This is a genomic window from Streptomyces sp. NPDC093089 (assembly GCF_044754405.1).
Lineage (GTDB): Bacteria > Actinomycetota > Actinomycetes > Streptomycetales > Streptomycetaceae > Streptomyces.
Genome location: NZ_JBIVPA010000017.1, coordinates 112,817 through 161,405, shown reverse-complemented (window position 1 = coordinate 161,405; position 48,589 = coordinate 112,817). Strand labels below are relative to the sequence as shown.

The window sequence follows — 48,589 nt, the reverse complement described above, 5'->3', positions numbered from 1 at the left end:
GGCGTTGTAGGAGTTGGTCCACTTGTACGTGCCCGCCAGCGCCGTCCGGCCCGTGACGGACGGGACGGTCACCTGCTGGAGGACCGGCTGGTAGAAGCCGTTGTACGACGTGGTGGCGGACTCGTACGCCTGGCCGTTCACCCAGCGGATCGACTTGGCGGGCTGACCCTTGCCGCTGGTGGCCGTGTCGTAGGTCCACTCCGCGAGGAGGGTCGTGCCCTTCTTGAGGGCGGTCTTGCGGCCCAGGGCGTCGAAGTCGGTGTGCAGGGTGATCCCGCGGCCGACCTCGGTCACGTCGGTGACCCGGTTCGCGGCGTCGTAGGTGAGCTTGGAGGTGCCCTTGTCGGGGTCGTTGATCTCGGTCTCACGGCCGCGGACGTCGTACTTGTACGTCCACGCGGCGCCGGCGGCGTCGGTGACCCCGCTCAGCCGGCCCTGCTTGTCGTAGGTGTACCGGGTGGTCTCCGACGTGCTGCGGTCCGCCGCGGTGTACGAGACGAGGGCGGTGGGACGTCCGATGCCGTCGACGACCTTGGTGGTGGCGATGCCGCCCTGCGGGGGGATCACCGTGGTGCTGTCACCGCTGTGGAGCGTGGTCGTGCGCTTCGTCTCGTCGCCGAACCGCTTCGAGATCACGGCGGTGACCCGGCCCGCGCCGTCGTACTCGGTGTCCGTGGACGCCGGGTAGTTCAGGTCCTGGCCGGTGACGAGGGCGGGCTCGGCCGCGCCGGTCGCGAAGAAGCGGCCGGAGTCGCGCCAGACCTGGCCGCGGGTGTCGTAGAACTTCTCGGTCACGAGACGGCCGGCGCCGTCCGGTGACGGCTCCTGCGTCTGCCGCTCGCGCAGCAGGCCGTCCTGGAAGCCGTACGCGCTGCGGTAGGTCGAGTCGTGGGCGAGGACCTTCGTCGTGGTGACGATCGGCCCGTCCTTGCGGACCAGGTAGTCGAAGGCGTAGTTCGGCGAGTCGGGGTACGTGACCGCCGAGCGGGTCGGCTGCCACACCTTGGTGACGCGGCCCAGCGGGTCGTACGCGGTGGTCGTCACCCTGTTGTTGGGGTCGGTGACCTGGGTCGGCTGGCTGCGCAGCGGGTCGTAGACGGTGGTCGTCACGTGGCCGAGCGGGTTCGTCGCCACCATGCCGGTGGGCGCCTCGCCGGTGGCCGGTGTGAACGCCGTGGTGGTCACCTTGCCGAACGGGTCGGCGGTGGACAGGGACCGGCCGTAGACGTCGACGCAGGACTGGTCCTTGGCCGCCCCGCAGTCCTTCGGGATCGAGGACTGGACGTCGTAGCCGTCGCCCTTGCCGTTGATCTTCTCGGTGCGGGTGAGGAAGCCGGAGCCCGGGACGGTGCCGAGGGCGCCGTGGTCGTAGTAGTTGCGGACGTCGTCGATGACGTCGCCCGGACGGCTGACGGTGCTGCCGCAGAGGACGGAGACGCTCTCGACGCGGCTGACGGCGTCGAGAACGTGCTTGGTGGTGTTGCGGGCGTAGCTGGTCGTCGTGCACTGCTCGTCGCCGGGCACGTCGACGTCGCCGGTGTACGACTCGGTGGAGAGCATGCCGTACGCGTCGAAGTCGCGGGTCCGCTCGGTCTTGCGGGTTCCGCCCGTCACCGTGGTGCGGGTGACGTCCTTCTCGACGTTCGTCCTGTACGACACCAGCGCCGGCAGACCGGGCCGGGCACGGGTGGCGACCGCGGCGGAGCGCCACGGGGTGTACGAGGTCGAGGAGACGAGCTTCGTCGTGTCGTCGCCGTTGTACGTCAGGCTCTGCCGGACCATGCCCGCGAACTCGGGACGGTCGGTGACGGAGTCGTTGAAGGAGTCCTTGACCGCCGCGCCGTCGATGCCGCGGAAGTAGCGGGTCTCGGTCAGGGTGCGGGGGTCGTCGGCGGCTCCCTTGCGGGTCTGGACCCGCTCGTAGCCGCGCGCGACGGAGTGCACCCGGTCCTCGGCCTTGGTGAACTCGTCCTCGCTCTTGGCGTAGGCGGCCCCGCCGAGGTAGCCGTACGAGGTCACCGTGTCCGGGGACTCGACCAGGTTGTCGCCCTCGACGACCTGGGTGACGACGTACGAGTTGAACCAGTCGAGCTGGGCGGTGTCGCCTTCCCAGGCCCACTTGACGGGGTAGCAGCGGGTGGTGTTGGTCGCGTCCGGCTGCGGAAGGTTCGCCGGGGTGCAGTCCTGCGGGGAGTAGTAGACCCCGATGGTGCCGCCGGTCTCGGTGTTGATCTGCGACATGCGCAGCCGGACGTAGGGCGCGAGGCCGTCACCCGTCCTGTCGACGCGGTTGGCCAGCTGCTCGCCGGTGAAGGTGACGGCCGGCAGCCCGAGGGTGCCGCCCGCCTTGCCGGTGCGCTGGACGGACTTCAGCCACATCGGCGTGGAGATGCCGTCGCCGGAAGGCGGGAAGTTCTGGTCGAGCGTCCAGGTGTCGACCTCCTTGAGCGCGCCGCCGGTGCGCAGCTTGGTGGTGATGCCGGTCAGGCGCTTGCGGGACCAGAAGCTCGGCGAGTACTGGTCCTTGCACTCGGTCGCGCCGTCCTTGCAGTACAGGTCGAAGGGAACGTCCGGCCAGTTCTTGGCGTTCGTCTCGTCGAAGGTGCCGCAGCCGGTCAGGCAGCGCTCGTCGACGCTGAACTGCACCTGCCCCATGGGCTTGCCGGCGTAGACGGCGTCGTCGCGCAGACCGTAGTCGATGTGGTCGAGCCAGCCGCCCCGGATGTAGGGGGTGACGGTCCCCTTGCCCGTGGTCTCGGAGACGTTGAGGCCGTAGTTGTTCTTCTCGGTGTTCCAGTAGTACGCCATCGCGTTGCCGCGCGGGTCGACGACGTAGTCGAGCTGCCAGCGCCAGGCCTGCTTGCACCAGGCGTCGGCGAAGGTGGCGTTGTAGCAGGGCTCGCCCGAGTGGTTGCCGAAGACCGGGACCGTCCAGGTGGAGTTGGTCACCGGGCTGTCGTCGTCGGGCGTGATGGTGCCGCCGTCGGTCCAGCCGGGCAGCCGGTTCAGGCCGAAGAAGTACTGGGTCCCGTCGGTGCCGGTGACCTTCCAGTGCTCGCCCTTGCCGTCGACGCCGTCGGTGCCGGCGTCGCCGTTCTCGGCGCCGGTCAGCTTCTCGACGTCCTCACCGGAGTCGCCCTGCGGGTGCCAGCCCTTGCCCGCCTCGAAGACGAGCTCGGTGGTGCGGCCGTTCAGCGAGAGCGTCGCGTTGTCGTTGAACCAGCACAGGTCGCCCACCTTGGTGGTGTTCGTCCCGCCGGTCTTGTCGTCCTCGCACGACTTGTACTTGCGCTCGATGAAGCCGGGCTCCCAGTCCCAGCCGTCACCGATCCAGGACGCCTGGGAGTTGGTGGCTCCCGTTCGACCGTCGACGGCCTGGGAGTTGTAGCCCAGGCTGATCTCCGGAGCGGCACCGCCCGGGACGCCGGGGACCTCGATCGGGTAGGTCCACGTGAAGGCGCCGGTGGATCCCCCCGCGCTCCAGGAGCCGGAAGGCTGGAGGGACGTCGCCTTGAAGGTGCCCGTCGAACCCTCGTCGCCGGCCGTCGCGGCCAGGACCATGGGGGCCGCGCCGAGGGAGACGACGGCGGACAGCTTGCCCGTCTTCGGGTCGTTCTCCGTGTCCAGCGGCTTCCGCGTTCCGCACGCCGGCTTCTCGGGCGTGGTCAGGGCACAGGCCGGCAGCTCCACCAGACGGAGTCGCCCGGCCCAGTCGCCGCCGTAGGCGCCGCGGAAGGCGTTGTAGTCGACCTCGACCCGTGTCGGGTCGGCCGCCGTCCGGGCGTCACCGGTCCGGGCGAGGGACAGGACGATTCCGTCGACGCCCGCCTCGCGGGCGGCCTGACGGCTGCCGAGGTTCACCCGGACGTCTCCGGTCGCGGCACGCCCGGTCGCCGGGGCGGCGCCCGGGGCCTTGGCCGTCGCCCGGGAGGCGACGGATTCGACGCTGACGGGCAGGCTCCCTGCCCGGCCTCCGCGCGCCGGTGAGACCGAGCCGGTCCCCGCTTCGGGCCAGTCGGCCTTCGGCGTGAGCCGCTTGGCGGCCGCGTCGGGCCGCTTCTCTCCCCCCGCGCGCATCGGCGTCACGGGAACGGCCTTCGGCTGCCGCACCTCCGGCAGCGCCGGTCCCCCCTCCGCCGCAACGGCCGCCGTCGGCAGTACGCCGCCGAGGACCGCTGCGGCCAGTGCGACCGAAAGCCCTCTCCAACTCCTGCGCTTCAACACCCACCCCTTGGATATTCCATTGGCATTTTTCGGGCCAGGCTAGCAGCAGAAATGGCTCATTCTTATTTCATTCGACACCCCTGAAAAAGCCACCCAGTGCGTAAAATCCAGGCAAAGTCGATCTTCGCGGCCAGAACAGGGCGAACCTCCCAGCAGGTACAAAACTTGCTGCTCAGCAGGCCCATAGCACCTCACCGCCCGGCCGCGAACCAGATCACGCCCGATGGACCCACACAACGGACAGGGCCATCGAAATGGATTCGCCACAGGAAGCCACAGCAGGCCTGAATTATCGATCGCGAGAAAGCGGGAGCCCGGGGAAAAATTTCCCGGGAAACGCGAATAACTCTGTCAGGTCGCCCATTCACGACGACGTCACGAGGCTTCCTCCTCGAGGTGGGGCGTGCGCATAGGCTGGCGGCATGATCAGGGTGGTGCTGGCCGACGACGAGACGATGATCAGGGCCGGGGTGCGGGCGATCCTGGCGGCCGATCCCGGGATCGAGGTGGTCGCGGAGGCGGGGGACGGCCGGGAGGCGGTCGAACTCGCGCGGGAGCACCGGCCGGACGTGGTGCTGCTCGACATCCGGATGCCGCGGCTCGACGGGCTGGGGGCGGCGGAGGAGCTGCGCGCGGTGCTGCCCGGGGCGGCGGTGGTGATGCTGACGACGTTCTCGGAGGACGCGTACATCGCGCGGGCGCTGGGGAGCGGGGTGAGCGGGTTCCTGCTGAAGTCCGGGGATCCGCGCGAACTCATCGCCGGGGTGCGGGCGGTGGCCGGGGGCGGTGCCGCGCTCTCCCCCGGGGTCGCCCGGCGGGTCATCGACACCCTCGGCGGCGAGCGGTTCACCCGGGCCGCCGAGGCGCGGGCGCGCCTCGAACCGCTGACCGGCCGGGAGCGGGAGGTCGTCGCCCTCCTCGGCGCGGGGCTCTCCAACCAGGAGATCGCCGACCGGATGTACGTCGTCGAGGGCACGGTCAAGGCGCACGTGAGCGCCGTCCTGGGCAGGCTCGGGCTGCGCAACCGCGTCCAGCTCGCGGTCCTCGCCCACGAGGCGGGGGTGGTCGCGGGGGACGCCGGTGCGTGAGCGTCTGCTCGACCTGGGGCTCTGGCTGCTGCTCTGCGTCCCCGTCCTGCTGAAGTCCGACCCGAACGACGGCGGGAGCTGGGGCCTGGTCGCCGTCGGCGTGACCGTCCTGGCCGGCTGCGTCGCGGTCGGCCGCAGGTGGCCGCTGGTGCCGCTGGCGGTCACGGTCGCGGCGAGCCTGCCCGCCTCCCTCGAACTGTTCACCCCCTCGTACAGCCTGGCCCTGATCGCCTTCGGCTTCCTCGCCGGACGGCGGCAGGAGCGCACCGCGCCGGCGCTGTGGCTGTTCGGGGCGGTGGCGGCGGTGGGACTGCTCCTGACGCTGGTCACCCACACGTCGCTGGGCCAGTGGTTCACGCTGCTGCTCGCGCTGGCGCTCGCCGTGGTCGCGCCCTGGCTGATCGGCCGTTACGTACGCCAGTACGACCGGCTGGTGCGCAGCGGCTGGGAGCTGGCCGACCGGATGGAACGCGAACAGGCCGCCGTCGCCGACCGGGAGCGGCTGCGGGAACGCTCCCGGATCGCGGGCGACATGCACGACTCCCTCGGCCACGACCTCGCGCTGATCGCGATCCGCGCCGGCGCACTGGAGGTCGACCCGGAGCTCGGCCCCGCCCAGCAGCGGGCCGCCGGCGAGCTGCGCCGCGCGGCCGCGGACGCGACCGCCCGGCTGCGGGACATCATCGGAGTCCTCCGCGAGGACGGCGCCGCCGCCCCGACCGTCCCGGCGGGCGAGTCGGTCGAGGACCTCGTCGCCCGCGCCCGCTCCTCCGGCCTCGCGGTCGCCCTCACGACGGCACCGGTCCCCGCCCTCCCGGGCATGCCCGGCCTCGCGCTCCACCGCGTCGTCCAGGAGGGCCTCACCAACGCGGCCAAGCACGCGCCCGGCGCCGCCGTCACGGTCGCCGTCGCGGTCGCCGAGGACACCGGGACCGTCCGGGTCCGGGTGGCCAGCGGGCCGCCCGGCGCGACCGGTCCGGCGGGCCCCGCGGGCTCCGCCTCCGGCGGGACCGGGCTCGTCGGGCTCGACGAGCGGGTGCGGCTCGCCGGCGGGACGCTGGCGCACCGGGTGGGCGGGGACGGCGGGTTCACCCTGGAGGCCGTACTGCCGCGGAACCCGCCGACGGCGGCGCCCGCCGCGCCCACCTCGGCGCGGGAGCTCGACCGGGCCCGACGACAGGTGCGCAAGGGCCTGGCACAGGCGATCTGGATCCCGCTCGCGCTGCTCGTGGCGCTGGGGGCGCTGATGGCGGGAGTCGCGCTGTGGACCCAGCACCAGTCGTACCTGGAGCCGGAGGACTACGCGGGGATGCGGGTGGGGCAGTCGCTCGGGGAGTTCGCGGACGACCTGCCCGACCGGCCGCTCGACGGCCCTCCGGAGCGGGCGCCGGACGAGCCGCCGGGCATGGACGAATGCCGGTACTACCGGTCCACGATGCTCGCGGCGATCCCGGTGTACCGGCTGTGCTTCGTCGACGGGCACCTCGCCGGCAAGGCCGAGGTGCCGTAGGGGCGGCCGAAACGGTCGGGCCGCCGGCCGCCCCCGAACGCCCCCGGCTCGCGCTACCTCAGGAGCACGCCCGCGCCCTCGCCCTTCGACTCCTCCGGGAGGGCGACGAGGCCCGGTTCGGCGGGGTGGGCGAGGAGGGGGTGGGCGGGCAGGACGCGGACCGTGCAGCCGAAGGAGCCGGTGCGGTCGAGCTCCAGGGTGCCCGCGTAGGGCAGTCGGCCCTCCAGGTCGGGGCCGCCCGCGGGCTTGAGGGTGACGGTGCGGGTGGCGGCGAGGGTGTCGTCGGCGTCGACCCGGCCGGTGACGGCCTGCACCTCGACGTCGTCGGGGCCGAGCGCGCCGAGGGCCACCCGGACCCGGACGACGGGGGTGGCGCCGAGCTCCGCGTCCGCGAGGTCGTCGGCGAGGCCGTCGCCGACCTCGACGTGGTCCACGGTCACCCGCGGCCAGGCCTCCCGGACCCGGGCCTTCCAGGCGGCGAGGTCCCGTGCCCGGTCCGGGGTGAGGGCCCGGCGGGCATCGGCGGCGGGGACGTAGAGCCGCTCGACGTACTCGCGGACCATGCGGTCGGCGAGGACCTTCGGGCCGAGGTCGGCGAGGGTGCGCCGGACCATGGCCGTCCAGCCGGCCGGTACGCCGTCGGCGCCCCGGTCGTAGAAGCGGGGCGCGACCCGGCGCTCGATCAGCTCGTAGAGCGCGGCGGCCTCCAGGTCGTCGCGGCGGTCCTCGTCGGCGGCGGCCGCGCCGTCCGCGGTGGGGATCGCCCAGCCGAAGTCGGGCTCGAACCACTCGTCCCACCAGCCGTCGAGGACGGACAGGTTGAGGCAGCCGTTCAGGGCGGCCTTCATGCCGCTGGTGCCGCAGGCCTCCAGGGGGCGGAGGGGGTTGTTGAGCCAGACGTCGCAGCCCGGGTAGAGGCCGCGGGCCATCTCCATGCCGTAGTCGGGCAGGAAGACGATCCGGTGCCGGACCCGGGGATCGTCGGCGAACCGGACGAGTTCCTGGACGAGCCGCTTCCCGCCGTCGTCGGCGGGGTGCGCCTTGCCGGCGACGACGAGCTGCACGGGCCGCTCGGGGTGCAGGAGGAGCGCCCGGAGCCGGTCCTTGTCCCGCAGCATGAGGGTGAGCCGCTTGTACGAGGGGACCCGGCGGGCGAAGCCGATGGTGAGGACGTCGGGGTCGAGGACGGAGTCGGTCCAGCCGAGTTCGGCGGCGGCCGCGCCGCGCTGCCGCCAGGAGGCCCGCAGCCGCTCCCGCACGTCGGTCACGAGCCGTTCGCGCAGGGTGCGGCGCAGCTCCCAGAGGTCCCGGTCGGCGGGGTCGGGGCCGAGTTCGCCGACCTCGGGGGCGACCCAGGTGGGGGCGTGGACGCCGTTGGTGATCGAGCCGATCGGCACCTCGTCGGCGTCGAAGCCCGGCCAGAGCCCGGCGAACATGTCCCGGCTGACGGCCCCGTGGAGAGTGGAGACGCCGTTGGCGCGCTGGGCGAGCCGCAGGCCCATCGCGGCCATGTTGAAGACGCCGGGCTCGCCGCCGAGCGGCGTCTCGTCGCCGAGGGCGAGGACGCGTCCGGTGTCGACGCCGGGGAGCGCGCCGTCCTCGCCGAGGTGGCGGGCGATCAGGCTGCGGTCGAACCGGTCGATTCCGGCCGGGACGGGCGTGTGGGTGGTGAAGACGGTCCCGGCCCTGACCGTCTCCAGGGCGCTGTCGAAGTCCAGCCCCTCGCCCTGGAGTTCGCGGATGCGTTCGAGGCCGAGGAAGCCGGCGTGGCCCTCGTTGGTGTGGAAGACCTCGGGGTCGGGGGTGCCGGTGAGCCGGGTGTACGTGCGGACGGCGCGGACGCCGCCGATGCCGAGCAGCATCTCCTGGAGGAGCCGGTGCTCGCTGCCGCCGCCGTACAGCCGGTCGGTGACGCTCCGTTCGCCGGGGGCGTTCTCCTCGACGTCGGAGTCGAGCATCAGCAGCGGGACGCGGCCGACCCGCGCGATCCACAGGTGGGCGTGCAGGTTGCGGCCGCCGGGCAGCGCCAGGGTGATCCGGGCGGGTTCGCCGTCGGCCTCCCTCAGCAGCTGCACCGGCAGCTCGCCGGGGTCGAGGACCGGGTACTGCTCCTGCTGCCAGCCGTCGCGGTCGAGGGACTGGCGGAAGTAGCCGTGCCGGTAGAGCAGGCCGACGCCGATCAGCGGGACGCCGAGGTCGCTGGCCGCCTTGAGGTGGTCGCCGGCGAGGATGCCGAGGCCGCCGGAATACTGGGGCAGGGCGGCGGCGACGCCGAACTCGGGCGAGAAGTAGGCGACGGCGGCCGGCGCGTGACCGGACCGGCCCTGGTACCAGCGGGGTGCGTGCAGATAGCTGTCGAGGTCCTCGGCCGCGGCGCGCAGCCGGTCCAGGAACTCCCGGTCGGCGGCGAGTGCGGCGAGCCGGGGGGTTTCGAGGGCGCCGAGGATCCGGACGGGGTCGATGCCGGTCCGCGTCGCCGCGGCGCGGGGGTCGAGGGACGCGAAGAGCGCCCGGGTGGGCTCGTGCCAGGACCAGCGCAGGTTGTGCGCGAGGTCGGCGAGGGGTCGAAGGGTGTCGGGGAGGACGGGACGCACGGTGAATCGACGGATTGCCTTCACGTTGTCCACCTTCGCAGGCGAGTGCGGAGCGGAGCGGTCGCACCACGCTGTGCGACCGGCGTGCCGCCCCGACGTTAGGCGCACCGCGACCGGCGGCGCCACGGCGCACGGGGTCACACGGCGGGCACGGCCACCTCGTACGGGGAGCCCTGGTTGACGGTCGCCGGGTCGAAGCCGCCGGTGGCGGCGTACCGGCCGGCGACGGCGGCGAGTTCCTCGGCGGAGATGACGTCGCGGATGTCGGTGAAGCCGTGCGGGGCGCGCGCGTGGGCGAGGTCGATGACGACCTCGGGGCCGCGCTCGCGGTTGGCCCGCTGGAGCGCGGTGGTGACGGGCCGGCGTTCGCGCTCGTAGGCGGCGAGGCCCTCGGCCGGGTCGGCGTGGTGGGCCAGGGCGTGGGCGAGGGCCCGGGCGTCGACGATCGACTGGGTCGCCCCGTTGGACCCGATCGGGTACATGGCGTGGGCGGCGTCGCCGATGAGGGTGGTCCGGCCGCGGGTCCAGCGGTCGAGGGGGGCGCGGTCGACCATCGGGTACTCGTGCGCGGATTCGGCGGCCCGCAGGACGTCGGGGACGCTGACGCCGTCGAACTCCCAGCCCTCGTAGAAGGGGAGGAAGGTGTCCACCGGCACGGTCCGGTTCCAGTCGCCCCGCAGCCGCTCCGCCGCGGACGCGCAGGTGGCGTCCGCAGGGCGGGCCAGGGCCCAGTTCACGAGGACCTCCCGGCGTCGCCCCGTCGGCCGGCCCATCGGGTAGACCACGGCCTTCTGCCGGTCGTCGCCCGCGATCAGCATGAACGCGCCCACCGCCCGCGCCGGCATCCGGGACACCCCGCGCCACACCAGCATCCCGTTCCACGGCGGCCCGCCCTCGCCCGGGTGCAGCGCGGCGCGGACCGCCGACCGGATGCCGTCCGCGCCCACCAGCACGTCCGGTTCGAGCGAGGCCCGGCCCCGCACGGCGCCCTCCCGGTGCTCCAGGAGCAGCCGGGTCCGGCCGTGCGGCAGCGGCTCGACGCCGCGCACCCGGACGCCGGTCACCAGCGCGCCCGGCCCGAGCCTGGCCCGTACCGCGCCGGCGAGCACCTGCTGGAGGTGGCCGCGGTGCACCGAGAGCTGCGGCCAGCGGTGGCCCGCGCCGAGGCCGCGGGGCTCACGCGAAATAAGGCCGCCGGAGCGGTGGTAGTAGCGCAGTTCGCGGGTGCGCACGGCGCCCGCCTCCAGGGCGTCGAGCAGGCCGAGGGCATCCAGTTCGCGGACCGCGTTCGGCATCAGGTTGAGCCCGGCGCCCAGCGGTCGGATCGCGACCGCGGCCTCGACGACCGTCACCCGCTCGAACCCGGCGGCGTGCAGCGCGAGCGCGGCGGTGAGCCCGGCGACACCCCCGCCGGCGATCACGACGTGCGGGCTCTGCCCGTAGGGGTACGCGTACGGGTGCGCGGCGGGGGACGGGACGGGGGACGGCATCGGCTGCTCCTAGGCGGCGGTCGGACCGGCGGGGGCGGGGGCGACGGTGGGGCGGTGTCGCACGGTCGCGCGGCGCACCATGGTCTCGTTCTCCCTGGTCAGGTCCAGGATCGAGCGGAGCAGCGCGACGGGGGCGCCGCCGCTGCCCTCCTCGTACAGGCGCACGTCGTCGTCGTACGCCTTGCGGGCGATGCCGATGTGGCGGGCCCTGAAGGTCTTGAGGATCCGCAGCACTCGGCCGAGGGCCTCCGCGGAGGCGGCGAGCCGCGGCGGGAGCCGGTCGGCGCCCTCCCAGCTCACGGCCGCCGACAGCTTGCTGACGGCCGAGACCCCGCCCCGGTGGCGGGCGTGGAACGCGCGCCAGGCCGGCAGCGCGTACGGCACCGACTCGGCGAGGAAGGCGTCGTACGCCGGGTCCGGGCGGTCGCACTGCCACAGCGTCAGGTCGATCGGCCAGAGCGGCACCTGCGCGGCGGCCGGGCCCAGGTAGTCGCGGCCCCCGACCTCGACCTCCTCGAAGTAGGGGCGCAGCGTCAGCGCGAAGTACTCCGGCGACACCCCGGCGACCGTGAGGTCGATGGAGTCGACCATGGCCCGTACCCGGCGGGCGATCCGGTCGAGGACGGCGGCGAAGCCCGGGTCGTACGGTTCGAGCCCGGTGAGGCGGGCGCAGTCGTCGAGCGCGCCGGCCAGGGCGGGGAACACCATCCGCACGGCCTCCTGGAGCAGGGCCTCCGTCGGATGGCCGGTGTACGAGCGGCGGCGCGGGCCCACCGGGTTCCAGGTCGTGTAGTGGTGGACGGTGTCCCGGGGGACCATGTCCGTGCGGCGGCCGAGGAGTTCGAGCACGGGCAGCGCCTCGGGCACCGCGGTCAGCGGCTGCACCCCGTGCCGTTTCAGCGATCCGAGGAGGATGCCGAGGTCGCGCATCGCCGCCGCCGCGCCGCAGACGCTCCACAGGGCCGCCCGGTCGGGGTCCGGCAGCAGGGCGCGCAGCGCGACGGTCAGCGCGGCCGTGTCGGCCCGCTCGTTCATGGCGGGCACGGCGGCGAGCAGGGCGTCGGCGCCCAGCGGGTCGGCGGCGCGTATGTCCTCGGTGCGGTGGCGCGGATCGCCGAGCACGTCCCGGCTCCTCTCTTCTTCGGCTCACTCGCCGGTGGTGGACGACGGGACGGGCTTCGGGGACCGCTCCGGCCGGTGGAGCCGCAGGGAGAGCAGGGCGGCCAGGGCCGCGAACGCGGCGCCGGCGCCCTGGACGGCGCGGGCGGCGACGAGGACGCCCGCGTCGGGGGCGAGGGCGCCGAGGGCGGAGGCGGCGGCGAGCAGGGTGAGGCCGCCGAGGAGGACGCGGCGGTGGCCGAGGAGGTCGGCGACGCGTCCGCCGAGCAGGAGCAGCCCGCCGAAGGCGATCAGGTAGGCGTTGGCCACCCAGGACAGGCCGGTGGAGCCGGCTCCGAGGTCCGCGCCGACGGAGGGCAGCGCCACGTTGACGATCGCGGTGTCGGTGACGAGGAGGAGCTGGGTGGAGGCGAGCAGCGCGAGCGCCCCGCGCCGTGGCGCCGGTGGTGCGGCCGTCACCGGGTGGTTTCCAGGCCGTAGCCGTCGAGGCAGGCCTGGGCGAGGCTCTCGCACTCCCCCGCCGACCCGGCCCAGGTCTGCATGGTCAGGTGGACGTGGGGGGCGCCGTGGTAGAAGCGCTCGTACTGCTCGTGGCGGCCGGCGAACTCCGAACCGAGCGCGTCCCAGGCCAGTTTGAGGAGTTTCACGCGGTCCTCGGCGGGGTGGCCGGGCGCGGCGAAGTAGCGGCGGACCAGCGGCCCGAGTTCGGGGTGGAGGAGGTCGCGGCCGCTCGCGGGCAGCTGTACGAGGGCGCCGCCGGCGAGGAGTTTGATGTCCTGGATCGCCCGCGGGTACAGCTCGCCGGCCATGATCCGCTGCGCGAAGGAGATCTCCCGGCCGGGGCTGACGCCGCCGCGCCCGCCGTCGACCTCCTCGTACGAGGCCTCCGCGCCGAGGACGAACGCCTTGGCCTGGGCGACCATGCCGAGGAGCCGGCCGAGGGCCTGGGTGACGGGCGGCAGTTCCCCGGTGCCGTGGGAGCGGGCGACGAGGATCGCGAGGCCGGTGAGGAACGCGAGCTTGGTCCAGAAGCGGGTGGCGGACTGGTGGACGAGGTTCAGGTAGGCGGGGGTCCGCCACCAGACGGCCGCGGTGGTGGCCGGGTCGCGGTAGGTGAGGACCCGTTCCCAGGGCACGAGGACGTCCTCGCAGACCAGCATCGCGTCGTTCTCGTCGTACCGGGAGGAGAGCGGGTGGTCGAAGACGGACCGGGACCGCTGCTCGTAGGAGGTGCGGGAGATCAGCTTGACGCCGGGGGCGTCGAGCGGCACGGAGAAGGTGACGGCGTGGTCGGTGTCGTCGTCGGCGAGCGGTTCGATGGTGCCGACGAGGAGTTCGTCGGCGAAGACCGCCCCGGTGCCGATCGTCTTCGCGCCGCGGACGACGATCCCGCCGTCGCGTTCCCCGACGACCCGCAGGGTGCGGTCGTCGTCGCCGCGCCCCCGCGACGGGTTGGTGAGGGTGAACGCGGTGTGCAGGTCGCCCTCGGCGAGCCGCCGGTGGAGCGCGAGGGCGTTCTCGGCGCCGTCGAAGGAGGCGCCGGTGAACACGCCGGGCGCGGCCGCGAACCCGGCGACCCCCGCGGCCATGTAGTCCGGGGTGCGGCCGAGGAAGCCGTAACTGGCCTCGGCCGTCGTGCGGAAGGACCGGCGGCGGGCGACGAGGTCCTCGTAGGAGCGCGGCACGGCGCAGGCGCGGCGCGTCCCGCCCTGGACGAGGACGGGGCGGTGGACGGGGTCGTCCGCGAGGTCGTACAGGCCGGCGAAGGAGGCCGCGGTGGTCCGGAAGGCGGGGTGCGCGGTGACGTCCCCGACCCGCTCCCCGTCGAGCCAGACCGCCCGCCCGTCGCGCAGCCCCTCCAGATACTCCTGCCCGGACCTCGTCACCGGCGCCTCGCCTCTCCTCGGGTGTCACGGCACTGCCGGTCCCGAGACTGGCCCGGTGCTGCGGCCCGGACAATGAGCGTCCGTCCAGGGCTCCTTAAGAACCGTCCAGGGGCGTCCGAAGATGTCAGGTCGGGGGCGTCAGGCGGCGCTGGCCTCTCCCGCCCGGTACTCGCCGGGGGTCACGCCGAACCACTTGCGGAAGGCGAGGTGGAAGCCGACGGCGCTCTGGTAGCCGACGCGGGAGGGCACGGCCGACTGCGGGAGGGAGGTCTCGGCGAGCAGCCGGCCCGCCTCCTGCATGCGCCGGGCGGAGAGGTGGCGGGCGGGGGACTCGCCGACCAGGTCGCGGAAGGCGGCGGTGAACGCGGAGCGGGACATGCCGACCTCGCGGGCCACCGAGTCGATGGTCCAGGGTTCGGCGAAGCGGGTCGCCATGATGACGACGGCCCGGCTTATCCCGGGGTGGCGCAGCAGCGGCAGCGAGGAGGGGCTGTCGGCGAGTTCGCGCAGCAGGGGGCGGAGCGCGAGGACGAGCGCCATCTCGAAGGCGCGGAGGGTGATGAGCCGGTCGCCGGGTCCGACGGGCCGGTCCGGTGCGGCGAGCAGCCGGAGGGTGTCGCGGAGCAGCGGTTCCCGGTCGACCTGGGCGCCGTCGAGGACGAGGGCCCAGGGCAGCGAGGTGTAGAGGCCGGTGGCGGCGCTGGCGTCGTAGTGGAGTCCGGCGCACAGGAGGCGGCTCTCGGGTCCGGTGCCGTCGATGACGATCTCTCCGGAGGTGCCGGGTCGCCGTTCGGGCAGGACGGCCTTGAGGGGGAGGCCCTGGCGGTCGGGCCGGTCGGAGAGGCGGTGCGCGGTGCCGGTGGGGAAGACGACGAGGTCGCCGGCGTGCAGGGCGACGGGGGGTTCGTCGTCGGTGGTGATCCAGCAGTCGCCCTCGACGACGTAGTGGAGGACGGCGCAGCTGCTCTCGGCGTCGCCTTCGATGGCCCAGGGGGCCCGGACGTGCCAGCGGCTGTCGAAGACCCCGGTGAGCCGGAGGGGTTTCAGCAGTTCGCTGAGGAGGTCCTCGCGCTGCTCGTGACGGTCGGTTCCCACGGTTGCCATGGACGATCCTTCAACTTCCGCCCCGGTTTGTTAATTGAACGGCCGAAGCCGTCGCGGCGAGCCTGGAACGACGCCGACACGACAGCGGTGACAGCCTATCGAAGGGCCTTCGACACACATGTCCAGTGAGATTCCGATGCGGGTGGCGGTGGTGGGCGCGACCGGCTTCCAGGGTTCCGCGGTGGCCCGTCTGCTCGCCGAGCGGACGCACCGGGTGCGGGCGCTGACCCGGCGCCCCGAGGCGGACCGGCCGCCGCTGCCGGGCGCCGTCTTCGCCGGCGGCGATCTGGGGCGGCCGGCGGAGGTGCGGCGGTTCTTCGAGGGGACGACGCACGCGTTCGTGACGATGCCGCTGGTGTACGAGGCGGAGCGGGTGGAGGCGTACGCGCGGAACGTCGCGGCGGCGGCGCTCGCGGCGGGGACGCTCCGGCTGGTGTTCAACGCCAACACCCGCGTCCCGGCGGGCCCGACGGACTTCGCCGCCTTCGAGACGCGGCGCCTGGCGGAGCGGGTGCTGCGGGACAGCGGGGTGCCGCTGGTGGTGATCCGGCCGCCGGTGTACCTGGACAACCTGTTCTCGCCGTGGAACGGTCCCGCGCTCGTCGACGAGGGCGTGCTCGCCTATCCGCTGCCGGAGTCGGTGCGGACGGCGTGGCTCTCCCACCGGGGCCTGGCGGAGGCGGCGTTCGCCGCGCTGACCGTGGAGGGCCTGGAGGGGCGGACGTTCGACATCGGCGGCGAGCGGTCCCTGACGGGCGGCGAGCTGGCGGCCGCGTTCGGCCGCGCGCTCGGCCGCCCGGTGCGGTACGAGGAGCGGGATCCGGTCGCTTTCGAGGACGGCCTCGCGCAGCTCCTGGGCCGGCCCGCGGCCGCCGGAGTGGCCGGGGTCTACCACTACATGGCGCGCGGCGCCGACCCGCTCCTGATGGCCGGCGACGGCGGCGTCTCGGCCGAGGCGCTGGGGCTCGCCCCGCCGCCGGTGGAGGAGTGGGTGGCCCGCCAGCCCTGGCAGGTCTGGTCGACGGCCCCGGTCGGACCGGAAGCGCCGCCGCTGCACTGACGCCCGGTCGGACCGGAAGCACCACCACTGCGCTGACGCCCGACCGGACCGGAAGCACCACCACTGCACTCACGACCGGCCGGACCGGAAGCACCACCGCTGCACCGCCGCGGCGCTGACGCCCGGTCGGACCGGAAGCACCACCACTGCACTCGCGACCGGCCGGAAACAGAGCCCCGCCCCACAGAAGGCGGGGCTCTTTTCTGTCCGGACCGCGTGCTTGCCGCCGCGGCTACGTCCGAGTAGTTAACAAAGCGCCGGATTGCCCACCCTGCGACCGTGGAAGGCTCCTCCGGTACACCCCCGAAACCGTCCCCCGTGACCCCCGTACTTCCCGTGGACCCCCGTACTCCCTGTGGACCCGCCATTCGAGTGAACGCGGACAGGAGCGGCCATGCCCGCAACCCGCCGGCCGTCGACGGAGCTAGAAAGAGCGCACCACCACCCGCACCCCCGTAACCCGTCAGGTGATGCTGTGAATCCGCTCATGGGACGCATTCCCGTTCTGGACGTACGCCCGCTGGTCGACTGCGGTCGCCGCCCCGCGAAGGCGGTCGCCGGAGAGACCTTCGAGGTGACCGCGACCGTCTTCCGCGAGGGCCACGACGCGGTCGCCGCCAATGTCGTGCTGCGCGGCCCGTCCGGCCGTCCCGGCCCGTGGACCCCGATGCGCGAACTGGCCCCCGGTACCGACCGGTGGGGCGCCGAGGTCACTCCGGACGCCGAGGGCTCGTGGACGTACACCGTCGAGGCGTGGAGCGACCCGGTGGCCACCTGGCGCCACACGGCGAGGATCAAGATCCCGGCCGGGATCGACTCCGAACTGGTCCTCGCCGAGGGGGCCGAGCTGCACGAGCGCGCCGCGAAGGGCGTCCCCAAGAAGGGCGGCGGCCGGGAGGCGGTGCTCGCCGCCGCGGACGCGCTGCGCGACGTGTCCCGGCCGGCCGCCGTCCGGCTCGCGGCCTCGCTCGCGCCCCGCGTGGTCGAGGCCCTCGACCGCCACCCGCTGCGTGAACTCCTCTCCTCCTCGCCCGCGTTGCCCCTCCAGGTGGAGCGCGAGCGGGCCCTCTTCGGCTCCTGGTACGAGTTCTTCCCCCGCTCGGAGGGCGTGCGGAAGGTCAAGGGCCGTACGGTCCCGGGGAACTTCCGCACCGCGGCCGAACGCCTCCCGGCGGTCGCGGCGATGGGCTTCGACGTGGTGTACCTGCCGCCGGTGCACCCGATCGGCGAGACCCACCGCAAGGGCCCGAACAACTCCCTGTCGGCGTCCCCGAACGACGTCGGCGTGCCGTGGGCGATCGGTTCGCCGGAGGGCGGGCACGACGCGCTCCACCCGGACCTCGGCACGTTCGAGGACTTCGACGCGTTCGTGGCGCGGGCCCGGGAGCTGCGGCTGGAGATCGCGCTGGACTTCGCGCTCCAGTGCTCCCCGGACCACCCGTGGGTGGAGAAGCACCCGGAGTGGTTCCACCACCGCCCGGACGGCTCGATCGCGTACGCGGAGAACCCGCCGAAGAAGTACCAGGACATCTACCCGATCGCGTTCGACCGGGACATGGACGGGATCGTCGCCGAGACCGTGCGGGTGCTGCGGTTCTGGATGGACCACGGGATCCGGATCTTCCGCGTCGACAACCCGCACACCAAGCCGGTGGTGTTCTGGGAGCGGGTGATCGGCGAGGTGAACCGGGCCGATCCGGACGTGATCTTCCTGGCGGAGGCGTTCACCCGGCCGGCGATGATGCGGACGCTCGGCGCGATCGGCTTCCAGCAGTCGTACACGTACTTCACCTGGCGGAACACCAAGGAGGAGCTGACGGAGTACCTCACCGAGCTGTCCGGGGAGACGGCCGCGCAGATGCGGCCGAACCTCTTCGTGAACACCCCCGACATCCTGCACGCCTACCTCCAGGAGGGCGGCCGGCCCGCGTTCGAGGCGCGCGCGGTGCTCGCCGCGACGCTGTCGCCGTCCTGGGGCATGTACGCCGGGTACGAGCTGTGCGAGAACACCGCGCTGCGGGACGGCAGCGAGGAGTACCTCGACTCGGAGAAGTACGAACTGCGGCCGAGGGACTGGGAGTCGGCGGAGCGGTCCGGGGCGACGATCACCCCGCTGATCACCGCCCTGAACCGGGCCAGGCGCCGCCACCCGGCGCTCCGCAGGCTGCGGAACCTGACCTTCCACGACACCGACAACCCCCAGGTGATCGCGTACTCGAAGCGCTCGGGTTCGAACATCGTCCTGGTGGTCGTCAACCTCGATCCGCACCACACCCAGGAGGCTTCACTCTCGTTGAACATGCCGGAACTCGGCCTCGACTGGCACGAGACCGTGCCGGTGCGCGACGAGCTCACCGGCGAGACCTATCACTGGGGCAGGACCAGTTACGTGCGTCTGGAACCGGGTGTCACACCCGCGCACGTCCTCGTCCTGCGACCGTCCCCGCAGACCGGAGGGTCACCCACCTCATGACGACTGTCAACGAGCCCGTCCCCGACACCTTCGAGGACACCCCCGCCAAGGACCGCGATCCCGACTGGTTCAAGCGGGCGGTGTTCTACGAGGTCCTCGTCCGCTCCTTCCAGGACAGCAACGGCGACGGCGTCGGCGACCTGAAGGGCATCACGTCCAAGCTGGACTACCTCCAGTGGCTGGGCGTCGACTGCCTCTGGCTGCCGCCGTTCTTCAAGTCCCCGCTGCGGGACGGCGGCTACGACGTCGCCGACTACACCTCGGTGCTCCCCGAGTTCGGCGACCTGGCCGACTTCGTCGAGTTCGTCGACGCGGCCCACCAGCGCGGGATGCGCGTGGTCATCGACTTCGTCATGAACCACACGAGCGACCAGCACCCGTGGTTCCAGGAGTCCCGGCGCGACCCGGAGGGACCGTACGGCGACTACTACGTCTGGGCCGACGACGACAAGCAGTACGCGGACGCCCGGATCATCTTCGTCGACACCGAGACCTCCAACTGGACCTTCGACCCGGTCCGCAAGCAGTACTACTGGCACCGGTTCTTCTCGCACCAGCCGGACCTGAACTACGAGAACCCGGCCGTCCAGGAGGAGATCCTCTCCTCGCTGAAGTTCTGGCTCGATCTGGGCATCGACGGGTTCCGGCTCGACGCAGTGCCGTACCTGTACCAGCAGGAGGGCACCAACTGCGAGAACCTCCCGGCCACCCACGCCTTCCTCAAGCGGGTCCGCAAGGAGATCGACGACCACTACCCGGACACGGTGCTGCTCGCCGAGGCGAACCAGTGGCCCGAGGACGTCGTCGACTACTTCGGCGACTTCCGCTCCGGCGGCGACGAGTGCCACATGGCCTTCCACTTCCCGGTCATGCCGCGGATCTTCATGGCCGTCCGGCGCGAGTCCCGCCACCCCGTGTCGGAGATCCTGGCGAAGACCCCGGAGATCCCCTCCGGCTGCCAGTGGGGCATCTTCCTGCGCAACCACGACGAGCTCACCCTCGAAATGGTCACCGACGAAGAGCGCGACTACATGTACGCCGAGTACGCCAAGGACCCGCGGATGCGGGCCAACATCGGCATCCGGCGCCGCCTCGCCCCGCTCCTCGACAACGACCGCAAGCAGATGGAGCTGTTCACCGCGCTGCTCTTCTCCCTGCCGGGCTCCCCGGTGCTGTACTACGGCGACGAGATCGGCATGGGCGACAACATCTGGCTCGGCGACCGCGACGGGGTCAGGACCCCGATGCAGTGGACGCCCGACCGGAACGCGGGCTTCTCCTCCTGCGACCCCGGACGGCTCTACCTGCCGGCCATCATGGACCCCGTCCACGGCTACCAGGTGACCAACGTCGAGGCGGGCATGGCCTCGCCGTCCTCGCTGCTGCACTGGACGAAGCGGATGATCGAGATCCGTAAGCAGAACCGTGCCTTCGGCACGGGGACGTACACGGAACTCCCGGCGTCCAACCCGGCGGTGCTCGCCTTCCTGCGCGAGGACGGCGAGGACCTGGTCCTCTGCGTGAACAACTTCTCGCGGCACGCCCAGCCCACCGAGCTCGACCTGCGGCGCTTCGACGGGATCCGACCCGTCGAACTGATCGGCGGGGTGCAGTTCCCGGCCATCGGCCAGCTGCCCTACCTCCTGACCCTTGCGGGACACGGCTTCTACTGGTTCCGTCTCAAGAAGGCCTGAGCGGCAGCCAGTTCCCGCTCGCCCGGAGAGGGACGGTTTCCACCGCCCCCCTCCGGGCACTGTGAAACCACACACGATTCAGGTCCATCCGGGCCCACTTGGCGGACCCATACGGATCTTCCCTTTCCGACACGTCCCGCACATCCGGACAGCCATAGCCGCAATCCGGGACACTCTGCGCATTTGAACGCACACGAAAGCCAACTGCGCGCCCCGGGGAAAGGACGCGATGCCATGCCGGAGACCGCATCCACCACCCGGGCCCCGGACGCCCTCCTACCGTCCCTCGCGCCCCTGCTCCACGAATGGCTGCCACGGCAGCGCTGGTTCGCGGGCAAGGGCCGCCGGGTCACCGGATTCACGCTGGACGCGGCCACCGAGCTGCTGCCCCTGGACGGCGCGGGACCCGGCCTCCTCCACCTCCTCGTACGGGTCGAGCAACCCGGCCGGCCGGCCGGCACGCCCGCCGACTGCTACCAGCTCCTCCTGGGCGTACGGACCCAACTCCCGCCCCGCCTCGCCCCCGCCCTGATCGGGCGGATCCGGCAGGGACCGCTCGCCGGACGAGCCGTGTACGAAGGGCTGCGCGACCCGCGGCTCGCCGGACTCCTCTACGAGCGGCTGCGCACCCCGGGCCGGACCGGCCCCCTGCGCTTCCACGCCACCACCGCACTGCCCCCCGCCCTCGCCCCCCGCATGCTCGACGCCGAACAGTCCAACTCGTCCCTGGTCTACGGGGATTCCTTCATCCTCAAGATCTTCCGGCGGGTCAGCCCCGGCGCCAACCCCGACCTGGAACTCCCGCTCGCCCTCAGCCAGGCCGGCTGCGAACGGGTCCCCGCGCCCGTCGCCTGGTTCGAGTCCGGGGCCTCCACCCTCGGCGTCCTCCAGCCCTACCTGCGCGACTCCCGCGACGGCTGGCGGCTCGCACTCGACGCGCTCGCCGACGGACGCGAGTTCACCACCGAGGCCCGCGCCCTCGGCCGCGCCACCGCCGAGGTCCACCTCGCCCTCGCCGAAGCCCTCCCCACCCGACGGCTCCGCAAGGCCGAGGCCGAGGAGGTCGCCGACGCCATGGACCGGCGCCTCCACGCCGCGGCCCAGGCCGTCCCCGCCCTCCTGCCCTACGTCCCCGGCCTCCGGGCCGTCTTCGCCGCGGCCGGCGCCGGCGCGGGCGCGCTCCAGCGCATCCACGGCGACCTCCACCTCGGCCAGACGCTCCGCGGGTCCGACGGCGCCTGGGCCGTCATCGACTTCGAGGGCGAACCCGCGAAGCCCCTCGACGAACGCCGCAGCCCCCAGCCCACCGTCCGCGACGTCGCCGGCATGCTCCGCTCCTTCGACTACGCCGCCCGCACCCACCGCCCCTGGAACGCCGACTGGGCCGCCCGCTGCCGGGCCGCCTACTGCACCGGCTACGCCGAGGCGTCCGGGACCGACCCCCGGGCCGACCCCGCGCTCCTCCGCGCCTACGAGACCGACAAAGCCGTCTACGAAGTCGTCTACGAAGCCCGCCACCGCCCCGACTGGCTCCCCGTCCCCATGTCCGCCATCCACCGCCTCTCCACCCCCCTATGACCCCCACCCCCGTGCGGGCGGCCCACCCCGCACCCGTCCCCGTGCGGGCCTACGCCCCCGCACCTCCACCCACCCCCGTGCGGGCTGCTGCCCGCCGCCCGCCCGCCTTCGCGTGGGCGATCGTCCCGCTGGGGCGTGGGGGCGCAGCCCGCAGCCCGGGCCGTACGGGTGCAGCCCGTATGCCAGGGAGCTGGGTGTGGGGTGCGGCCCGCGGTCCCGGTGGCGGCGTGCCGCGGGGCGCGGGGCCCGGGAGGGACCCGTTTGGAGCATGTGGGGGGTGGGGGCTGCCTGCGGGAACGGGGAGGGGGCCCGTTCGGCCGAGTGTCCAGTCATGGCGTGAAGACGTTGCGCATCCGTACCCCCGTTCCCCCCGTTTCCCCCGTCCCTCAGGAGGCCCCCGGTGACCGCCCGATCCGCAGGCAAGACGTCCCGTACGCAGAAGACGGCCACGCCGGACCGGACCGCGGTGAGGAAGGCGCCACCACTCGACCCGGGAGAGCGGGCCCGCCTGCTGGCGGGTGAGCACCACGATCCGCACGGCGTGCTGGGCGCGCACCCGGTGAAGGGCGGGATCGCCGTCCGGGTGCTGCGCCCGTGGGCGCAGGAGGTCGCGGTGGTCACGAAGGACCGGCGCGTGGTGCTGCACGACGACGGCGACGGCCTGTTCTCGGCGGTGATCCCGCTGCTGCGCAAGGTCCCGGCGTACGAGCTGCGGGTCCGGTACGAGGCGGACGCGGAGGAGCTCGCGGTGCGGGACCCGTACCGCTTCCTGCCGTCGCTCGGGGAGCTGGACCTGCATCTGATCGGGGAGGGCCGGCACGAGGAGCTGTGGACGGCGTTGGGCTCGCGCGTGATGACGCACGAGGGCGTCGCGGGCACCCGTTTCGCCGTGTGGGCGCCGAACGCCCGAGGGGTGCGGGTCACGGGTGACTTCACGTACTGGGACGGCACGGGGCTGCCGATGCGGTCGCTGGGTTCGACGGGCGTGTGGGAGCTGTTCGTGCCGGGGATCGGCGAGGGCGCCGTCTACAAGTACGACATCACCCGCCCGGACGGTTCGCACACCGTCCGGGCGGATCCGATGGCCCGCCGCACGGAGTGCCCGCCGAACACGGCGTCGATCGTCACCGAGTCGCACTACGTGTGGGACGACGCGGAGTGGATGGAGCGGCGCGGTGCGCGTCCGCACCACGAGGCTCCGCTGTCGGTGTACGAGATGCACCTGCCGTCGTGGCGGCCGGGCCTGACGTACCGCCAGCTGGCGGAGCAGCTGCCGGGCTACGTGCGGGACCTGGGCTTCACGCACGTGGAGTTCATGGCGGTCGCCGAGCATCCGTTCAGCGGCTCGTGGGGCTACCAGGTGACGGGGTTCTACGCGCCGACGGCCCGCATGGGCACTCCGGACGACTTCCGGTTCCTGGTGGACGCGCTGCACGCGGCGGGCATCGGGGTCCTGATGGACTGGGTCCCGGCGCACTTCCCGAAGGACGACTGGGCGCTGGCCGAGTTCGACGGGCGGCCGCTGTACGAGCACGAGGACCCGCGCCGTTCGCACCATCCCGACTGGGGGACGCTGGAGTTCGACTACGGCCGCAAGGAGGTGCGGAACTTCCTGGTGGCGAACGCGGTGTACTGGTGCCAGGAGTTCCACATCGACGGGCTGCGGGTGGACGCGGTGGCCTCGATGCTCTACCTCGACTACTCGCGGGAGCACGGCGACTGGCTGCCGAACGAGTTCGGCGGCCGGGAGAACCTGGACGCGGTCGCCTTCCTCCAGGAGATGAACGCGACGGTGTACCGGCGCTGCCCGGGCATCGTGACGTTCGCCGAGGAGTCGACGGCCTGGGACGGCGTGACGCGGGCGACCGACCAGGTGGGGCCGGGCGGCTTCGGCGGCCTGGGCTTCGGCATGAAGTGGAACATGGGCTGGATGCACGACTCGCTCGGCTACGTCGGGAAGGAGCCGGTGCACCGCAAGTACCACCACCACGAGATGACGTTCTCGATGGTCTACGCGTACAGCGAGAACTACATCCTGCCGATCTCCCACGACGAGGTCGTGCACGGCAAGCGGTCCCTGGTGTCGAAGATGCCCGGCGACTGGTGGCAGCAGCGGGCGAACCACCGGGCCTACCTCGGGTTCATGTGGGCCCATCCCGGCAAGCAACTCCTCTACATGGGGCAGGAGTTCGCCCAGGGTGCGGAGTGGTCGGCCGAGCACGGCCCGGACTGGTGGCTGCTCGACCCGTCGTACGGTGCCGAGGCCGACCACCGGGGCGTGCGGGACCTGGTGCGCGACCTCAACACGGTGTACGCGGCGAGCCCCTCGCTCTGGGAGCGGGACACGGCCCCGGAGGGCTTCCAGTGGGTGGTGGGGGACGCGGCCGAGGACAACGTCTTCGCGTTCCTCCGCTTCGACGCGTACGGCTCGCCGCTGCTCGCCGTGTCCAACTTCTCGCCCGTCGTCCGGCACGACTACCGGCTGGGCGTGCCGGACTCCTTCGCGGCCTGGGCGGAGGTCCTCAACACGGACGCCGCCCGCTACGGCGGCGGCGACGTCGTCGGCACCGACCCGGTGAAGACCGAGTCGGTGCCGTGGCACGGCCGCCAGGCGAGCCTGCGCATGACCCTGCCGCCGCTGGCGACGGTCTGGCTCAGGCCGGCGTGACGGCCTGCCCGGAGGCCGGTGTGACGGCGGGCTCGGTGGCTGGTTCGGCGGCCGGCGTGACGGCCGGGTCCGTGGCCGCCGGCGTGACGGTCGACTGCTCCGCGGCCGCCGGGCGGATGATCCCGAGCCGCTGAGTGGCCCGGGTCAGCGCCACGTACAGGTCGTTGACGCCGTGCGTGGCGCCGGCCCGGATGCCGTCCGGGTCGACGACGAGGACGGTGTCGAACTCCAGGCCCTTGGCCTGCCGGGGGTCGAGGAGGACGACCGGCCTGGTGAGGTCGGGCTTCGGGCCGTACGAGGCGTCGGGGAGGGCGGCGACGAGTCCGGGGTGGAGGGCGGGCGGGGCGATGACGGCGAGCCGGCCCTCCGCGCGGGCTTCGGCGGCGACCGCGTCGGCGGCCTCCTTCACCGGGTCCTCGACGGTCAGGTCCCAGGGTTCCACGCCGGTGGAGCGCACCGAGCTGGGCGGCTCGAAGCCGGGGTCGTCGGCCCGCCGCACCTCGGCGGCGACGGCCATGATCTCGGCGGGCGTGCGGTAGTTGACGCCGAGGCGCACGTGGTCCCAGCGGTCCTGCACGTACGGGGCGAGGATGCTCCGCCAGGCGCCGACGCCGGCCGGGTCGCCGGTCTGGGCGGGGTCGCCGACGAGCGTCATGGACCGGTTGGGGCTGCGGCGCATGAGGAGCCGCCAGGTCATCGCGGAGAGTTCCTGGGCCTCGTCGACGATGATGTGGCCGAAGGCCCAGGTGCGGTCGGCGGCGGCCCGTTCGGCGGCGGTGCGGTGGTCGGCCTCCTCGTGGCGTTCGGCGAACCGTTCCGCGTCGATGATGTCGTGGGCGGAGAGGACCTCGGAGGCGTCCTTGTCGAGCTCCTCCTTGTCCTCGAACTCGTAGGTGCGCGAGGCGAAGGAGACGTCGAGGACGCCCTGCGCGTACTGGATCTGCTTCTGCCGTTCGGCCTCCTCGGCGGCGCGGGCGGCCGAGTCGTCCTCGCCGAGGAGTTCGGCCGCCTCGTCGAGGAGGGGGACGTCGCCGGGGGTCCAGGGGCCGCCGTCGCGCCGGATCGCCGCGGCGTCCGCCTCGGGCAGGTGGGTGGGCTCGGCGAGGTAGTCGGCGAGGAAGTCCTGCGGGGTGAGCGCGGGCCAGAGCGTGCCGATCGCCGCGTACACCTCCGGGTTGGCGGCGATGCCCTTGGCGAGCAGCGCGATGTCGTCGGGGCCGAGGAAGTTGGGTCCGCCGTAGGGGTCGGCGCCGATCCGGTCGGCGAGCTGCTCGGCGAGCGCGTCGAGGATCCGGAAGACGAAGTAGGGGCGGGCGAGGTTGTGCGGGAGGGCGGTCTCGCGGGCCTTGTGGCGGGCCTCCAGGGCCATGTCCCAGTCGATGACCAGGTCGCCGTCGTCGTGCGTGACGATCAGCGGCTCGCCGCGTTCGGGGACCTGCTGGCGGTCGCGTACGGCCGCGGCGAGGGCGGTGGCCATGGCTGCGGAGCCCTTGACCGCGGCGGCCTCCGGGGTGTCGGTGCCGGTGGCACGGACGCCGGGGAAGAGTTCGGCGGGGGTGGCGAGGAGGACGCCGGTCTCGCCGAGGGAGGGCAGGACGTTGCCGATGTAGCCCAGGAACGCCGGGTTGGGGCCGACGATGAGGACGGCCCGCTTGGCGAGCTGCTCGCGGTGGGCGTAGAGGAGGTACGCGGCCCGGTGCAGGGCGACGGCGGTCTTGCCGGTGCCGGGGCCGCCCTCGACGACGAGGACCCCGCGGTGCGGCGAGCGGATGATGGCGTCCTGCTCGGCCTGGATGGTCTGCACGATGTCGTGCATCCGGCCGGTGCGGGCGGCGTCGAGCGCGGCGAGCAGCACCTCGTCGGCGTCCCGGCTCTCGTGGCCGGTGCGGGTGGCGTCGGCGAGGTCGAGCACCTCGTCGTGGAGCGCGGTCACGGTGCGGCCGAGGGTGGTGATGTGCCGGCGTCGGGTCAGCCCCATCGGCTCGTACCCGGTGGCGAGGTAGAAGGGGCGGGCGACCTCGGCGCGCCAGTCGACGACCAGCGGGGTGCGGTTCGGGTCGTCCTCGCGGATGCCGAGCCGCCCGATGTGGTGGTCGCGTCCGTCCTTGAACACGAGCCGCCCGAAGCACAGCCCGGTCTCCCCCGCGTTCAGCGCGGCGAGCAGGCCGGACTGCTCGGCGACCAGCACATCCCGTTCGAGCCGCCCCTGGTTGCCGCCGACCCCCGGCGTGCGCAGGGCCCGCTCGACGGCGGCCTCGGCCTGGTCCCTGAGGTCGTCGAGTCGTGCGTACAGATCGGTGATGAATTGCTGCTCTTTCCGAAATTCCTCGGTTGACAATTCGACTCCCGGCGCGATACAGTGCGTTTATTGAGCTTCTCCGCGCCTCTCGCATGCCCGGACGCGGAATCCATGAATATACGCGACGCAATACCCCGACTGTCAATTCTAGTCGGGGTATTTCTGTATGCGCCTGCCGGCCGACGGTCACCCGGGACGGGGGGATGGGCGGGGTCGGGGCCGGGCGGCGTCAGGTCGGCGGCAGCAGCGGCTTCCGCTCGACCGGGGACGACAGCACGATCGACGTCGTGGTCCGGCCGAGCACCGAGGTCTGCTCCAGGACGTCTTCGAGATGGATCGTGTCGGTGACGGCCACCTTGAGGATCCAGCAGTCCTCGCCGACCACGTGGTGCACTTCCAGGACCTCCGGGCGCGCGGTGAGCTCCAGGGTGCGCGGGTGCTTGAGCGTGTAGCCGCCGTGCGGGTTCACCCGGATGAACGCCTGGATGCCGTAGCCGAGCCGCGCCGGGGACACGTGCGCCCCGTACCCCGTGACCGCCCCGCCCGCCTCCAGGCGGCGCACCCGCTCGGTGACCGCCGCGGGGCTGAGCCGGACCCGCCGGCCGAGCTCGCTGAGCTTGATCCGCCCGTCGGTCTGCAGGAGGTCCAGGATCTGCCGGTCGATGGGGTCGAAAGCGACCGCCGACGTTTCGTCGGCGCCGGCCCGCGAATGCCGTGGTTCCTTCGGTGCGGCGGCCGCGAGTCCCATGTTTCCCCCTTCAATCAGCGAGCGCACAACGTAACACTTGACCTCGGAAACAAGGGAGTTGGGATTCATGGACATTCTGGTCATCGGCGGTAATCGCTATTTCGGAAAGCGGCTCATCACCCTCCTCCGGGAATCCGGCCACCACATCACCGTGCTCAATCGCGGCTCTTCCCCCGCCCCCGCCGGAATCGAGCAGGTCATCGCCGACCGCGACGACGAAGCCGGCCTCGAATCCGCCCTCGCGGGCCGCACCTTCGACGTCGTCGTCGACCAGGTCTGCTACACCCCCCGCCAAGCCGAGATCGCCCTCCGCGTCTTCGGCCCCCGCACCGGCCGCTACGTCATGACCTCGACGGTCGAGGTGTACGAGCACGAGGACTCCCCCACCCCCGTCCCCGAATCAGCCCTCGACCTGGCGACGGTGCACGTCGACACGAACCTGCCCTGGGACGACCCCGAATTCCTCGACACCCACTACGGCGAGGGCAAGCGCCAGGCCGAAGCCGTCTTCGCCACCGCCTCCCCCTTCGCCTGGACCTCGGTACGCGTCGCCCACGTACTCGGCGGCACCGACGACTTCACCGGCCGCCTCGACCACTACGCCCGACACGTCCGCACCGGCGACCCGATCACCGTCCCCGTCGTGAACCACCCCGCGACGTACATATACGTCGACGAAATCGCCTCCTTCCTCGCCTGGACCGTCACCTCCCACTTCACCGGCCCGGTCAACGCCCACTCCCACGGCCCCCTCACCACCGCCGACATCTGCACCGCGATCGAACAGCTCACCGGCGGCCGCACCACCTTCCACCCCGTCGAGGTCGGCGAAGTCTCCCCCTTCTCCTTCCCCCGCTCGTACGCCATGGACAACTCCCGCGCGACCTGCCTCGGTTACTCCTTCACCCATTCCACGGAATGGCTCGCGAGGGCTGTGGCGGAGACGGTTGGGGGTGGGGACGTCATCGGGTCCGCCGCCGGGGATGCGATCGGCGACGCCGCCGGGGATGCCGTCAGGTCCGACGTCGGGTCCGCAGTCAGCGATGCGGCTGGGGACGGCCTCGGGAACGCTGCCGGGTACACCACCGACGGCACCGCAGGGGATGCCACCGGGTCCGCTTCCCGGGACGTCGTCGGATCCGCCTCCCGGGATGCCGACGCCGAGGGCGCTGCCGGGGCGGTGCTCTGATGCGCTACCGGATGCTCGGGGACGTACGGGTCGGGGCGGTCGGGTTCGGCACGATGCCCCTGTCCATCGAAGGGCGGCCCGACGAGGACCGGGCCGTCGCCACCCTCCACGCCGCACTCGACGCAGGCGTCACCCTCCTCGACACCGCCGACTCCTACCACCCGCCGGGCGGCACCCCCGGCGACGGCGAACTCCTCGTCGCCCGGGCCCTGTCGTCGTACCGAGGCCCCACGGACCACGTCCTCGTGGCGACCAAGGGCGGCCGGGGACGTACGCCCGACGGCGGCTGGACGGTCGACGGCCGGCCCGATCACCTCCGCGGGGCGGCCGAGGCCTCGGCGCTACGGCTCCGCGTCGACACCATCGGCCTCTACCAACTCCACAAGCCCGACCCCTCCGTCCCCTACGCCGAATCCCTCGGCGCGGTACGGGACCTCCTCGACGCCGGCACCGTCCGCCTCGCCGGCATCTCGAACGTCGACTCCGCCCAGATCCTCCTGGCCCGCGAGATCCTCGGCGACCGCCTCGTCTCCGTCCAGAACCGCTACTCCCCCGCCGTACGCGACAGCGAGGCCCCACTCCGCCTCTGCGCCGACCTCGGCCTCGCCTTCCTCCCCTGGAGCCCCCTCGGCGGCATCTCCCGATCCTCCCTGGACGGCACCTCCACCCAAGCGGAGGATCCACACTTCGCCGCCTTCCACCGAGTCGCCCGATCCCGACACGTCAGCCCCCAACAGGTCGCCCTCGCCTGGCTCCTCACCCGTTCCGACACCGTCCTCCCGATCCCGGGGGCGAGCCGGCCGTCGACGGTCCAGGACTCCGCGAAGGCAGCGGACCTGCACCTCTCGGACACCGAACTCTCCGACCTGAACACCGCCGTCCCCGACACCGGCGCATGAGAAAAGCGGCCCCCACTCCATGAGGGCCGCTCTCTCCCGAGGCCCGGATCCGGCTCAAGGCCCGGGACTCGCGCCTGGTCGCGGGGCGCGCCCTCGCCCGCCGCGGTGCGCGGCCGCGGGCCGCGGTCCTGCTGCCGGGTGGGGCAGCGGGCTTGGGTGGGGGCAGCGGGCTTGGGTGGGGGCCGCCTACTTGCGTGGCGCCCGCCCGCTTGCGTGGCGCCCGCCCGCTTGCGTGCGGGCCGCGCAGCCTTCGCCCCGTCACCCTCGCCGCGCTGCCTCCGCGCCCGGGACTGCGGGCCGCGCCCGCCCCTCCGGCGGTAGGACGCGCCGCCTGCCGCCGCTCGCGTTGTGGGCAATCGTCCGCCAGGGGCGTGGGGGTCTCCCCGGAGGTGACAGCGGGCCGCGGGCGCCACCCCGGGTGGGGGCCCGAGGGGCGTGCCGCCCACGCATGTGCTCGGGCGCGACAGTGGCGCGGGGCCCTGGGCCCGGGGCGCGCTCCCGCACGAGGCCCCGGACGCGCCACCCGCGCATGGGCCCGGGGCGCCGCGTCCCGTGCGGGGCGCGGCGCCCCGCGGAGGGGCGGGGTGTGGAGGGGTCAGACGCCGGCGCGGGCTTTTTCTTCGCCGGTGGAGGGGCGGGGGGAGGGGACGGGGGCGTGGTCGTCGACGAGGGTTTGTTCGTCGAAGGGGAGGTGGCCGGAGAGGACTTGGGCGACGCGGGTGGTGTCGATCTCTTTGGTCCAGGTGCCGATGAGGACGGTGGCGACGGCGTTGCCGGCGAAGTTGGTGAGGGCGCGGGCTTCGCTCATGAAGCGGTCGATGCCGACGATGAGGCCGACGCCGTCGACGAGTTCGGGGCGGTGGGACTGGAGGCCGCCGGCGAGGGTGGCGAGGCCGGCGCCGGTGACGCCTGCGGCGCCCTTGGAGGCGATGATCATGAAGACGAGGAGGGAGATCTGCTCGGAGAGGGAGAGGGGGTCGCCCATGGCCTCGGCGGTGAAGAGGGAGGCCATGGTGAGGTAGATGGCGGTGCCGTCGAGGTTGAAGGAGTAGCCGGTCGGGACGGTGATGCCGACGACGGGCTTGCTGACACCGAGGTGCTCCATCTTGGCGATGAGGCGGGGGAGCGCCGACTCCGAGGAGGAGGTGGAGAGGATGAGGAGGAACTCGCGGCCGAGGTACTTGAGCAGGGACCAGATGTTGATCCCGGCGACGAGCCGGAGGATGGCGCCGAGGACGACGAAGACGAAGAGGCCGCAGGTCAGGTAGAAGCCGATCATGATGACGGCGAGCGACTTGAGGGCGGCGGCGCCGGTCGCGCCGACGACGGCGGCGATGGCGCCGAACGCGCCGACGGGGGCGGCCCACATGATCATGCCGAGGATGCGGAAGACGAGCCGCTGGATGTGGCCGATGCCGCGCAGGACGGGCTCTCCGGCGCTGCCCATGGCCTGGAGGGCGAAGCCGGCGAGGAGGGCGACGAGGAGGGTCTGGAGGACCTCGCCGCCGGTGAAGGCGGAGACGAGGGTGGTGGGGATGACGCCGAGGAGGAAGTCCGTGGTGGTCTCGCTCGCGCCCTCGGCCTGCTGGGCGCCGGCCTCGGCGACCTCCGGGGTGAGGTGGAGTCCGGAGCCGGGTTCCAGGAGGTTGCCGACGAGGAGGCCGATCGCGAGGGCGACGGTCGACATGAGGAGGAAGTAGCCGAGGGCGAGGCCGCCGACGGCGCCGACCTTGGCGGCCTTCCTGACCGAGCCGACGCCGAGGACGATCGTGCAGAAGATGATCGGCGAGATCATCATCTTGATCAGGTTGACGAACCCGGTGCCCAGCGGCTTGAGCTCGACGGCGACGCCGGGCGCCAGGAAGCCGACCGCGATGCCGAGCAGTACGGCGCCGATGACGGCCAGATACAGATAGTGGGTGCGGTCCCGTCGTGCGGCCACGGGGTCCTCCTCGTGCTGGTGGGTGTCCACGTCCCGGTGGACACCGCGACTATCCAGCAGCCTGTGACCGGGGTCACGGTTGCGTGCGTTTCGTTCACGGCGGCCGGGCCGGGAGGGGGACGAAGGGGACGAGAGGGAAGAGAACGATTCGGGAACGCAATGCTGCGGCGCAAACTCCGCCGTGCACACTTACCCGCATGCGTCTCCCCCTCCCCCGCCCCCGCAGCCTGGCCGGTCAGCTCTTCGCGATGCAGGTCGTGCTGGTGGCCGTCGTCGTGGCGGGGTGCGCGTTCTTCGCGTACGTCACGGACCGGGCGCAGGCCGAGGAGACCGCGCGCCGCCAGTCCACGGCGACCGCGGCGGCGGTCGCGGACTCGCCCTCGGTGGCGGCGGCCGCGCGGTCCGCCGACCCGACGGCCGTGCTCCAGCCGTACACCGAGTCGCTGCGCCGGCACGCGGACGTCGCCTTCGTGGTGATCATGGCGCCGGACGGCACCCGGTGGACGCATCCGGAGCCGGAGCAGATCGGGCGGACGTACCTCGGCCACATCGAGGAGGCGCGGCAGGGGCGCTTCCACTCCGAGACACATCTCGGCGTGCTCGGGCCCTCCGTGCGGACGGTCGCGCCGGTGTACGCCGACGGCCGGGTGGTCGCCCTGGTCAGTGCGGGCATCACCATCGAGAGGATCAGCGAGCAGGTGCGGGAGCAGGTGACCGCCCTGCTCGGCATGGCGGGCGCGGCGCTCGCGCTCGGCGGGGCGGGGACGTACGTGGTGAACGCGCGTCTGCGCCGCCACACGCACGGCATGAACGCGAAGGAACTGAGCCGGATGCACGACTACCACGAGGCCGCGCTGCACGCGGTCAGGGAGGGGCTCGTGATGCTCGACGGCCGGCGGCGGATCGCCCTCATCAACGACGGGGCGCGGGAGCTGCTCGGCCTCGACGACGGCGTCGTCGGCCGCCCGGCGGCCGAACTCGGCCTGCCCGCAGCCCTGACGGGAGCGCTCCTCTCCTCGGAGCCGCGCGTCGACGAGACGCATCTGACGGCCGACCGGGTCCTCGTGGTGAACACCCGCCCGGTGGTGGGCGGGGAGCGGCGCGGCACCGTCGTCACGCTCCGGGACCGTACGGAACTCCAGCTGCTCTCCGGCGAGTTGGACTCCGAGCGGGGGTTCACCGAGGCGCTCCGCTCGCAGGCCCACGAGGCGGCGAACCGGCTGCACACGGTCGTCTCGCTCATCGAACTCGGCCGGGTGGCGGAGGCGGTGGAGTTCGCGACGGCCGAGCTGGAACTCGCCCAGGCCCTGACCGACCGGGTCGTCGACGCCGTCGGGGAGCCGGTGCTCGCGGCGCTGCTCCTCGGCAAAGCCGCGCAGGCCAACGAGCGGGGCGTCGAGCTGGTCCTCACCGAGGACAGCCGCATCGACGACGGCCGGGTGCCGGCGGCGCTGCCCTCGCGGGACCTGGTCACGATCCTCGGCAACCTCATCGACAACGCGGTCGAGGCGGCGGGCGGCACCCCGCACGCGCGGGTGACCGTCACCGTCGCCGCCCGGACCGGTGACGGCGAACTCCTGCTGCGCGTCGGCGACAACGGTCCGGGCGTCCGCCCCGCCGACCGCGACGCCGCCCTCGGCCGCGGCTGGTCGACCCGCGGCCCCGGCCGCGGCCTGGGTCTCGCCCTCGTCGGCCAGGCCGTCTCCCGCGCCTCCGGCACCCTGACCGTCACGGACGCGGCGGCGGGCGGCGCGGAGTTCACCGTACGACTGCCACTGCCGGCGCCGCTGTCGCCCGCCTTGCCTCCGCCGCCGACCTTGCCCCTGCCGCCGCAGCAGGGCGGGGCAGGTCCGGGGGCCGCGGCGGGCGGCACCCCGTCCGGCGGCAGCCCGGCGGGCACCACCACGGCCGATGCCGCCCCGGCAGGCACCGCGTCAGGCGACTCCGCGACCGGCGCCACCCCGGCGGGCGGCACCGCGGCCGACACCATCACAGCCGGCACCACCACCACTCCAACGGGCACCACCGCGCCCGGCGACGCCCCCTCCGGCGGCACCGCGGCGGAGGTGATCGCGTGAGCACCGCGCCCCTGCGGGTCCTCGTCGTCGAGGACGATCCCGTCGCGGCGGACGCGCACGCGCTGTACGCGGGGCGGGTCGAGGGGTTCACGGTCGTCGGAGTGGCGCATTCGCGGGCCGCGGCGGTGCGGATCCTCGACCGGACGCCGGTCGACCTGATCCTCCTGGACCTGTACCTGCCGGACGGGCACGGGCTCCAGCTGCTGCGGTCGCTGCGGGCGGCCGGGCACGCGGCGGACGTGATCGCCGTGACGTCGGCCCGGGACCTGGCGATCGTCCGGGAGGGCGTGTCGCTGGGCGTCGTGCAGTACGTCCTGAAGCCGTTCGCCTTCGCGACCCTGCGGGACCGGCTGGCCCGGTACGCGGAGTTCCGGGCGGCGGCCGGGGAGGCCTCCGGGCAGGACGAGGTGGACCGGGCGCTCGCCGCGCTGCGGGCCCCGCAGCCGGCCACGCTCCCCAAGGGCCTCAGCGGCCCGACCCTGGAGTCGGTCACCCGCACCCTGCGGGACACGCCGGCCGGGCTCACGGCGGCGGAGGCGGGGACGGCGGTCGGGATCTCCCGGATCACCGCGCGCCGCTATCTGGAGCACCTGGTCACCGAGGGCCGGGCGGTGCGGGCGCCGCAGTACGGGCAGATAGGGCGGCCCGAGCTCCAGTACCGCTGGCTCGACGGACGGGCCCGCGGTTACTGATCGGTTCCGACGTTCCTACGACCTCGGGTGTTGGGCGAACGCACCGTAGCCAGCCGTCACCCTCCGCACCTACCGTGGCCGGGTGCACCAACCCTCCCCACCCTTCGACGCCCAGGCCGCGCGCCGGCTGCGCGAGGCCCTCGGCATGGCCCACGGCCACGTCGCCTACGGCCTGCGCGCCCAGTACGGCATCCTCGTCACCCCCGACACCGTCGCCGCCTGGGAGCGCGGCCGGGCCGTCCCCGGCGAACAGGAGCTCACCGCCCTCGCGGGCGTCCTGTGGTGCTCCCCCGCCGAGCTGATCGCCACCGCCTCCACCCTCCGCGAGCACCGGATGGCCCGCGGGCTGTCCTCCGAGGACCTGGCCCGCCTCGTCGGCGTGGCCGCCCACGCGTACCGGCGGATGGAGGACGAGGGCCGGTGGCGCGGCACCGAGCGCCAGACGGCCGCCCTCGCCGAGGTCCTCGGCCTCGGCCCGCGCGCCCTCATCACCGCGACCGGCGGCGACGAGTCCCTCGCCGAGCTGCTGCGGGACGCCGCCACCACCCGCTGGCAGGCCTATGTGAAACCGGCCGTGAAGATGCTGCCGCTGCCCAAGCGGACCCTGGAGTCCGTGCTCCAGCGGCTCCACACCGACTACCACGCCCGGATGGCCGCCACCAGCAGCTGGGGCGCGTCGGGCGCGACCGGCGACGAGGGCCGCGCGTACCTCGACGGCATCACCGGCCACTTCTGGGCGGCGGTGGGCGCCTAGCCGGGCGACCGCCTTCAGGACCGCGGCAGGTTCCCGGCTCGGCGACCGCTTCCCGGGCCGTGGCGGATTCCCGGCCCGGCGAGTGCCCTCCGGTCCGTAGCGGGTTTCCAGCTCGGCGAGTGCCCTCCGGGCGGGTGGCGGGTTTCTTGATCGACTGCCGGGTCCGGGCGGCGGCGGGCTTCCTGGATCACCGCGGCCCCGGGCCGTAGATTGGCGCCCGTGAGACGACACATAACGTTCGACCGACTCCACAACTTCCGTGACCTGGGCGGCTATCGGACCGCCGACGGCGGGACCGTGCGGTGGGAGACCCTCTACCGCGCCGACTCCCTGGCCAAGCTCGCGGACGCCGAACCGGCGGACCGGCAGCGGTTCCGCGCGCTGGGCGTGGCCACCGTGATCGACCTGCGCTACCCGTGGGAGATCGACGCGAAGGGGCGCCTGCCGGAGACCGAGGGCATCGCCTGGCACAACTTCTCCATCGAGCACCGCCCGTACGACCAGGCGGAGATCGACCCGGAGCTCGACCCGTGGCGCTACCTCGCGGACCGGTTCGCCGAGGTCGCCGAGGACGGTGCGGAGGAGCTCCGTGCGGCGCTGGAGGTCATCGCCGCGACCGACGGGCCGCTGGTCTTCCACTGCGCCTCGGGCAAGGACCGGACGGGGCTGCTCGCCGCCGTCGTCCTCGGTCTCCTCGACGTCGCCGACGAGGACGTCCTCGCCGACTTCGCCCTGACCGAGCTGGCCACCGAGCGCCTCGTCGCCGACTGGCACGCCACCCACCCCGGCCGCGAACTCCGCTGGCCCGGCTACGGCCGCGCGCCCGCCGACGTCATCCGCCTCTTCCTCGCCGACCTGCGCGCACGGTACGGCTCGGTGTACGGGTACGTCACCGGCCACGTCGGGCTCGACCCGGCGGTGGTGGTGAGGCTCAGGGCCCGCCTGGTGGAAGGCCCGTAGGTCCCACCCGGGGCCCGTCGAGTCAGTAGGCTCTTGCCGCGTTCGCGGCGGAGGGCACGGGGCCGGGCGGGCGGCGGAAAGGGACAGAGGGCGCCTCGGCGCCGTGGGGGGCTTGCGATGGAACCGCTCGACGACTCCGAGGCGACCCGGGTCGGTCCGTACCGGCTGCTCGCCGAGCTCGGCCACGGGGGCATGGGCCGCGTGCTCCTGGGCGCGGCCCACGACGGCCGGCTGGCGGCCGTCAAGCTGGTGCACGCCCGGTTCGCGTCCGACGCCGACTTCCGGGCCCGCTTCCGGCGCGAGGTCGCCGCTTCCCGACGGGTCTCCGGCGCGTACACGGCGGCCGTGATGGACGCCGACGCGGACGCCGAACTCCCTTGGCTCGCCTCGGTGTTCGTCACCGGCCCCTCACTGGGTTCGGTGGTGCGGGAGGCGGGTCCGCTGCCCGAGGCGGCCGTGCGCAGGCTCGCCCTCGGACTGGCGACGGCGCTCGTCGAGATCCACCGGGTGGGACTGATCCACCGCGACCTCAAGCCGGAGAACGTCCTGCTCGCCGAGGACGGGGTCCGGGTCATCGACTTCGGCATCGCGCGGGCCGCGGAGCCCGGGGGCGGCGCGGAGCCGACGCGGCTGACCCAGACCGGCTGGGTGATCGGCTCCCCGCCGTTCATGTCGCCCGAGCAGGCGGAGAGCAGGGAACTCACCCCCGCCAGCGACGTGTTCTCGCTCGGCGCGATCCTGGTGCTCGCGCTGACCGGCGACTCCCCGTTCGCCGGCACCTCGACCTTCCGGATCCTCTCCAACGTGGTGCACGGCGTGCCCGATCTGAGCGGCGTGCCCGCCGGACTGCGCGGGATCGTCGAGGCGTGCCTCGCGAAGGACCCGACCGCCCGGCCCACCCCCGCCCGGCTCATCGAACTCCTCGGCCCGGTCGCGCCCGCCGCCCGCGTCTGGCCCCCGGCGGTCCACACGATGGTCGCCGAACAGCAGGCCCGCATCGCCGCGTTGCTCGACGGTCCCCCCGGCCGGGAGCCCACCCTCGTCGTACCGCCCAGCCGCCCGCCGGTGGAGGCACCGACACCGACACCCCTGTCGACACCGGCGTCGGCATCGACACCGGCCGGTGCCACCACCGCCGACCCCGCCCCCGCCGCCGTGCCCGTGGCCTCGGCCACGGCTGCTCCCGCCGTCTCACCGGCCGCCGTTTCGGACTCGCCCGCCGCCTCGTCCCCCACCTCCCCCGCCGCCGCTCCGGCCCCCGACTCCCCCGCCGCCATGGCAACCGTGACCGCCCCGGGCCGGGTTCCCACCACCGCGCCGGACGCCCCGCCGCCTCCGCCGGCGCCCCGGCGGAGGCGCGGAAGGACCCTCGCCCTCGTGACCGCTGGGGTGCTGGTCGTGGCGGGGGCCGGTGTCGGCGGGTACTTCCTGCTGAGGCCCGCGGGCGACACGTACCGCACGCTGCCCACCTGCGCGGAGTCGGCCTTCCGACTGCCCTCGTACGAGCGGGAGACGGAGCGGGACTTCTCCGTCGTCCGCGCAGAAGGCCCGGAGACCCGCTGCTTCTGGTCCGCCGGGAAGCCGGACGACAAGAACGGCAAGGCCGCCGAGATCTGGTGGAACCTCAAGCTCCCCACCGGCACGAAGGGGGCCGCGACGGACCGCCAACGGGCCGATTTCGCCGAGCAGTCCACCGGCGGACGGGCCGCGGACCTCGCCTTCGGCGACGAGGCGTACTGGGCGCCGCCGTCGGCCTACGAGGACTGCTCGCTGCAGGTGCGCGACGGCAACCTCGTCGTCCGCGCCGCGGTCTCCTACGGGGACGACGTGGCGGACCCCGCGAGGACCTGCGAACCGGAGGCCGTACAGATCGCCGAACGCGCACTCGCCGCCCTCCGCTGAGGGCGATCGCGCCGCCCTCCCCGGCCCGCTCAGTCCCGCCGGTCGAAGTCGAAGAGCTGGCCGGCGGCGTCCGGTGCGCAGGGTGCCTGGGCGAGGCGGGCCCAGGCGGTCGTGCGGTCGCCGGTGACCGTGACGCAGCTGCCGGGCGTCGCGGAGCCGACCGGGACGATCCGGTAGCCCTCGACGGGGGTGCCGTACGGCTCCAGGGTGAACTCCTCGACCCGGCTCGGGTCGCCGCACTCGGAGTCCTCGAAGGCGGCGCCGGCTATCCGGCCGCCCGAGGGTATGCCGGAGCAGCCGGGGCCGTGGTCGGGGTGGTCCGAAACGATCCTCCACCGGCCCCCGCCGGTCTCCGCCAGCGAGTAGAGCGGGACGCCCGCCGCCGCGCACGGCACCTGGTGGATCTGGCCGCTCCTGGCCCCGCGCCGCTCTCCGAGGCAGTGGTCCGTGCCGACCACCCGGATGCGTACGTCCCCGGCGGCCGGCGCCGTGACCGTACGGGGCGGATGCCCGCCGTGCCCGTCCTTCAGGACGGCCACGACGCTGACCCCGGCGAGCACGAGCCCGGTCAGCGCGACCGCCGCGACGAGCGTCCTGCGTATCCGGGAGCGGGGGCCGCGCCCGCCGTCCGCCTCCTCCACCGGCGGCTCGCCCGGCCAGGGGGGCACGACCGGCGACGGGTCCGAGCCGCCCGAGCCGCTCGCACCATCCGAGCCGTCCGAGCCACTCGATCCGCCCGAGCCGCCCGAGCCGCCCGAGCCGCCCGAAGCGTCCGCCGCGTCCGCCGCGTCCGTCGCGTCCAGCGCCGCCGGGCCTCCCGGCACCCCCGCCGTCTCCTGCTCTCCCGCCGCCGTTGCCGTCTCCGAACCCCCCACCGCTTCCGGCTCCCCCGCTCCCGCCCCCGCCCCCGCCGGCTGTCGGCCGCCGCGCGCCAGGCGTGCCCGTACGGTCCGCCAGGTCTCCAGGTCCTCCGGGGTGACCCCGCAGGCGCGGGCGAAGGCGGTGAGGAGTTCGTCGCGGGGCAGGGTGGGGCGGGCGAGCATGCTGGCCACGGTCGAGCGGGGCAGGACGTCGCCGTGGGCCTGCGCGCGGGCCGAGAGGTCGCGACAGGTCAGGCGGGACCAGTCCTTGAGGGCCTGGAGCCGTGCGAGGAACTCGGCGGGGTCGCGTGCGTCCCGCGGGTCAGGGACCCGTTCCCCCGGCGTCATCGCCTCTCCCCCTTCCGCCGGACAGGGTTGGGACATGTCCGGGACAGGCCCCAAGCCTTGTTGATCGGGGGCCCGGACTCAAGAGTGGATCCCGGCGATTCCGCCGGGGCCGGTGACGCCCCGGGCAGGACAGCCGAGTGGCCCCGACCGTCCACGGGGGACGGTCGGGGCCACTCTCGGATGTCGGGGTCCCGGTCCGGATCCGGGACGGCTCGGGACGGAGGTCCCGACGGGCCGGGCCACAGGAGCCCACCTCAGGACCCGGCCGCAGGAGCCGACCTCAGGACCCGGCCGCAGGAGCCGACCTCAGGACCCGGCCACAGGGCGCGACCGCAAGTCCGGCCGGTGGACCCGAGCGGTGGTCCCCACCGCGGGCCCTCACCGCAGGCCCCCGCCGGACGCCTCACCGGACCGGCCCGCCGCCCCGCCCCTCCGAACCCGCCCGTCAGAAGACCGACTCGGCCTCGCGCATGCGGTCCGCGGGGACCGTCTTGAGCTGGGTGACGGCCTCGGCCAGGGGAACCATCTCGACGTTCGTGCCGCGCAGGGCCGTCATGCGGCCGAAGTCGCCGCGGTGGGCGGCCTCGACCGCGTGCCAGCCGAAGCGGGTGGCGAGCACCCGGTCGTACGCGGTCGGCGTGCCGCCGCGCTGGACGTGGCCGAGGATGACGGGGCGGGCCTCCTTGCCGAGGCGCCGCTCCAGCTCGACGGCGAGCTGGTTGCCGATGCCCTGGAAGCGCTCGTGGCCGAACTGGTCGATCTCGCCCTTCGCGTACTCCATCGAGCCCTCGGCCGGGTGCGCGCCCTCGGCGACGCAGATGACGGCGAACTTCTTGCCGCGGGCGAAGCGCTCCTCGACCATCTTGACGAGGTCGTCGACCTCGAAGGGGCGCTCGGGCAGGCAGATGCCGTGGGCGCCGCCGGCCATGCCGGACTCCAGGGCGATCCAGCCGGCGTGGCGGCCCATCACCTCGACGACCATCACCCGCTGGTGGGACTCGGCGGTGGTCTTGAGGCGGTCCATGGCCTCGGTGGCGACGCCGACGGCGGTGTCGAAGCCGAAGGTGCGGTCGGTGGAGGAGATGTCGTTGTCGATGGTCTTCGGGACGCCGACGACGGGCATGCCGGCGTCGGAGAGCATCCGGGCGGCGGTCAGGGTGCCTTCGCCGCCGATGGGGATGAGGACGTCGATGCCGTACTGGCGGGCCAGGTCGGGGGCGGACTCGGCGGCTTCGCGGAGCCGGTTCCGCTCCAGGCGGGCCGAGCCGAGGATGGTGCCGCCGCGGGCCAGGATGCCGCTGACGGCGTTGAGGTCGAGGGGGCGGTAGTGACCGTCGAGGAGGCCCTTGAACCCGTCCTCGAAGCCGATGACTTCGTCGTCGTGGCCGGTCAGCGCCCGGTGCACGACCGACCGGATCACTGCGTTCAGGCCGGGGCAGTCGCCGCCTGCGGTGAGAACTCCGATGCGCATCGTGCTGTGTCTCCTGCTCGGTCGCGGTCCGTGGTGAGCCTCGGCAATTCTCACACGGCGGACCTGAGGGCCGTGCTCGTCGCCCTTCCGCGCGTCCCTCCGGGCAGCCTTCGGAAGGCCTTTCGTCCCGGGCTTCGGGCCCTTCGCCCGGCGGGCGACGTAACCATCGGCGGAGGTATTGTCAAGGGGGTAATGCCGCCCTATCGGGGCTTTCTGAGCACTGTCGATTGACGCACGGGCCGCGGAGTGCCGCGAGGCACCGCTCGGCCCTTCCGCAGGACTGGACAGGAGACCACGGCGTGACGCGCAGCGTGTACGTGACCGGGATCGACCGCGGTGACGGCCGCCAGGTCGTCGAGCTGGGAGTCATGGAGCTCCTCACCCGCCAGGTGGACCGGGTGGGGGTGTTCCGGCCGCTGGTGCACGACGGTCCCGACCGGCTCTTCGACCTGCTGCGCGCCCGCTACCGGCTCTCGCAGGACCCGGCGACGGTCTACGGCATGGACTACCACGAGGCGTCCGCGCTCCAGGCCGAGCGGGGCACCGACGCGCTGGTGTCCGAGCTGGTCGACCGGTTCCACGCGGTCACCCGCGACTACGAGGTCGTCCTGGTCCTCGGCACCGACTTCGCCGCCACGCAGCTCCCGGACGAGCTCGCGCTCAACGCGCGCCTCGCCAACGAGTTCGGCGCCTCCGTCATACCGGTGGTCGGCGCCAAGGGCCAGTCGGCGGAGTCCGTACGGGCCGAGGCGCGCAACGCCTTCCGGGCGTACGACGGGCTGGGCTGCGACGTGCTCGCGATGGTCGTCAACCGGGTGGCCGCCGAGGACCTCGAGGCGCTGGAGCGGCTCGCGACCCGGGTCCCCGTGCCCTGCTACGTCCTGCCGGACGAGCCGGCGCTCGCCGCGCCCACCGTCGCCCAGATCACCCACGCGCTCGGCGCCTCCGTCGTCCTCGGCGACGACGCGGGCCTCGCGCGCGACGCCCTGGACTTCGTGTTCGGCGGCGCGATGCTGCCGAACTTCCTCAAGGCGCTGACGCCCGGCTGCCTCGTCGTCACCCCCGGGGACCGGGCCGACCTGGTGGTCGGCGCGCTCGCCGCGCACTCGGCGGGCACCCCGCCGATCGCCGGTGTGCTGCTCACCCTCGACGAGCGGCCCGGCGAGGAGATCCTGACCCTGGCGGCCCGCCTCGCGCCCGGCACCCCGGTCATCTCGGTCCCCGGCAACAGCTTCCCGACGGCGGCCGAGCTCTTCTCCCTCGAAGGCAAGCTGAACGCCGCCACCCCGCGCAAGGCGGAGACGGCCCTCGGCCTGTTCGAGCGGCACGTCGACACCGCCGACCTGCTCAAGCGGATCTCGGTCGCCCGCAGCGGCCGGGTCACGCCGATGATGTTCGAGCACGAACTCCTCGAACAGGCGCGGGCCGACCGGCGCCGGGTCGTGCTCCCCGAGGGCACCGAGGAGCGGGTGCTGCGCGCCGCCGACGTCCTGATCCGCCGGGACGTGTGCGACCTGACGCTCCTCGGTGACGTGGAGGCCATCCGCAAGAAGGCCGCCGACCTGAGCGTGGAGCTGGGCGACACGCAGCTGATCGACCCGCAGACCTCGGAGCTGCGCGACTCGTTCGCGGAGAAGTACGCGACGCTCCGGGCCCACAAGGGCGTCACCGTCGAGCTCGCCTACGACGTCGTCTCGGACGTCAACTACTTCGGCACGCTGATGGTCCAGGAGGGTCTGGCCGACGGCATGGTGTCCGGTTCGGTGCACTCGACGGCGGCGACGATCCGCCCGGCGTTCGAGATCATCAAGACGAAGCCGGACGCCTCGATCGTCTCCTCGGTGTTCTTCATGTGCCTGGCCGACAAGGTCCTCGTGTACGGCGACTGCGCGGTCAACCCGGACCCGAACGCCGAGCAGCTCGCGGACATCGCGGCCCAGTCGGCGGCCACCGCGGCCCGCTTCGGTGTGGAGCCGCGGATCGCGATGCTCTCGTACTCGACGGGCACCTCCGGTTCGGGCGCGGACGTCGACAAGGTGCGGGAGGCCACCAAGCTGGTCCGCGAGGCCCATCCGGAGCTGCGGATCGAGGGGCCGATCCAGTACGACGCCGCCGTCGAGCCGTCCGTGGCGGCGACGAAGCTGCCGGATTCGGAGGTGGCCGGGCAGGCGTCCGTGCTGATCTTCCCGGACCTCAACACCGGCAACAACACCTACAAGGCCGTGCAGCGCTCGGCCGGCGCCGTGGCCGTCGGCCCGGTGCTCCAGGGCCTGCGCAAGCCCGTGAACGACCTCTCGCGGGGCGCGCTCGTCAGCGACATCGTCAACACGGTCGCCATCACGGCGATCCAGTCCCAGGTCCCCTCCCAGGGTCAGGAGCTCCCCGCATGACCGACCAGCCGTCTCCCGCGAGCGCGCCCACCCGTGTCCTCGTCCTCAACTCCGGTTCCTCGTCGCTGAAGTACCAGCTGCTCGACATGGGTGACGACAGCCGCCTCGCCCAGGGGCTCGTCGAGCGGATCGGCGAGGCGACCTCGCGGCTCGTGCACACGCCGCTCCAGGGCGGGGGCGGCGAGAAGCGCGAGACGACCGGTCCGATCGCGGACCACGCGGCCGCGCTGAAGGCGGTCTCGGAGGAGCTGGCGGCGGACGGGCTCGGCCTGGACTCCCCCGAACTGGCCGCGATCGGCCACCGCGTGGTGCACGGCGGGCTGCGGTTCACCGAGCCGACGGTGATCGACGACGAGGTGCTCGCGGAGATCGAGCGGCTGGTGCCGGTGGCGCCGCTGCACAATCCGGCGAACCTCACCGGCATCCGTACGGCGATGGCGCTGCGGCCCGACCTGCCGCAGGTGGCGGTCTTCGACACCGCGTTCCACACGACGATGCCGGAGGCGGCGGCCCGGTACGCGATCGACCGGGAGACCGCCGACGCGCACCGGATCCGGCGGTACGGGTTCCACGGCACGTCGCACGCGTACGTCTCGCGCGAGACGGCGAAGCTGCTCGGGAAGGCGCCGGAGGAGGTGAACGTGATCGTGCTGCACCTGGGGAACGGCGCGTCCGCCTCGGCGGTGGCGGGCGGTCGCTGCGTGGACACCTCGATGGGCCTGACGCCCCTCGAAGGCCTGGTGATGGGCACCCGCTCGGGCGACGTCGATCCGGCGGTCACCTTCCACCTGAAGCGGGTGGCGGGCATGTCGGTGGACGAGATCGACGTGCTGCTGAACAAGAAGTCCGGCCTGGTGGGGCTGTGCGGCGACAACGACATGCGGGAGATCCGGCGGCGCGTCGACGAGGGCGACGAGCGGGCGGCGCTCGCCTTCGACGTGTACATCCACCGTCTGAAGAAGTACATCGGCGCGTACTACGCGGTGCTCGGCCGGGTGGACGCGGTGGCGTTCACGGCGGGGGTCGGCGAGAACGCGGCCCCGGTGCGGGAGGCTGCGATCGCGGGTCTGGAGGAGCTCGGGCTCGCGGTGGACGCGGACCTCAACTCCGTGCGTTCCGACGAGGCGCGGATCATCTCGCCGAACTACGCGCGGGTGGTCGTGGCCGTGGTGCCGACGGACGAGGAGCTGGAGATCGCGCGCCAGAGCTACGCGCTCGTTCACGGCACCGAGCGCTCGAACGAGTGAACGCCTGAGCGGGCCCGCGCCCATTTGTACTTTCCGCCAGACGGAATATTCCGCAGTGAAACAAACCGATAGGATCCGCCTCATGCGCCGTTCCAAAATCGTCTGCACGCTGGGCCCCGCCGTCGACTCGTATGAGCAGCTGAAGGCTCTCATCGAGGCCGGCATGAACGTGGCCCGATTCAACTTCAGCCACGGATCCCAGGCAGAGCACCAGGAGCGGTACGACCGCGTCCGGCAGGTCTCCGCGGACACCGGGCGCGCCGTCGGCGTCCTCGCCGACCTCCAGGGCCCCAAGATCCGCCTCGAGACCTTCGCCGAGGGACCGGTCGAGCTGGTGCGCGGTGACGAGTTCACCATCACCACCGACGACGTCCCCGGCGACAAGTCGATCTGCGGCACCACCTACAAGGGTCTGCCCGGCGACGTCTCCAAGGGCGACCAGGTCCTCATCAACGACGGCAACGTCGAGCTCCGGGTCACCGAGGTCGACGGCCCGCGCGTCCGGACCATCGTCATCGAGGGCGGTGTCGTCTCCGACCACAAGGGCATCAACCTGCCCGGCGCTGCCGTCAACGTGCCCGCCCTGTCGGAGAAGGACGTCGACGACCTCCGCTTCGCCCTGCGGATGGGCTGCGACATGGTCGCGCTCTCCTTCGTCCGCGACGCGAACGACGTCAAGGACGTCCACAAGGTGATGGACGAGGAGGGCCGCCGGGTCCCCGTCATCGCCAAGGTCGAGAAGCCGCAGGCGGTCGAGAACATGGAGGCCGTCGTCGCGGCCTTCGACGCGGTCATGGTGGCCCGTGGCGACCTCGCCGTGGAGTACCCGCTGGAGCGGGTCCCGATGGTGCAGAAGCGCCTGGTGGAGATGTGCCGCCGCAACGCCAAGCCGGTCATCGTCGCGACCCAGATGATGGAGTCGATGATCACCAACTCCCGTCCGACCCGCGCCGAGGCGAGCGACGTCGCCAACGCGATCCTGGACGGCGCGGACGCGGTCATGCTGTCGGCCGAGTCCTCGGTCGGCGCCTACCCGATCGAGACCGTGAAGACGATGTCGAAGATCGTCGCCGCGGCCGAGGAGGAGCTCCTCTCCAAGGGCCTGCAGCCCCTGGTCCCGGGCAAGAAGCCGCGCACCCAGGGCGGCTCCGTCGCCCGCGCGGCCTGCGAGATCGCCGACTTCCTGGACGGCAAGGCGCTGGTCGCCTTCACCCAGTCCGGCGACACGGCCCGCCGCCTCTCCCGCTACCGCACGCAGCAGCAGATCCTCGCCTTCACCACCGACGAGGGCACCCGCAACCAGCTCACCCTGAGCTGGGGCGTCGAGTCCTTCCTCGTCCCGTTCGTGGAGACCACGGACGCCATGGTCGACCTCGTCGACGCCGAGCTCCTCAAGCTCCAGCGCTACAACGCCGGTGACACCATGGTCATCACCGCCGGTTCGCCCCCCGGCGTCCCCGGCACCACCAACATGGTCCGCGTCCACCACCTCGGCGGCGCCGAGACCGCCTGAGGCACGGCGAAGCCCCCGTCCGGTGCGGACGGGGGCTTCGCCGTGTGCGGCTCCCGGAGTGGTACGGGGGTCAGCTCGCCTCGACCGTGTTGCGGAGGCCCTCGACGCGGAGCGTGCCGCCGAACTGGCCGGCCTGCTTGAGCTTCACGTTGGTGAAGAAGACGTACGGGAGGTCGAGCGGGGGCGGGGACTCGGGGCCGAAGGTGATCGGGATGATGCCGAGGAGGTTGCCCTTGAGCTCCTCCGTGTACATCGTCACCGTGCCGTCGGTGATGGTCGACGTCGAGCCCTTGAGGGACCGGACGTGCGCCACTCCCGCGGCGTGGTCCGTCATCTGGTGCAGGTCCTTGATGTCCACGCCGGTGGCGGTGAACTTCAGGACCTTCTTGATCTTGCCGCCGTAGGTCTTCACCTCGACGATGCCGTGGTACTTGAGGCCCTTGAGGGTGAGCAGCGAGCTCTCCAGGCGCCACGGCTCGTCCGGGAGCAGGGCGATGCCGGGCTCCAGGTCGGCGGCGGCGAGGGCCGCGTCGTCGCGCTCGGGGCACGGGAAGCGGGGCTTGGCGCCCTCGGGTATGTCCTCGTCCGCCGTGACGTCGAGGCCCTTGGCCTTCTCCGACAGCTCCGAGGTCTCGACGCCGGCCTTCCGGGCCGCCTTGCGGATCGCGTCCTTCGTCTCGTCGGCCGCCGGGTCCGCGGCGGGCTTCGCCGCGGTGGGGGCGGTGGCCGCCGGAGTCGGCGCGGTGGTGGCCGGGGTGTCGTCGGCCGCCGGGCGGACCGGGGCCTGGGTCGTCGGCGCCGCCGTCGTGGGGGTGGCCGACGGCTTCGGTTCCGGGCCGTCGAAGAGGTCCTTGAGGGCGTCGCCCAGGCCCAGCGGGTCGAGCGGGTTCGTCGACTTCGTCGGCGTGGGCGTGGCGCTCGGGGTGGGCGCGGCGCTCGGCGTCGCGGCCGGCGCGCCGCCCTCGGCCCGCTCCCGCGCCTGCGGTGCGGCCGCCTGCCCGGTGGCCGTCGCGGTCGGCGTCGGCGTGGCGGTGGTGGAGGGGCTGCCGGAGGGCGTGGCCGAGGGGGTGGCCGTCGGCTTCGCGGTCTCGGTCGGCTTCGCGGTCTCCGTGGCCTCCGGCGTCGGCTCGTCGGAGCGGGTCACGCAGGGGCCGGGGGCGAAGGGGATGTCCTTCTCGTCGGCGAGGGCAGGGCTGGGCGCGAGGCCCATGCCCACGAGCACCGCGGTCGGCATGGCGGCCAGCGCCATCGCCTTGCCCGCCGGGCCCTGGATCCTGTTCAGCAGCGTCTTGCGCGGGGCCGCGTGCCGCGGTCCCCCCTTCGCGAGCGCCGACTGAGTCTCGTCACCCCGCACTGTTCCTCCCGCCGTTGGCGTCGGTCGTCGTTTCGGTCAGGTGGTGCTCCGCCTCGCGCTGCTCGGGGACGCCGGCGGCGTACAGGGCCTCGGTCTCGGCGGATGCCTCCGGCTCGCCGTCGTCCTCGGTGGGGAGGGCCTCTTCGACCGGCGGCGCGGGCGCCCAGGCGATGGACATGCCGCCACCGACGAGGGCGAGCAGGAATCCGATGACGAGACCGCCGAAGTTCGACACGGGAATGGAGACCAGTCCCAGCACGATCGTCGCGACGCCCGCGAAGACCCGGACGACGGGCTGGTACCACATCGTCAGGCCGAGCGTGATCAGCAGGACGCCGATGATCAGCGCGCCGGATCCGGCGGTCGTCTTCATCGCCATGGTGATGTTGCCGAGCCTCATGTCCCCGTAGGGGAGGTAGGCGATCGGCAGACCACCGAGGATGGTGAACAGGCCCGCCCAGAAGGGCCGGGTCTGCCGCCAGACCTTGAACCGGTTGTCCTGCTCGGGGACTCCGTGGGAGGCAGGGGTCTCGGCGCTCATGGAAACAGCTCCCTGGAAGCGGTGTTGCTGAGAAGAGGTACGAGGCGGGGACGTGCCCCGGAGCGGGTGCGGGCCGCCGGAGCGGCCCGCACCCCGGGCCGGATCAGCCCTGGAAGCACTCCTTCGCCGTGCCCCGGTGCAGGGACAGGTTCAGGTCGGGGAGCTTGAAGGTGGCGGCCGTGGTGGCCCACGCCTTCTGCTTGACCTTGGTCAGCGTGACGCTGTCGGCGCGCTGCCCGAAGCCGTTCTCGTTGGCCTGGGTGTTGGGCTGGATGCCCTGGCCTTCCTTGTACTTCGGAAGGGAGCCGGCCGCGACGCCGATGTCGATCTGCTTGAACTCGGCGTCGGCCTCGAGGTACGAGACGTCGAGGTACAGCTCCTTCGCGTCGACCCGCTTGTCGGGGTTGGACGCGCCCTCGGTGCCGGCCTCCAGGCGGAGGGTGATGTCGCCGAGACCCGGAACCGGGGTCACGACGGACTGGCACATGTTGGTGATCTTGGCGGTGTCGAAGCCGGAGACCGCGACCGGGGCGGCGAACGGCGTGCCGTCCAGCTTCTTGCCCTTGGCGATGCTGCCGTACTGGACGAACTCGGTGCCTTCGAGCTTGTCGGTCGAGACCTTGAACTCCTGGCCGGAGATCGCGAACGACGCGGCGAGCGCACCCTGGGCGAGACCGACGCCGATCGCGGCCGTCGCGGCCACGCTCGGGACCATGACGACGGCGAACCGCTTCCACCTGGTTCCGCCACGAACCTGGGACTTCATGAGAATTCCTCCTTCTCGGACGTACATCTCCGGAAGGGCCAGGGGCCCGTCCTGGGATGGGAGAAGAGCTACGTCCTCGGGAAGGAGAGCGCCGAGGCATCAAACGGCGCGCTGCGCGTCCGAATCACCGGCGATCACCCCCGAGCGA

General features: G+C 73.1%; 30 protein-coding genes and 2 pseudogenes. 17 read left to right on the top strand and 15 right to left on the bottom strand.

Features of this window, described 5'->3' with window-relative positions; all coding sequences use genetic code 11:
- Window positions 1-4,077: pseudogene (locus ACIQFX_RS33420) on the bottom strand (hypothetical protein); the annotation flags it as partial.
- Window positions 4,078-4,646: 569 nt separating this feature from the next.
- Between ACIQFX_RS33420 and ACIQFX_RS33415 the strand changes: the two are divergent.
- Window positions 4,647-5,312: a response regulator gene (locus tag ACIQFX_RS33415; RefSeq protein ID WP_402470992.1), complete on the top strand. Its 666-nt coding sequence runs from the start codon at window positions 4,647-4,649 to the stop codon at window positions 5,310-5,312.
- Window positions 5,305-6,822 carry a sensor histidine kinase gene (locus ACIQFX_RS33410; RefSeq protein WP_402470989.1) on the top strand — a complete coding sequence of 506 codons (1,518 nt, stop codon included), beginning with the start codon at window positions 5,305-5,307 and terminating at the stop codon, window positions 6,820-6,822. The genes ACIQFX_RS33415 and ACIQFX_RS33410 overlap by 8 nt, the downstream gene beginning before the upstream one ends.
- Window positions 6,823-6,875: 53 nt before the next feature.
- Here the strand turns inward: ACIQFX_RS33410 and glgP are convergent, their stop codons facing one another.
- The 6 genes from glgP to ACIQFX_RS33380 form a co-directional block, all read right to left on the bottom strand.
- Entirely contained in the window at window positions 6,876-9,440 is a 2,565-nt protein-coding gene (gene glgP / locus ACIQFX_RS33405; RefSeq protein WP_402470986.1) for an alpha-glucan family phosphorylase, read from the bottom strand.
- Window positions 9,441-9,553: 113 nt separating this feature from the next.
- On the bottom strand, window positions 9,554-10,906 hold the full coding sequence (locus tag ACIQFX_RS33400) for an FAD-dependent monooxygenase (RefSeq protein WP_402470984.1): 1,353 nt from the start codon (window positions 10,904-10,906) through the stop codon (window positions 9,554-9,556).
- A 9-nt stretch (window positions 10,907-10,915) separates the two neighbouring features.
- Window positions 10,916-12,028, bottom strand: a complete 1,113-nt coding sequence (locus tag ACIQFX_RS33395; protein ID WP_402470983.1) for a monodechloroaminopyrrolnitrin synthase PrnB family protein — start codon at window positions 12,026-12,028, stop codon at window positions 10,916-10,918.
- 24 nt (window positions 12,029-12,052) lie between these two features.
- Window positions 12,053-12,484, bottom strand: a complete 432-nt coding sequence (locus ACIQFX_RS33390; protein WP_402470981.1) for an MFS transporter — start codon at window positions 12,482-12,484, stop codon at window positions 12,053-12,055.
- Window positions 12,481-13,911, bottom strand: coding sequence for a 4-hydroxyphenylacetate 3-hydroxylase family protein (locus tag ACIQFX_RS33385; RefSeq protein WP_402470979.1), 1,431 nt, complete (start codon window positions 13,909-13,911; stop codon window positions 12,481-12,483). The genes ACIQFX_RS33390 and ACIQFX_RS33385 overlap by 4 nt, the downstream gene beginning before the upstream one ends.
- Before the next feature lie 138 nt (window positions 13,912-14,049).
- On the bottom strand, window positions 14,050-15,015 hold the full coding sequence (locus ACIQFX_RS33380) for an AraC family transcriptional regulator (protein ID WP_402470977.1): 966 nt from the start codon (window positions 15,013-15,015) through the stop codon (window positions 14,050-14,052).
- A 118-nt stretch (window positions 15,016-15,133) separates the two neighbouring features.
- Between ACIQFX_RS33380 and ACIQFX_RS33375 the strand changes: the two genes are divergently transcribed.
- The 5 genes from ACIQFX_RS33375 to glgB all read left to right on the top strand — a co-directional run bounded on the left by ACIQFX_RS33375 (window position 15,134) and on the right by glgB (window position 24,488).
- The gene (locus ACIQFX_RS33375; RefSeq protein WP_402470974.1) at window positions 15,134-16,075 is read left to right on the top strand and encodes an SDR family oxidoreductase; all 942 of its coding nucleotides are present in this window, start codon (window positions 15,134-15,136) and stop codon (window positions 16,073-16,075) included.
- 487 nt (window positions 16,076-16,562) lie between these two features.
- Window positions 16,563-18,548 carry an alpha-1,4-glucan--maltose-1-phosphate maltosyltransferase gene (locus ACIQFX_RS33370; RefSeq protein ID WP_402470972.1) on the top strand — a complete coding sequence of 662 codons (1,986 nt, stop codon included), beginning with the start codon at window positions 16,563-16,565 and terminating at the stop codon, window positions 18,546-18,548.
- Window positions 18,545-20,242 (top strand): maltose alpha-D-glucosyltransferase, encoded by a 1,698-nt coding sequence (gene treS / locus ACIQFX_RS33365; protein WP_402470970.1) that lies wholly within the window; start codon window positions 18,545-18,547, stop codon window positions 20,240-20,242. Before ACIQFX_RS33370 ends, treS begins: the two co-directional genes overlap by 4 nt.
- 234 nt (window positions 20,243-20,476) lie before the next feature.
- Window positions 20,477-21,820, top strand: a complete 1,344-nt coding sequence (locus ACIQFX_RS33360) for a maltokinase (RefSeq protein ID WP_402470968.1) — start codon at window positions 20,477-20,479, stop codon at window positions 21,818-21,820.
- Window positions 21,821-22,220: 400 nt separating this feature from the next.
- Window positions 22,221-24,488, top strand: a complete 2,268-nt coding sequence (gene glgB, locus ACIQFX_RS33355) for a 1,4-alpha-glucan branching enzyme (RefSeq protein WP_402470966.1) — start codon at window positions 22,221-22,223, stop codon at window positions 24,486-24,488.
- On the opposite strand, the gene ACIQFX_RS33350 is transcribed toward glgB, so the two are convergent.
- Window positions 24,475-26,826 (bottom strand): UvrD-helicase domain-containing protein, encoded by a 2,352-nt coding sequence (locus ACIQFX_RS33350; protein WP_402470963.1) that lies wholly within the window; start codon window positions 26,824-26,826, stop codon window positions 24,475-24,477. The genes glgB and ACIQFX_RS33350 overlap by 14 nt on opposite strands.
- A 190-nt stretch (window positions 26,827-27,016) precedes the next feature.
- Window positions 27,017-27,535, bottom strand: coding sequence for an Lrp/AsnC family transcriptional regulator (locus tag ACIQFX_RS33345; protein WP_402470960.1), 519 nt, complete (start codon window positions 27,533-27,535; stop codon window positions 27,017-27,019).
- Between the two features lie 67 nt (window positions 27,536-27,602).
- Between ACIQFX_RS33345 and ACIQFX_RS33340 the strand changes: the two are divergent.
- Both ACIQFX_RS33340 and ACIQFX_RS33335 read left to right on the top strand, forming a co-directional pair.
- Window positions 27,603-28,487, top strand: a pseudogene (locus ACIQFX_RS33340) (NAD-dependent epimerase/dehydratase family protein); the annotation flags it as partial.
- A 236-nt stretch (window positions 28,488-28,723) separates the two neighbouring features.
- Window positions 28,724-29,623, top strand: a complete 900-nt coding sequence (locus tag ACIQFX_RS33335; RefSeq protein WP_402470957.1) for an aldo/keto reductase — start codon at window positions 28,724-28,726, stop codon at window positions 29,621-29,623.
- A 595-nt stretch (window positions 29,624-30,218) separates the two neighbouring features.
- Here the strand turns inward: ACIQFX_RS33335 and ACIQFX_RS33330 are convergent.
- Window positions 30,219-31,565, bottom strand: coding sequence for a cation:dicarboxylate symporter family transporter (locus tag ACIQFX_RS33330; protein ID WP_402470954.1), 1,347 nt, complete (start codon window positions 31,563-31,565; stop codon window positions 30,219-30,221).
- A gap of 197 nt (window positions 31,566-31,762) precedes the next feature.
- On the opposite strand from ACIQFX_RS33330, the gene ACIQFX_RS33325 reads away from it, so the two are divergent.
- The 5 genes from ACIQFX_RS33325 (at window position 31,763) to ACIQFX_RS33305 (ending at window position 37,951) form a co-directional block, all read left to right on the top strand.
- Window positions 31,763-33,643, top strand: coding sequence for an ATP-binding protein (locus ACIQFX_RS33325; protein ID WP_402470952.1), 1,881 nt, complete (start codon window positions 31,763-31,765; stop codon window positions 33,641-33,643).
- Window positions 33,640-34,335 (top strand): response regulator, encoded by a 696-nt coding sequence (locus ACIQFX_RS33320; RefSeq protein WP_402470949.1) that lies wholly within the window; start codon window positions 33,640-33,642, stop codon window positions 34,333-34,335. The genes ACIQFX_RS33325 and ACIQFX_RS33320 overlap by 4 nt, the downstream gene beginning before the upstream one ends.
- A gap of 145 nt (window positions 34,336-34,480) precedes the next feature.
- Window positions 34,481-35,089: a helix-turn-helix transcriptional regulator gene (locus tag ACIQFX_RS33315; RefSeq protein WP_402471009.1), complete on the top strand. Its 609-nt coding sequence runs from the start codon at window positions 34,481-34,483 to the stop codon at window positions 35,087-35,089.
- Window positions 35,090-35,308: 219 nt separating this feature from the next.
- Window positions 35,309-36,049: a tyrosine-protein phosphatase gene (locus ACIQFX_RS33310; RefSeq protein ID WP_402470946.1), complete on the top strand. Its 741-nt coding sequence runs from the start codon at window positions 35,309-35,311 to the stop codon at window positions 36,047-36,049.
- 117 nt (window positions 36,050-36,166) lie between these two features.
- Window positions 36,167-37,951 (top strand): serine/threonine-protein kinase, encoded by a 1,785-nt coding sequence (locus ACIQFX_RS33305; protein WP_402470944.1) that lies wholly within the window; start codon window positions 36,167-36,169, stop codon window positions 37,949-37,951.
- Between the two features lie 29 nt (window positions 37,952-37,980).
- Here the strand turns inward: ACIQFX_RS33305 and ACIQFX_RS33300 are convergent, their stop codons facing one another.
- Both ACIQFX_RS33300 and ACIQFX_RS33295 read right to left on the bottom strand, forming a co-directional pair.
- Window positions 37,981-39,159 (bottom strand): RICIN domain-containing protein, encoded by a 1,179-nt coding sequence (locus tag ACIQFX_RS33300; RefSeq protein ID WP_402470941.1) that lies wholly within the window; start codon window positions 39,157-39,159, stop codon window positions 37,981-37,983.
- Window positions 39,160-39,604: 445 nt separating this feature from the next.
- Entirely contained in the window at window positions 39,605-40,630 is a 1,026-nt protein-coding gene (locus ACIQFX_RS33295) for an ATP-dependent 6-phosphofructokinase (RefSeq protein WP_402470940.1), read from the bottom strand.
- A gap of 299 nt (window positions 40,631-40,929) precedes the next feature.
- Between ACIQFX_RS33295 and pta the strand changes: the two genes are divergently transcribed.
- The 3 genes from pta (at window position 40,930) to pyk (ending at window position 45,780) form a co-directional block, all read left to right on the top strand.
- A complete protein-coding gene (gene pta, locus ACIQFX_RS33290) occupies window positions 40,930-43,020 on the top strand; it encodes a phosphate acetyltransferase (protein ID WP_402470937.1) in 2,091 nt (696 codons plus the stop codon).
- The gene (locus tag ACIQFX_RS33285) at window positions 43,017-44,267 is read left to right on the top strand and encodes an acetate kinase (RefSeq protein WP_402470935.1); all 1,251 of its coding nucleotides are present in this window, start codon (window positions 43,017-43,019) and stop codon (window positions 44,265-44,267) included. The genes pta and ACIQFX_RS33285 overlap by 4 nt, the downstream gene beginning before the upstream one ends.
- Before the next feature lie 82 nt (window positions 44,268-44,349).
- Window positions 44,350-45,780 carry a pyruvate kinase gene (gene pyk, locus ACIQFX_RS33280; RefSeq protein ID WP_402470933.1) on the top strand — a complete coding sequence of 477 codons (1,431 nt, stop codon included), beginning with the start codon at window positions 44,350-44,352 and terminating at the stop codon, window positions 45,778-45,780.
- A 70-nt stretch (window positions 45,781-45,850) separates the two neighbouring features.
- Here pyk and ACIQFX_RS33275 read toward each other — a convergent pair whose 3' ends face one another.
- The 3 genes from ACIQFX_RS33275 to ACIQFX_RS33265 form a co-directional block, all read right to left on the bottom strand.
- A complete protein-coding gene (locus tag ACIQFX_RS33275; RefSeq protein WP_402470930.1) occupies window positions 45,851-47,134 on the bottom strand; it encodes a hypothetical protein in 1,284 nt (427 codons plus the stop codon).
- Window positions 47,124-47,675, bottom strand: a complete 552-nt coding sequence (locus ACIQFX_RS33270) for a DUF6114 domain-containing protein (protein WP_402470927.1) — start codon at window positions 47,673-47,675, stop codon at window positions 47,124-47,126. Before ACIQFX_RS33270 ends, ACIQFX_RS33275 begins: the two co-directional genes overlap by 11 nt.
- A 103-nt stretch (window positions 47,676-47,778) precedes the next feature.
- Complete coding sequence (locus ACIQFX_RS33265) at window positions 47,779-48,441, bottom strand: DUF6230 family protein (RefSeq protein WP_402470924.1); 663 nt, start codon at window positions 48,439-48,441, stop codon at window positions 47,779-47,781.
- Between the last annotated feature and the right edge of the window lie 148 nt (window positions 48,442-48,589).

Bases quoted from the DNA above. Each gene is read 5' to 3' on its own strand.
- ACIQFX_RS33415 (WP_402470992.1), top strand. From the start codon at position 4,647: ATGATCAGGGTGGTGCTGGCCGACGACGAGACGATGATCAGGGCCGGG.
- ACIQFX_RS33400 (WP_402470984.1), bottom strand. From the start codon at position 10,906: ATGCCGTCCCCCGTCCCGTCCCCCGCCGCGCACCCGTACGCGTACCCC.
- ACIQFX_RS33380 (WP_402470977.1), bottom strand. From the start codon at position 15,015: ATGGCAACCGTGGGAACCGACCGTCACGAGCAGCGCGAGGACCTCCTC.
- ACIQFX_RS33375 (WP_402470974.1), top strand. From the start codon at position 15,134: ATGTCCAGTGAGATTCCGATGCGGGTGGCGGTGGTGGGCGCGACCGGC.
- ACIQFX_RS33370 (WP_402470972.1), top strand. From the start codon at position 16,563: ATGGGACGCATTCCCGTTCTGGACGTACGCCCGCTGGTCGACTGCGGT.
- treS (WP_402470970.1), top strand. From the start codon at position 18,545: ATGACGACTGTCAACGAGCCCGTCCCCGACACCTTCGAGGACACCCCC.
- ACIQFX_RS33360 (WP_402470968.1), top strand. From the start codon at position 20,477: ATGCCGGAGACCGCATCCACCACCCGGGCCCCGGACGCCCTCCTACCG.
- ACIQFX_RS33345 (WP_402470960.1), bottom strand. From the start codon at position 27,535: ATGGGACTCGCGGCCGCCGCACCGAAGGAACCACGGCATTCGCGGGCC.
- ACIQFX_RS33335 (WP_402470957.1), top strand. From the start codon at position 28,724: ATGCGCTACCGGATGCTCGGGGACGTACGGGTCGGGGCGGTCGGGTTC.
- ACIQFX_RS33325 (WP_402470952.1), top strand. From the start codon at position 31,763: ATGCGTCTCCCCCTCCCCCGCCCCCGCAGCCTGGCCGGTCAGCTCTTC.
- ACIQFX_RS33315 (WP_402471009.1), top strand. From the start codon at position 34,481: ATGGCCCACGGCCACGTCGCCTACGGCCTGCGCGCCCAGTACGGCATC.
- ACIQFX_RS33305 (WP_402470944.1), top strand. From the start codon at position 36,167: ATGGAACCGCTCGACGACTCCGAGGCGACCCGGGTCGGTCCGTACCGG.
- ACIQFX_RS33300 (WP_402470941.1), bottom strand. From the start codon at position 39,159: ATGACGCCGGGGGAACGGGTCCCTGACCCGCGGGACGCACGCGACCCC.
- ACIQFX_RS33295 (WP_402470940.1), bottom strand. From the start codon at position 40,630: ATGCGCATCGGAGTTCTCACCGCAGGCGGCGACTGCCCCGGCCTGAAC.
- ACIQFX_RS33285 (WP_402470935.1), top strand. From the start codon at position 43,017: ATGACCGACCAGCCGTCTCCCGCGAGCGCGCCCACCCGTGTCCTCGTC.
- pyk (WP_402470933.1), top strand. From the start codon at position 44,350: ATGCGCCGTTCCAAAATCGTCTGCACGCTGGGCCCCGCCGTCGACTCG.
- ACIQFX_RS33270 (WP_402470927.1), bottom strand. From the start codon at position 47,675: ATGAGCGCCGAGACCCCTGCCTCCCACGGAGTCCCCGAGCAGGACAAC.
- ACIQFX_RS33265 (WP_402470924.1), bottom strand. From the start codon at position 48,441: ATGAAGTCCCAGGTTCGTGGCGGAACCAGGTGGAAGCGGTTCGCCGTC.